We start from the raw sequence: 56,913 nt of genomic DNA on the forward strand, positions 1-56,913 counted from the left end.
TGAAATCTGCCGTCAACACCTATTTTCATAAATCTGTCACATCGGTCAAAAACCCACGAAAAAAGAAGGCCGACCTCAATGAGGTCGGCCTTCTCTGTAATCCCCTTCTACTTACAAGCTAGGGAAGGCGAACTGTGAAGCCTCATGGCTCGCCCGTTGCGGCCAGCGCTGAGTGATCGCCTTGCGACGAGTGTAGAAGCGCACACCATCCGGACCATAGGCATGCAAGTCGCCAAACAGCGAACGCTTCCAGCCGCCGAAGCTGTGGTAGGCCACCGGTACCGGCAGCGGCACGTTGACGCCAACCATGCCGACTTCGATCTCGTCGCAGAACAGACGCGCCGCTTCACCGTCACGGGTGAAGATGCAGGTGCCGTTGCCGTACTCGTGATCGTTGATCAGTTGCATCGCCTCTTCCAGGCTGTTCACGCGAACAATGCACAGTACCGGGCCGAATATCTCTTCTTTATAGATGCGCATCTCTGGGGTGACGTTGTCGAACAGGCAGCCACCGAGGAAGAAGCCTTCTTCATGACCGGCCACGCTGAAACCACGACCGTCGACCACCAGGGTCGCGCCCGCTGCCACGCCGTCATCCACGTAACCGCTGACTTTGTCGCGCGCCTGACCGGTTACCAGTGGGCCCATATCCAGACCACACGAAGTGCCAGCACCGATTTTCAGCGCCTGAATCTGTGGAACCAGTTTCGCTACCAAGGCATCCGCCACCTGATCGCCTACACACACGGCAACCGAGATCGCCATGCAGCGCTCGCCGCACGATCCGTAAGCCGCGCCCATCAGTGCACTGACAGCGTTATCCAGATCGGCATCCGGCATCAGCACCGCGTGGTTCTTCGCGCCGCCCAGTGCCTGCACGCGTTTGCCGCGCTTGGTGCCTTCGGCGTAGATGTACTCGGCAATCGGCGTCGAGCCAACGAAGCTCAGCGCTTTGACTTCCGGCGCTTCGATCAGCGCGTCTACTGCAGTCTTGTCACCGTGAACCACGCTCATCACGCCTTTCGGCAAACCGGCTTCCAGTAATAACTGAGCGATCAGCAGTGTCGAACTTGGATCACGCTCGGACGGTTTGAGGATGAAGCAGTTGCCGCAGACGATCGCCAGCGGGTACATCCACAGCGGCACCATGGCCGGGAAGTTGAACGGGGTGATACCGGCAACAATGCCCAGCGGCTGGAAGTCCGACCATGCGTCGATGTTCGGGCCGACGTTGCGACTGTACTCGCCCTTGAGGATTTCTGGCGCTGCGCAGGCAAACTCGACGTTCTCGATGCCGCGCTTCAGTTCACCGGCAGCGTCTTCCAGAGTCTTGCCGTGTTCTTCGCTGATCAATTGCGAAATGCGCGCTTCGTTCTGCTCGAGCAGTTGCTTGAAGCGAAACATCACCTGGGCGCGTTTGGCCGGTGGCGTGTTGCGCCAGGCCGGGAACGCAGCCTTGGCGGCATCGATGGCTTTCTGGATGGTGGCCTGGCTGGCCAATGGCAGCTTGTGGATAGCCTGACCAGTGGACGGATTGAACACATCAACCGCGCGACCGTTCTCGGTCACCAGTTCGCCATTGATCAAATGCGGGATAACGCTCATCGAAAACTCCTGAATTCTTGTGCGCAGACGCCCGCAAGAGGCGCCTGCTATTTGCATAGCTATATAGAAGGAAAGATCAGTCGAGCTTGTTCAGCACTTCGCCGACCGCGTCGAACAGACGATCAAGGTCTTGCGGCTTGCTGTTGAAAGTTGGGCCGAACTGCAAGGTGTCGCCGCCGAAGCGTACGTAGAACCCGGCTTTCCACAGGGCCATGCCCGCTTCGAACGGACGCACGATGGCGTCACCGTCACGCCCGGCAATCTGAATGGCGCCGGCCAGACCGAAGTTACGGATGTCGATAACGTTCTTGGAACCCTTCAGCCCGTGCAGTGCGTTCTCGAAATGCGGCGCAACTTCCGCGACGCTCTGCACCAGATTCTCTTTTTGCAGCAGGTCGAGTGCTGCCAGGCCAGCGGCGCAAGCCACTGGGTGTGCCGAGTAGGTGTAACCGTGCGGGAATTCCACGGCGTATTCCGGAGTCGGCTGATTCATGAAGGTCTGGTAGATCTCGGAGCTGGCAATCACCGCGCCCATCGGGATCGCGCCGTTGGTGACTTGCTTGGCGATGCACATCAGATCCGGGGTCACGCCAAAGGTGTCGGCGCCGAACATATTGCCGGTGCGGCCGAAACCGGTGATCACTTCGTCGAACACCAGCAGGATGCTGTGCTGATCGCAGATTTCGCGCAGACGTTTCAGGTAACCCTGCGGCGGCACCAGTACGCCAGCGGAACCGGCCATAGGCTCAACGAATACTGCGGCGATATTCGACGCATCATGCAGCTCAATCAGTTTCAGCAGCTCATCGGCCAAAGCGATGCCGCCCTGCTCCGGCATGCCACGGGAGAAGGCATTGCTTGCCAGCAAAGTATGCGGCAGGTGATCGACGTCCATCATCGCCTGACCGAACAGTTTGCGGTTGCCATTGACGCCACCAAGGCTGGTGCCGGCGATGTTCACGCCGTGGTAACCACGGGCACGGCCGATCATTTTGGTTTTGGTCGCCTGACCTTTCAGGCGCCAGTAGGCACGGACCATTTTCACGGCGGTATCGGCGCACTCGGAGCCCGAGTCAGTGAAGAACACGTGATTCAGATTGCCCGGGGTCAGCTCGGTGATTTTCTCGGCCAGCTGGAACGACAGCGGGTGACCGTACTGGAAGCCCGGCGAGTAATCGAGGGTGCCCAGCTGTTTGGAGACCGCTTCCTGAATTTCCTTGCGGGTATGGCCAGCGCCGCAGGTCCACAGACCGGACAGCGAGTCGTATACCTTGCGGCCCTTGTCGTCGATCAGCCAGCTGCCTTCGGCGCCAACGATCAAACGCGGATCGCGCTGGAAGTTACGGTTGGCGGTGTACGGCATCCAGTGCGCGTCCAGCTTCAGTTGGCTGGCCAGTGGCGACTGAGCGTTTTCAGGCATGTTCATCGGGCAAAACCTCGCAGGGCATAAGCGTCAGGGAGATAAAAAGCGTTGTTGCAGCTAAATTGCCACGGCGATAAAGTCGGTGAAATTCAACTCTTCTAACCTTCAGTTAGAACTTCGCTAAACAATGAGAACAATAAAATGAGCAGCCGCCGCCCCGATCCGCTGGCCCAGGTCAGTGACTTTGATATTCGCCTGCTGCGAATTTTTCGCAGCGTGGTGGAATGCGGTGGTTTCTCGGCAGCGGAAACCGTGCTCGGCATCGGTCGCTCGGCGATCAGTCAGCAGATGAGCGATCTGGAGCAGCGCCTCGGTTTACGTTTGTGTCAGCGCGGCCGCGCCGGATTTTCGCTGACTGAAGAAGGTCGCGAGGTCTATCAATCCGCGCTACAGCTATTAAGTGCGTTGGAAAGCTTCCGCACTGAGGTCAATGGCCTGCACCAGCATTTGCGCGGTGAGTTGATCATCGGTCTGACCGACAACCTCGTCACCCTGCCCCATATGCGCATCACCCACGCCCTCGCACAGTTGAAGGAACGCGGGCCGGATGTGCAGATCCAGATCCGCATGATTGCGCCGAATGAAGTCGAGCAAGGCGTGCTCGATGGGCGTTTACATGTTGGCGTGGTGCCGCAGGCCAGTGCGTTGTCGGGACTGGAATATCAGCCGTTGTACAGCGAGCGTTCGCTGCTTTATTGCGCGGTGGGCCATCCGTTGTTTTATGTCGATGACAAACAGCTCGATGACGAACGTCTGAACACTCAGGACGCGATTGCCCCGACCTTTCGTCTGCCGGCGGATATTCAGGCGCATTACCAGGCGCTCAATTGCACCGCCAGTGCCTCGGACCGTGAGGGTATGGCGTTTCTGATTTTGACCGGGCGTTACATCGGTTACCTGCCGGATCACTACGCCAGCCTCTGGGTGCAGCAAGGTCGCTTGCGTGCTTTAAAAGCAGGAACGCGGTTTTACGATTTGAGTCTGGCATCGGTCACGCGCAAGGGGCGGCGCCCTCATTTGGTGCTGGAAAGCTTTCTGGAGAGTCTGGCGGCGACGCGTTGAAAATTCTCTGATGCCCGCCAGCGTTGGGCCTTAGCAAAAAATTCGACAAATAACCTGAGCAAGTGGACAGCTTTTTGCAAAGCAGGATCAACCTCGATCCTCAACAAGAAGCCCTAAGCCATGCAGCCAGATTCCGCACCGTCCAGCGACCTGATCTACGGCCTCAACGACCGCCCCAAACCACTCGCCGCAACACTCGCGGCACTGCAACACGTGCTCGCCAGTTTCGTCGGCATCATCACCCCGCCGCTGGTGATCGGCTCGGCGCTCGGGTTGACCGCATATTTGCCTTACTTGATCAGCATGGCGTTGATGGTCTCGGGTGTCGGCACCTTCATTCAGGCGCGGCGGCCGTTCGGCATCGGCGCGGGGATGATCTGTCTGCAGGGCACCAGTTTCGCCTTTCTCGGTGCGGTGCTGTCGGCTGGTTTTCTGGTCAAGCAACGCGGCGGCAGCCCGGAAGACATTCTGGCGATGATTTTCGGTGTGTGCTTTTTCGGCGCAATCGTGCAGATCGTCCTCAGCCGTTTCATCGGTCAATTGCGCCGAGTGGTTACGCCGCTGGTGACCGGGATCGTTATCACCCTGATCGGCATCAGTCTGATCAAGGTTGGTATTACCGATTTGGGCGGCGGCTTCAATGCGCCGGACTTCGGTGCACCGGGCAATCTGGCGCTGGGCGTGTTTGTGTTGCTGACGATCATTCTGCTCAACCGCTCGAACACGCCTTGGGTGCGCTTGTCGGCAATCATCATTGGTTTGCTGCTCGGCAGTCTGGCCGCGTGGTTCAGTGGGAAACTGGTGCCGCAGCCTTTGCCTGACTTGCCGCTGGTGAGTTTTCCTACGCCGTTCAAGTTTGGCTTCAGCTTCGACTGGACGGCTTTCCTGCCGGTCGCGCTGATTTATCTGATCAGCACCATCGAAACCGTCGGCGATCTTACCGCCAACTGCATGCTCGCCCGCCAGCCAATCAGTGGGCCTTCTTATATAAACCGCTTGCGTGGTGGAGTACTCGGTGACGGCGTCAGTTGCATGATCGCCGCGACCTTCAGTGCTTTCCCAAACACCACGTTCGCGCAAAACAACGGCGTGATCCAGTTGACCGGCGTCGCCAGCCGCTACGTCGGGCTGTACATCGGCGCGATCCTGTTTTGCCTCGGCCTGTTCCCGATGATCGGCGCGGTGCTGCAACAGATTCCGAAACCGGTACTTGGCGGCGCGACTCTGGTGATGTTCGGCGCGGTGGCCGCCGCCGGCGTGCGCATCCTCGCGCAATCGCCGCTGGATCGCCGCAGCATGTTGATCATCGCCACTTCGTTCGGCGTCGGCCTGGGTATCGCCGCACAACCGAACCTGCTGCACCTGCTGCCGAAACTGGTGCAGAACCTGTTCGACTCGGCGATCACCAGCGGCGGCTTGACCGCGATCATCCTTTGTCTGCTGCTGCCGGAGTCGAAAACCGAGGCCGCTGAAGTGCACGCGGCGCTGAACAAGATCGAACAGGCGTAACGGTTTTATCGCCCAAGGACTTGTCGGATCTCTGTGGGTGCGCTATCAACGCAACTGGTTGCACCCACAGACAAACCCGGAAGTGCCTATGACCTTTGAAGTCCCAGCCCATGGCGGCAAACCCGCCAGCCGCATTCGTCAGAAGAACGAAGAGACCATCCTCAAAGCCGCCGAAGACGAGTTCGCCCGTCACGGGTACAAAGGTACCAGCATGAACACCATCGCGCAGAATGCCGGGTTGCCCAAGGCGAACCTGCATTACTACTTCACCAACAAGCTTGGGTTGTACGTAGCGGTGCTGAGCAACATCATCGAGTTGTGGGACAGCACCTTCAACACCCTCACCGCCGAAGACGATCCGGCTGAAGCGCTGACCCGCTACATCCGCGCCAAGATGGAATTCTCCCGTCGCCAGCCGCAAGCCTCGCGAATCTTTGCGATGGAAGTGATCAGCGGCGGCGAATGCCTGAGCGAATATTTCAATCAGGATTACCGCGCCTGGTTCACTGGCCGCGCGGCGGTGTTTCAGGCGTGGATCGATGCGGGCAAAATGGACCCGGTGGATCCGGTGCACCTGATCTTCCTGTTGTGGGGCAGCACTCAGCATTACGCCGATTTCGCCACGCAGATCTGTCGCGTCAGCGGTCGCAGCAAGCTGACCAAGCAGGATATGGAAGACGCCGGTAACAACCTGATCCGCATCATTCTCAAAGGCTGCGGCCTCACTCCTTCTCTATAAGACGTTTATGCCTTTCACCCTCAGCGGTTTTTGCGAGTACCGCGAAGAGATTCGCAAAAGCCGCTTTATCACCTTCGCCACGCCGATCGGCAGCCCTGCCGAGGCGCAGGCGTTTTTCGAACAGCACAGCGACTTCAATGCCTCGCACAATTGCTGGGCGTGGAAACTCGGCGATCAATATCGCAGCAACGACGATGGCGAACCGGGCGGCACGGCGGGTCGGCCGATTCTGGCGGCGATTGAGGCGCAGGATTGCGATCAGGTCGCGGTGCTGGTGATTCGTTGGTATGGCGGCATTCAACTCGGTACCGGCGGTTTGGCCCGGGCGTATGGCGGTGGGGCGAACAAATGTTTGCAGACGGCGGCCAAGGTCGAGTTGATCAGCCGGGTGTCATTGAGTTGCGCTTGCGGGTTTGCCGAGTTGGCGCTGGTGAAGTTGCGCGTGGCCGATCTCGGGGGCTTGGTTGTGGAAGAAAACTTCACGGCGAACGGCGTTGAGTTGAAGTTAGCGGTGGGTGAGGCGCAGATCGAGTTGTTGCAAAGCCAATTGGCAGATTTGAGCCGTGGGCGAATTTTGCTTCAACGATAAAAGATCAAAAGATCAAAAGATCAAAAGATCAAAGATCGCAGCGTTCCGCAGCTCCTACATTTGAAATGCGCTCCCCTGTTGGAGCTGCCGAAGGCTGCGATCTTTTGGGGCGATCCCGAATTTCCTTATTCCACAGAGTTGCCCACATCTGCTGTGCACCCGACTGTGGATAACCTGAGTACATTCCGCTGTAACCCTTCTGTCACGTGGCTTTGCGCGGTTTGTTCACTTTTCGTTCAATTCACCCGACCAAACGAAAATTTCAAGAAGAAACAGTCAGTTAGCGTTGTTTATCACCATTAGAAGAAAGCACCGCAGTGCTTATGCCCGGGTTTGCGGCTTGCACACAATAACTGTGGAACAAGCTGTGGATAACCCGTTCATGGCTGGCGCAGTCGCAGGTTCTGCCTAGCCCACAACGGTTTGCTCGTTTTTTGATCAGTTAACAACGGGCAAAACTGGAGCCCGATCAACGGCTTTGCTCTGAATTGGTGCCGGGCAGAAGCGTATTTTTTTCTTGAATGCTCTACGCCGAGGGCTGGCACACGCGGCCCGCTCGCGTTCCTGACTCAATGGCCAGGAAATTGCTTTATCCACAGGCACAACTCCAAGCCAGTCGAGCCTGTCATGCCAATCGCTCCTCCCATCCCGCGCCTGCAATTGCGCCATATCAGCAAACGCTACCCCGGCTGTCTGGCCAATGACGCCATCGACCTGAGCATCGCGCCGGGAGAAATCCATGCCCTGCTTGGTGAAAACGGTGCGGGCAAAAGCACGTTAATGAAGATCATCTACGGCGTCACCCAGGCCGATTCGGGCGAGATGCTCTGGCAGGGCCAACGGGTCAATATCCGCAACCCGGCACAGGCGCGGCAGCTGGGCATCGGCATGGTGTTCCAGCATTTCTCCCTGTTCGAAACCCTCAGCGTGGCGCAGAACATTGCGCTGGCGATGGGCGCTGCGGCCGGACCACCAAAACAACTGGAGCCAAAAATTCGCGAAGTGTCGTGCCGCTACGGTATGGCGCTGGAGCCAGAGCGACTTGTCCACAGCCTGTCGATCGGCGAGCGGCAGCGCGTGGAAATCATTCGTTGCCTGATGCAGGACATTCGTCTGCTGATTCTCGACGAACCAACCTCGGTGCTGACGCCGCAAGAGGCCGACGAATTGTTCATCACCCTGCGCCGTCTCGCCGCCGAGGGTTGCAGCATTCTGTTTATCAGCCACAAACTCGGCGAGGTTCGGGCGTTGTGTCACAGCGCGACAGTTTTGCGCGGAGGGCGAGTCGCCGGTCATTGCCGGCCGGCTGAATGTTCGGATCAGCAATTGGCGCAGTTGATGGTCGGCGAAGCGGCGGCGTTGATTGGCGACTATCCAAAGGTCAGCGGCGGCGCGACGTTTTTGCAGGTGAACGGCTTGAGCTGGCACAATCTGGACCCGTTTGGCTGCTCGCTGAAAGACATCAACCTGCAAGTGCGCAGCGGTGAAATCGTCGGCATCGCCGGGGTCGCCGGTAATGGTCAGGATGAGTTGCTGGCCCTGCTCAGTGGCGAGCAAAACCTACCCCGCGTCGAAGCTGCGACCATTCGACTCGCCGAGCAAAACGTCGCCGATTTACGCCCGGATGCGCGACGCAAACTGGGCTTGGCGTTCGTGCCGGCTGAGCGTCTCGGCCATGGTGCGGTGCCCGAATTGAGCCTGGCGGACAACGCCCTGCTAACTGCTTTCCAGCAAGGCTTGGTCAGCCACGGTTTGATCGAACGCGGCAAAGTCGAAGTCCTTGCCGAGCAAATCATTCAACGTTTCGGGGTGAAAACCCCGGGCACGCAAACCGCCGCGCGTAGTTTGTCCGGCGGTAACCTGCAGAAATTCATCCTCGGCCGGGAGATCCTCCAGCAACCGAAACTGCTGATCGCCGCGCACCCGACCTGGGGTGTCGACGTCGGTGCCGCCGCGACTATCCACCGAGCCTTGATCGCGTTGCGCGATGCCGGCGCGGCGATTCTGGTGATTTCCGAAGACCTCGACGAACTGTTCCAGATCAGCGACCGCCTCGGCGCATTGTGCGGCGGGCGTCTGTCGGCGCTACACAACACCAGCGATACGCAACTCAGCGACGTCGGTGGCTGGATGGCCGGCCAGTTCGACAACCCACCTTCAGCCGCCACGGTTTAACGGAGTTTTCCACATGCTGCTTTCCCTCGAACCCCGTGGCCAGCAATCGCGCTTGATGCTGTGGTGCTCGCCGTTATTGGCGGCGGCGCTGACGCTCGGTTGCGGTTCGCTGTTGTTTATCGCCCTGGGCCATGACCCGTTGCAAACCTTGCATACGCTGCTGATCGCGCCGGTCAGCGACTTGTATGGCGTCTCCGAATTACTGGTCAAAGCGCTGCCGATTCTGCTTTGCGCACTGGGTCTGGCGGTGGCGTATCAGGCGCGGATCTGGAATATCGGCGCCGAAGGGCAACTGCTCCTCGGCGCGCTCGCCGGCAGTGCCCTGGCGGTGAACATCATCGACATGCAAAGTCGTTGGGCGCTGGTGCTGATTCTGCTCACCGGCACCCTCGCCGGCGCGGCGTGGGCCGGGCTCACCGCGTGGTTGCGCACCCGCTTCAATGCCAACGAAATCCTCACCAGCATCATGCTCAACTACATCGCACTGAACCTGTTGCTGTTCTGCGTGCACGGGCCGCTGAAAGATCCCGCCGGGTTCAATTTTCCCGAATCGGCAATGTTCGGCGACGCCAGCCGTTTGCCGCTGTTGATAGAAGATGGCCGCGTGCATGCCGGGGTGTATTTCGCCCTGCTCGCGCTGGTTGCGGTGTGGGTGTTGCTGCAGAAAAGTTTTGTCGGTTTCCAGATCAAAGTGCTTGGGCTGGACAAGCGTGCGGCGGGGTTTGTCGGTTTTCGCGAGAAGCGGCTGATCTGGCTGGCACTGTTGATCAGCGGCGGTTTGGCCGGGCTCGCCGGCGTCTGCGAAGTCACCGGGCCGATTGGTCAATTGGTGCCGCAGGTTTCGCCGGGTTATGGCTATGCGGCAATCACCGTGGCGTTTCTTGGGCGTTTGAATCCAATCGGGATTCTGTTTTCAAGTCTGTTGATGGCGCTGCTGTACATCGGCGGCGAGAGTGCACAAATGACCTTGAATTTGCCGCAGGCGATCACCCAGTTGTTTCAGGGAATGATGCTGTTTTTCCTGCTCGCCTGTGACGTGCTGATTCTCTATCGGCCACGCCTGAACCTGCGCTGGGTGAAGCGCACTTCGACCACTGCCGTAACCGCCGGAGCGCTGTGATGGATATCGATCTGTTGAGCAATATTTTCTACGCCATGGTGCGTTGCGGCACGCCGCTGTTGCTGGTGGCGCTGGGTGAACTGATCTGCGAGAAGAGCGGCGTGCTCAACCTCGGCCAGGAAGGGATGATGCTGTTTGGCGCGGTGATCGGTTTTATCGTCGCGCTTAACAGCGGCAACCTGTGGCTTGGCGTGTTGTTGGCGATGCTTGCCGGCATGTTGCTGTCGTCACTGTTTGCGCTGGTGGCGTTGGTGTTCAACGCCAATCAGGTGGCGACCGGGTTGGCGCTGACGATTTTCGGCGTCGGGCTGTCGACCTTTGTCGGGGCGGCTTGGGTGGGTAAACCGCTGGCGGGTTTTGAGCCGTTGGCGATTCCTTATCTGAGTGACATTCCGCTGATCGGGCGGATGCTGTTCGCGCAAGATTTGCTGGTGTATCTGTCGTTCGCGCTGTTTGCGCTGGTGGCGTGGGTGATCGTCAAAAGTCGTGTCGGGTTGATTATTCAGGCGGTCGGGGAAAACCCGGATGCGGCCAGTGCGATGGGGTTGCCGGTGTTGACTGTACGTACCTTGGCGGTGCTGTTTGGCGGGGCGATGGCCGGGTTGGCCGGGGCGTATCTGTCGTTGGCGTACACACCGATGTGGGCGGAGAACATGACTGCCGGGCGCGGCTGGATCGCGTTGGCGCTGGTGGTGTTTGCCAGTTGGCGGGTGTGGCGGTTGTTGCTCGGGGCGTATCTGTTTGGCCTCGCCAGCATCCTGCACCTGGTGGCGCAGGGATTGGGGTTGGCGATTCCGTCGAGTCTGCTGGCGATGCTGCCGTATGTGGCGACGATTGTGGTGTTGGTGTTGTTGTCGCGCGATGCGTTGCGGACGCGGTTGTATGCGCCGGTTTCGTTGGGGCAGCCTTGGCAGGCGGGACATTAAGAGGTGAACTCACTGGCCTCTTCGCGAGCAAGCTCGCTCCCACAGTTGACCGAGTTCACTCAGACTCCCTGTGGGAGCGAGCTTGCTCGCGAAGGCGTCCGCACAGGCAACACCTGAGCAATGCCCCACGCTAACTCGAAGACCAGGAAAACCAGCAGGATCGAACTGGCACCGTGGAGCAAGGCATACGCCTGCCAAGCCGCAAACAAAAATCTGGCCACCGCGTCATACCGTCCATAAAGCGCCTGCGGATCACGAATCCGCAGCACCGCCCAAACACACACCACTGACCCCAACAGATTCGCCATCAACATATGCACAGGCTGAAACGCCGGCAGTTCGCCGGGTAAATTCAGCGCGGTCAAAAAACCATGCAAAGCGGCAAAACTCCAAGGCGTGGCAAACGCCGCCGTGACGATCAAGTCATACCAGGCGCTGCCGCGCACCACGTTGCGATACTGCGTCGAAGTCCACATCGTCCTTGCTCCAAAAATTGAGGGAGCGAGCACGGTAAAGCCTGGAGTATGCTCCAGCGTCAACAGCTGTTTTGAGAGCCAGCATGCGTATCGGTGAATTAGCCCAGGCCAGCGCCGTCAGCCGTGACACTTTGCGTTTCTATGAGCAACGCGGGTTGATTGCGGCGCAACGCAGTGCCAACGGTTATCGCGACTATCCGCCGGAAATGCTGCAACTGGTGCTCTATATCAAAACGGCGCAACGCCTGGGTTTTACCCTCGGCGAGATTGGTAACAGTGTCGCGGCGCTGTGGAACGCGCCCGATCCGGACAGCGCCGTGGCGCAGTTGCTGCGCGACAAACTGCAACTGATCGAAACCCGCATGAGCGAACTCGACGCGTTGCGTCAGGAGCTGCAACTTCGGCTCGGTCAGGCCTGTCCATTGAATCCATGATCCTCATTCATCAAGGAAGCCCATCATGTCTGCAAAAAACGCACTGATCATCGGCGCCTCCCGGGGCCTTGGCCTCGGTCTGGTGAAAACCCTGCTGGCCGACGGCTGGCAAGTCACCGCCACCGTGCGCAATCCTGCCAATGCTCAGGCGCTGGAAGCGCTGGGCAAGGTGCGGATCGAGAAGCTCGACATGGACGATCAGCAAGCGGTCATTGCTCTGAGCCAACAGCTCAAGGGCGAAACCTTCGACCTGCTGTTCGTCAACGCCGGGGTCAAAGGCCCGGCCGATCAGACCCCGGGCGGCGCGACACTGGCTGAAGTCGGTCAGCTGTTTTTCACCAACGCGGTGGCGCCGATCAATCTGGCCCAGCGTTTTGCCGGGCAGATTCGCGACGGCAGCGGCGTGCTGGCGTTCATGAGTTCCGGGCTGGGCAGCGTGACGGTGGCGGATGCGCCGGAGCTGGCGCTGTACAAGGCCAGCAAGGCTGCGCTGAATTCGATGACCAACAGTTTTGTCACGCAATTGGGCGAGCAGAAGATGACGGTGCTGTCGCTGCATCCGGGTTGGGTGAAAACCGACATGGGCGGTGAAGGGGCTGACCTTGACGTGGAAACCAGCACCCGTGGGCTGGTGGATCAGGTGAACGCGTATGCCAGCAAGGGCGGGCATCACTTCATCAACTACAAGGGTGAAACGATTCCCTGGTAAACACTGAAGATCCCTAAGTGGGAGCGAGCCTGCTCGCGAATGCGCTGTGTCAGACAATGAATGTATCGACTGATACGACGCTTTCGCGAGCAGGCTCGCTCCCACAAGGGTTGTGTGGTGAATGGTCGGGTTGGGCTTGCCCGATGCGGCGTTTTGTTTGAAACTGCGCACCTCGTCCTCGCGGCGACCCTGGATCAGCAGACAGGGCATCACTGAGCTGGCAACCCTGAACCCCATTTTCAGAGGAGCCGGCAACATGCCCGCGACCCGTACCTGGTTAAAAAATCCCCTCGCCATTTTCACCTCCAATGAGCTCGATGCCCGTGGTGGTCTTGTTGTGCAAGACGGTGTCATCGTCGAAGTGCTTGCCGCTGGCCAGCAGCCGTCGGCGCCGTGCAATGCAGTGTTCGATGCCCGCGAGCATGTGATCCTGCCGGGCCTGATCAACACCCATCACCATTTCTATCAAACCCTGACTCGCGCTTGGGCGCCGGTGGTCAATCAGCCGTTGTTTCCGTGGCTGAAAACCCTGTATCCGGTATGGGCGCGACTGACACCGGAGAAACTCGCGCTCGCCACCAAAGTCGCTCTGGCCGAGCTGTTGCTGTCGGGTTGCACCACCGCTGCCGACCATCACTACCTGTTCCCGGACGGTCTGGAAAACGCTATCGACGTACAAGTCGAAAGCGTCCGAGAACTGGGCATGCGCGCCATGCTCACTCGCGGTTCGATGAGCCTCGGCGAGAAGGACGGTGGCCTGCCGCCGCAGCAGACCGTGCAGGAAGGTCAGGTGATTCTCGACGACAGCCAGCGCCTGATTCACGAGTACCACGAGCGTGGCGACGGCGCGCAGATCCAGATCGCGCTGGCACCATGCTCGCCGTTCTCGGTGACCCCGGAAATCATGTCGGCCAGCGCCGAACTGGCGAACAAGCTCGACGTGCGTCTGCACACGCACCTCGCCGAAACACTCGACGAAGAAGATTTCTGCCTGCAGCGTTTCGGCCTGCGCACTGTCGATTATCTCGACAGCGTCGGCTGGCTCGGCCCGCGCACCTGGCTGGCCCACGGCATCCATTTCAACCCGGACGAAATCGCTCGTCTCGGTCAGGCGGGTACCGGCATCTGCCATTGCCCGAGTTCGAACATGCGTCTGGCTTCCGGCATCTGCCCGAGTATCGATCTGACTGACGCGGGTGCGTTGTTTGGTCTGGGGGTTGACGGTTCGGCGTCCAACGATGCGTCGAACATGATTCTCGAAGCGCGTCAGGCGCTGTACATCCAGCGCCTGCGTTACGGCGCCGAGAAGATCACCCCGGAGCGCGTGCTGGGCTGGGCGACCAAGGGTTCGGCGAGCCTGTTGGGCCGTACCGATATCGGTGAGATTGCCGTGGGCAAGCAGGCGGATCTGGCGTTGTTCAAGCTCGATGAGCTGCGTTTCTCGGGCAGTCATGATCCGATTTCGGCGCTGCTGTTGTGCGGCGCGGATCGTGCGGATCGGGTGATGATTGCTGGCAAGTGGCGTGTGGTCGATGGCCAGGTTGAAGGCCTGGATCTGAAAGGCCTGATCGCCGATCACAGCCAGGCGGCTCGCCAACTGATCGCCGGTACCTGATTCACCGCCGTTCAAAACTGTCTGATCGTTCCCACGCTCTGCGTGGGAATGCATCTCGGGACGCTCCGCGTCCCAGCAGCGGACGCAGAGCGTCCATGGCGGCATTCCCACGCGGAGCGTGGGAACGATCAAGATCAAAGGCCTAGCAGGGACAGCATGATGAACGTCGCAAACAGTACGAAGTGAGTCATGCCTTCGATGGCATTGGTCTCACCGTCATTGAGGTTGATCGCACTAACAATCAACGTCAGGAAAATCATCACCGTCTGCACCGGCGTCATCGCCATTTGAAACGGTTGGCCGGTGTAAAGCGCCATCGCCTCCATCACCGGCACCGTGAGAATCACCGTCGACAATGACGCGCCCATCGCAATGTTCACCACCGATTGCATGCGGTTGGCCAACGCTGCACGCAACGCGGTCAGAATCTCCGGTGCGGCGGAAATCGCTGCCACCAGAATCGCTGTGATCACCGGCGGCGCGCCCGTGCCTTCCAGGCCCAGATCGAGGGTTTTCGACATCACTTCGGCGAGAGCGCCGATCACCACAATGCCAAACACCAGAATGCCGATCGACAGGCCGATGCCCGGTGCTTTCGCCTGCGCGTCCTGCGGCTCTTTCTTGCGGCGTTTGTCCGGGTAGCTGTAGCTGAAAAAGTAACTGTGCGGGCCGACCTGCATGCGCAGAAACAGCGCGTAAAGCACCACCATTGCACCGATGGTGAACGCCGAATAAATCTTCCAGTTGGCCTCGGGAATAAATTCCGGCACCACCATCGACACGCCCATGGCGGTGAGGATCATCACGCTATAGCTGCGCGCGGAATCGTCGTTGTACGACTGCTCGCCATGCTTGATCCCGCCCATCAGCGCGGCGAGGCCGAGGATGCCGTTGATGTCGAGCATCACGGCGGAATAGATCGTGTCGCGCACCAGCGTGGGCGACGCTTCGTTGCTCATCATGATTGCCAGAATCACCACTTCGACCAGCACGGCCGCCAGCGTGAGGATCATCGTGCCGTAAGGGTCGCCAACCTTTTCGGCGAGCAGTTCGGCGTGATGGGCGACGCGCATCGAGGCGGCGACGATGAAAGCGATAAGCACCAGACCGGCAGTCAGCGCGACGATCTGGCCGCTGTGCAACATCCAGTGTTCCAACGGATAGGCGACGCACGCGGCGATGACGGCCAAGAGCAGAAAACTTTCTTGCTTGAGGATCGAGAGCATGGCGGGCCTTTTTTGCCGAAGAGTGCGAATGAGTTACTGACTGCGGGGCGGCGCTAACGTTTCGTTACACCTTAGCGCACCAACGGATAGCGGGACTTTTGCCTGATGCACTTTTATTGGCCTTGCCGGCCCCTTCGCGAGCAAGCTCGCTCCCACTTTGGAATGCAATCCCCTGTGGGAGCGAGCCTGCTCGCGAAAGCCTTCACACGGTTTCAAACCGGTTTGTTGTCCTGTTGGTCAGCAATTTGCATTGGCCCTGACCACACAAAACCAAATGGAGTTCGAGTTCATGCAAATACGTCCGCTGCACAAACTGCTGTGCGCCGCCCTCGGTCTGGGGATCAGCCTGAGCGCCAGCGCTGCCGATCCGCTGAAGGTCGGCTTCGTCTACATCGGTCCGATTGGCGACCACGGCTGGACGTATCAGCATGAGCAGGGGCGCAAGGCTCTTGCCGAGAAACTCGGCACTCAGATCACCACCAACTACGTCGAAAACGTTGCCGAAGGCGCCGACGCCGAGCGGGTCATCCGCAACATGGCCAAGGACAACTACGATCTGATCTTCACCACTTCCTTCGGCTACATGAACCCGACGCTGAAGGTCGCCAGGCAATTTCCCAAGGTGACCTTCGAACACGCCACCGGCTACAAACAGGACAAGAACCTCGGCACCTATCTGGCGCGCACCTATGAAGGTCGCTACGTCGGCGGCTTCCTCGCGGCCAAAATGACCAAGACCAAGAAAATCGGCTACGTCGCTTCGTTCCCGATCCCCGAAGTGATCCGCGACATCAACGCGATTCAACTGGCCCTGAACAAATACAACCCGGGCACCGAGATCAAAGTGGTGTGGGTCAACTCGTGGTTCGACCCGGGCAAGGAAGCCGATGCCGCCAACGCGCTGATCGATCAGGGCGTCGACGTGGTGTTCCAGCACACTGACAGCCCGGCGCCGATCCAAGCTGCCGAACGTCGTGGTGTGTACGCCGTGGGTTACGCCTCGGACATGGCGCACTTCGGCCCGAAAGCGGTGCTGACGTCGATCGTCAACGACTGGGCGCCGCACTATATTCAGGCGACGCAGAGCGTGATCGACCACACCTGGAAATCCCAGGATTACTGGGGCGGGTTGAAGGAAGGCACGGTTGAACTGCCGATCAGCGATCTGGTGCCGGCACCGGTTAAAGCCGAAGCCGAGCAGATCATTGCCGATATCAAGAGCGGTGCATTGCAGCCGTTTACCGGACCGATCAAGGATCAGGCCGGCGTCGAGAAAATCCCGGCCGGCGTGAGCGCGACCAATGCGGAACTGGCGTCGATGAACTATTACGTTGAAGGCATGAAGGCTGAGATGCCGAAGTAATCCCCCTGACCCCGATCGTTCCCACGCTCTGCGTGGGAATGCCGCCCGGGACGCTCCGCGTCCCTGCCAAAAGCGGACGCAGAGCGTCCATTGAGGCATTCCCACGCGGAGCGTGGGAACGATCTCCCGTACTTTTCAAGGATTGTGTATGGATCAGCTTCCGATCATCGATATCAGCCCGCTGTACAGCGACGACCACAATGCCTGGCCTGCCGTGGCAGAAGAAATCGACCTGGCCTGCCGCGAGTGGGGTTTCTTCTACATCAAGGGTCACCCGATTTCGGCGCAGCGCATCGACGCCATCCTCGATCAGACTCAGCGTTTTTTTGCCCTGCCCGCAGCAGAAAAACTCAAGATCGACATCACCCAGACCCGCCACCATCGTGGCTACGGCGCCATCGCCACCGAGCAACTCGACCCGAGCAAACCCAGCGACCTCAAAGAAACCTTCGACATGGGCCTGCACCTGCCGGCCAACCATCCCGATGTGCTCGCCGAAAAACCGTTGCGCGGCCCTAACCGGCATCCATCACAAATGGGTTGGGATACCTTGATGGAGCAGCATTACCTCGACATGCAGGCCCTCGCGCAAACCCTGCTGCGCGCGATGACCATCGCCCTGAACATCGAACGCGATTTCTTCGACAGCCGCTTCGTTGACCCGGTCAGCGTGCTGCGCATGATCCATTACCCACCGCGCCACACTGCCAGCTCCGCCGAGCAGCAAGGTGCCGGCGCGCACACTGATTACGGCTGCATCACCCTGCTCTACCAGGACAGCGCCGGCGGCTTGCAAGTGAAAAACGTCAAAGGCGAATGGATCGATGCACCGCCGATCGACGGCACTTTCGTGGTCAACCTCGGTGACATGATGGCGCGCTGGAGCAACGACCGTTATCGCTCGACTCCGCACCGGGTGATCAGTCCGCTCGGCGTGGATCGCTACTCGATGCCGTTCTTCGCCGAGCCGCACCCGGACACGCGCATCGAATGCCTGCCGGGTTGTCAGGACGCAGAGCATCCGGCGAAATATCCGACCACCACCTGCGCCGAATTCCTGCTGTCGCGCTTCGCCGATACCTACGCTTATCGCCGCGAGCAAGAAGCGGTTTGATCGATCGCTTGGTCAGGTTTTGCCAATTGTTTCGGCGAGCATCTGTAGAATGCCGTCATTGCACCTGATGAGAAAAGAATATGTACGACTGGCTCAACGCCTTGCCCAAGGCCGAACTGCACCTGCACCTGGAAGGCTCGCTGGAGCCCGAGCTGCTGTTCGCCCTGGCCGAGCGCAACAAGATCGCCCTGCCGTGGAATGACGTGGAAACCCTGCGCAAGGCGTACGCCTTCAACAATCTGCAGGAATTCCTCGACCTGTATTACCAGGGTGCCGACGTATTGCGCACCTCGCAGGATTTCTACGACCTGACCTGGGCCTACCTGCTGCGCTGCAAAGCACAGAACGTGATTCACACTGAACCGTTTTTCGACCCGCAGACCCACACCGACCGTGGCATCCCGTTCGAAGTGGTGCTCAACGGCATCGCCGCCGCGTTGAAGGATGGCGAGCAGCAACTGGGCATCACCAGCGGTTTGATCCTCAGCTTCCTGCGCCACCTCAGCGAAGAAGAAGCCGAGAAAACCCTCGATCAGGCGCTGCCGTTCCGTGATGCGTTTGTCGCTGTCGGCCTCGACAGTTCCGAGATGGGCCACCCGCCGAGCAAATTTCAGCGCGTGTTCGATCGTGCCCGTCACGAAGGCTTCCTGACCGTTGCCCACGCCGGCGAAGAAGGCCCGCCGGAGTACATCTGGGAAGCCATCGACCTGCTGAAAATCCAGCGTATCGACCATGGCGTGCGCGCCATCGAAGACGAGCGTTTGATGCAGCGGATCATCGACGAGCAGATCCCGCTGACCGTGTGCCCGTTGTCCAACACCAAGCTTTGCGTGTTCGATCACATGTCGCAGCACAACATTCTCGACATGCTCGAGCGTGGTGTGAAGGTCACAGTGAACTCGGATGACCCGGCTTACTTCGGTGGTTACGTGACCGAGAACTTCTACGCGCTGCATGAACATTTGGGCATGACCCAGGATCAGGCCAAGCGTCTGGCTCAGAACAGCCTGGATGCGCGACTGGTAAAACCCTAAGCAACACCAATGAACCCATGTGGGAGCGAGCCTGCTCGCGAAGAGGGAGTGTCAGTTAACATTTTCTTAATGACACTCCGCTTTCGCGAGCAGGCTCGCTCCCACAGTGAGTTCTTTGTTCAGCCTGGGATTTGGGTTTCAGTCAGCTCTTCGAGGGTTTTCCCCCGCGTCTCCATCCCGAACAACCACACCACCCCCGCCGCTATCGCAAAGCACGCCGCACCCAGCGCGAACACTCCGCCCTGCCCGGTAATCGGGAACACCAGCCCGGTCACCAATGGCCCGAGCAGCGAGCCGACCCGGCCAATCGCCGAGGCGAAGCCCGAACCGGTTGCCCGCGCCGACGTCGGATACAGCTCCGGCGTATAGGTGTAGAGCACCGCCCACATGCCGAACAGGAAAAACTGCATCAACAACCCGGTGCCGATCAGCAGCGCCACGTTGCCGCCGAACACCGCGCTCTGCCCATAGAGAAATGCCATCACCCCGCCGCCGAGCAAGGTGACGATGCACACCGGTTTGCGCCCCCAGCGCTCGACCAGCCACGCTGCCATGAGAAATCCGGGAATGCCGCCCAGGGAAATCAGCACCGTGTAATACACCGACTGCGTCACGGCGAAACCAGACTGTTGCAGCAATGCACTGAGCCACGACGTCAGTCCATAAAAGCCAAGCAGGGCAAAAAACCACAGACTCCAGATCATCGTCGTGCGCTGGCGATATTGCGGCGACCAGATCTGCTTGAGCGCCGCGAAGAAGTTGCCCGGCGGCGTCACGGTACGCGGCAATCGAATCGGTTCCGGCAACGCGGCACCGCCGAGCGACGAACGCACCCGCGCCTCGATGCCGTTCAACACTTTGTCTGCCGCCTCATGCCTGCCGGCCTGCTCCAGCCAGCGTGGTGACTCGGGAATGAAAAAGCGGATCGCCAGCACAAACACTGCCGGCACCGCCAACACCAGAAAGATGTCGCGCCAGCCAATCAGCGGCAGCAGGAAGTAAGACAGCACGCCGGCCGCCACGAAACCCAGCGGCCAGAAACCATCCATCAACGCGATGTAACGGCCACGGCGTTGCGCCGGAATCAGCTCGGACAGCATCGACTGGGCAATCGGAAATTCCATGCCCATGCCAATCCCCAACAGGATACGAAACAACGTCAGCGTCTCGACGGTTTGCGCCGTCGAACACAGATAACTGGCCACGCCCCACAGCACGATGCTCCACTGAAACACCGGTTTGCGCCCGAAGCGATCGGCGAGCATGCCGGACAGCGACGCTCCCAGCACCATGCCGAAGAAGCTCGAACTGGCGAGCAGCCCCGCTTGCGCGCTGCTCAGGCCGAACTCGGCTTTGATTGAGCCGAGCAGGAACGTCATCATCGCCAGGTCCATGGAGTCAAAGAAAAACGCCAGAGCGATGATGATGAAAATGATCCGGTGATAACCGCTGATCGGCAGTCTTTCCAAGCGTTCTGCCGCGCTGTAGCCGTGTATGTCCATGCCGCTTTCCCCCCATCCGAAATGTCCCCGGATCGAGTGTGCGCGATAGCGTTTCGGCGTTCGTGCTGGATGCGACCTGTTCGCAGTCGTGGACGACGCCAGAAACACCAGTGCTTCTCAGGCGTCGAATGCGCGGCGCTCTACAACGCCATTTCCAGCTCGGTCTCCTTGGCGAAGCGATGCAGCTCCCGTTGGCCGGTAGCCGTCAACTGCAAGGCCCTAGAGTCGTTGGGCAGCGTCAGCCAACCGGACTGCATGAACAACTGCAACAACGCCGCGCCGAGTGAGCCGCCCATGTGCGGACGACGCTCGCTCCAGTCCGGACAAGCGCACGCCACTTGCACATTGCGATGCGCCAGCGCCTGGATGAACACGCCACGGGCGGCGAGCAATTTCGCCCCCTTGAGAGTCACCACGACGCGTTGCTCAAGTTGTTCGATCCAGCCGGCATCGAGCAGCCGCTGGTATAGATCGGCGGCCAGCGTACCGCCCAGGTGGTCATCGCAAAAACGCGCGCGCAGCAACGAGGACGGTGCCGTTTGCGGCTTGGCCATGGGGGTGGTGCGCTTGAACACCTCGGGAATGTCCCGTGGAGCACTGGCGATGGTGGCGCTGGCCAGTGCTTCTATCGCAGCACCGACTTCCGGTGCCGAGAGACGGAAAAACCGTTTGCGACCACGGACTTCGACCTTCAACAGACCACCCGTGGATAGCCGCGCCAGATGCGCGCTGGCCGACGATGGCGACAGCCCTGTCAGTAGCGCAAGCTCCTCGGTTTGCCGGGCCGAGCCATCCATCAACGCCCACATCATCGCGCTGCGCTTGGGGTCGGCCAGCAACGTGGCGATCTGGCTGATGCAAGGTGCATGTTCCATGTGTTCACTCCCTGTTGAATCGTATCGTCTACTGCTCGGAGACATCTTGGCCGGTAATGATTCATCGGCCAAGACGCGAAAATCGCCATGAACCGGGGCGAGGCAAGCTACTGACGCAGCCTGCTCCGGCACAGAACCCGCAGCAGTTGCGCGACCGTCACTTGAAGACTGGCGACGCGGTGCGAAGGTCTCCGGGCCGGGGTGTCGGTGCTGGCGTGAGGCGGGCGCTAGTATAAGCGGGTTAGCTCCCGCGTCCCGCGCCGGGGCCTGCACAGGTGGTGATTGTTCCTGACAGAAATTTCTCTATTTACCTGCGACTAATGATCATCTTTGAGAAAAACGGGAAATTGACTACTCAAATCAGCGCATCGGCTGGCGAGCATTTCCCTCAGAAGGTTCACCGGCTTACTCAATTGGGCGCGATGGGCGCACAACAGATTCAGCGGTGCGCGCTCACAGAGCAGCTCCGGCAGCAGCACTTTGAGCCTCCCGGCGAGTACATCGGCGCCGACGTCCAGCCACGATTTGTAGGCAATCCCGGCACCGGCCACCGCCCATAGACGCACGACGTCAGCGTCGTCGCTGAAACGGTCACCGCTGACGGTCAGCCCGACTTCACGTTTACCGTCGTGAAAACTCCAGTGGTCATGCACCCGGCTGCCGAGCATGTACAGCAGGCAGTTGTGCTGGGCCAGTTGTTCGAGCTGGCGCGGTTCGCCGTGCCGGGCCAGATACGCCGGGGAAGCGCACAGCACCCGGCGGTTGTGCGGGGCAATGGGCAGCGCAACCAGGCTCGAGTCTTCCGGCTCACCATAGCGCAAGGCGATGTCCACCGGCTGGCGGAACAGGTCGGCGATGCGGTCGCCGAGCAGCAATCGCACGGTCAGCTTCGGGTGCTCGCGCTGAAACTCGTCGAGCCACGGCAGCAACAGGTTACGGCCGAAGTCCGAAGGCGCCGACAACTGCAAGACCCCGCTGACCTGATCCTGGCCGCTGGCGAGCAAACGCCGGCCTTCATCAAGATTGCTCAGCGCCGCCCGCGCGTATTCGAGAAAGCCTTCGCCCTCGGCGGTCAGGCGCAGGCTGCGGGTCGAGCGAGCGAGCAAGCGTGCGCCGAGCTGCTGTTCGATCCGCTTCAATGCCGCACTGGCGACGGCTGCAGACATGTCCATCACCCGCGCGGCCGCCGACAGACTGCCCAGATCAGCCGCCCGGACAAACAACTGCAAGTCGTCAAAACGCAGCATGCTCAGCCTCGATTATCAAAAAAATATTGAAAGAGACTGCTCTTTTAGCCGGTTTTATCTCGCAGAGAAATAGCCAATCATCTCTCCATCGAATTCATCCCGCGTCTCTGGAGCCGAGCATGTCCCAGCCATTCACCGCCATCGCTACTCTGATCGCCAAACCCGGCCAGCAGGATCGTCTCGAACAGGGCCTGCGTGCACTGGTTGAGCCGAGCCGCGCCGAAGACGGTTGCAGCCGATACGACTTGCACCGCGACCTCGCCGACCCTCAGGTTTTTTATGTGATCGAACACTGGGCCAGCGAAGCGATTCTTGAGGCGCACAACAACAGCGCGCACTTTCAGCACTTCCAGGCCAGCGCCGGCGACACCATCGAACACTTCCAGCTCAAGCGCCTCGGCGCGATTGGCTGATTCCCTCTTCTATTACCTGTACGGAGCCACTCATGAAAGCCATTGCCTATTACGCTTCCCTGCCGATCAGCGACGCCAAATCCCTGCAAGACATCGAACTGCCTGAACCGGTCGCCGGCCCGCGCGACCTGCTCGTGGAAGTCAAAGCCATTTCGGTGAATCCGGTCGACACCAAAGTACGGCAGAACGTGGCGCCGGAAAACGGCGCGGCGAAAGTGCTGGGTTGGGACGTTGCCGGTGTGGTCAAGGCCGTCGGCAGCGAAGTGACGCTGTTCAAGGCTGGCGACAAAGTCTTCTATGCCGGCTCCATCGCCCGTGCCGGCGGCAACAGTGAGTTGCACGTGGTCGATGAGCGCATCGTCGGCCACATGCCGAAATCCCTAGGCTTTGCCGAAGCCGCCGCGCTGCCACTGACTGCAATCACCGCTTGGGAATTGCTGTTCGAACGCCTGCAAATCCGCGAAGGCAAAACCGCTGAAGACCAGAGCTTGCTGATCGTTGGTGCGGCCGGTGGGGTCGGTTCGATCCTCACTCAGTTGGCCAAGCAATTGACCGGCCTGAAAGTGATCGGCACCGCATCCCGCCAGCAGACCGCCGATTGGGTCAAAGAGCTGGGCGCCGATCTGGTGATCGACCACAGCCAGCCGCTGAGCGAAGAGCTCAAGCGCGCCGGGATCGACAATGTGACCCACGTCGCCAGCCTGACTCAGACGGATCAACATCTGGATCAACTGGTCGAGGCGCTGGCGCCGCAAGGCAAACTGGCACTGATCGACGATCCGAAGTCGCTGGACGTGAGCAAACTCAAGCGCAAGAGCCTGTCGCTGCACTGGGAGTTCATGTACACCCGCTCGCTGTTCGAGACGCCGGACATGATCGAACAGCACAAGCTGCTTAATCGCGTGGCTGAGCTGATTGATGCCGGGACGTTGAAGACCACGGTGGGCGAGCATTTCGGCACGATCAATGCGGCGAACCTGCGCCGGGCGCACGAACTGCTGGAAAGTGGCAAAGCCAAGGGCAAAATTGTTTTAGAAGGTTTCTAAAAAACCGCACAGCGCAGCCTTCGCCGGAGCTAGAGCGGTCGGCGAGGCTGCGCTGTTTTTTGCCGTCAGTCCGATGCTTGACCGTTGTCACAATTGCGATCGTATTCAGGTCTACAATCGAAGCCTCTGCGGTACATCTTTTACGCAAGGGAGGTCAGCAATGAAGATCCTGATAAAAGAAGTGGCAAAGTCTCAATGGCAGGTTCGTCTGGACCAGCACGCCGTGACATTCCGCAGTGAAGCCGAAGCATTGGCGTTCACTCGCACCCTCGAAGCGCGACTCTGCGCGCCCCATCAGATTCCCGACCGCAGCCAGCAGCGCGCTGCCGGCTGAGGCTTGCTTTATGCCTCGGCTTGGGCTTGCGCCAGTGCCCGGGCATTCTGCAGACGGCGGGTGAGCAGCGCCACGCACACCACGAGTAAACCGCACAGGCTGATGACGATTGCCATCGGCACAGCGCTGCCGTCGTGCAACACCCCCACCAGTGCCGAAGCCCCAGCGGCGACACTGAATTGCATGCAACCGAGCAGCGCCGAGGCACTGCCGGCGCGCGCGCCCTGCCCGTTCATGGCGCAGGCTGCTGCGTTGGGGCTGATGCAACCCAGGCTCGATACGCAGATGAACAGTGGGATCAGCAGCGGCCACAAGGATTGGGTATGCATCGCGCTGACCGCGAGCAGCGTCAGCCCGGCAGCGAAATAAACCCACACCGCCCGCGACAGCAGGAATGCCGGACCGCGTTTGGCCAACAACCGCGCGTTGACCTGCGCGACCAGAATGAACCCCGCCGCATTGGTGCCGAACAGCCAGCCAAAATGCTCGGCCGGCACGCCATACAGTTTGATGAAGATGAACGGTGAGCCGGCAATGTAGGCAAACATCCCGGCGATGGCGATGCCACCGGTCAGGGCATGGCCGAGATAAACCCGATCCTTGAGCAAGCGCCCGTACTGACGCAGCGCGCCGGACAGCGGCTGACGCGGCATATTCGCCGGCATACTTTCCGGCAGACCCAGCGCCACCGCCAAACCGGCCAGCGCGCTGAACCCGGTCAGCACCAGGAAGATCGACTGCCAGCCGATGGTGTTGACCAGCAGACCGCCGAGCATCGGCGCCAGAATCGGCGCCAGGCCCATCACCAGCATCAATTGCGAGAAAACTTTCGCCGAGCCCACCGCGTCGCATTTGTCGCTGACCACCGCCCGGGAAATCACCATCCCCGCACAGCCGCCCAACGCCTGGACGAAGCGCGCACCGATCAGCCATTCCAGATTCGGCGCATAAGCACAGGCCAGCGACGCCAGAGTGAACAGGGCAAGTCCGACGAGCAACGGAATCCGCCGACCAAAGCGATCGGCTACCGGGCCATAAGCCAGTTGGCCGATGGACAACCCGGCGAAATACGCTGCCAGCGTCATCTGCACATGTTTCTCGTCGGTGCCGAACGCCAGCGCCATCGAGGGAAAGGCAGGTAAATAGAAGTCGATCGCCAAGGGCCCGAAGGCGGTCAAGGCACCGAGAATCAGAATGGTACGGAAGTTCATCAGGCATCCAGGTTGGCAAGTCGGCAGCCCGACAGTCTAGCCGCGCCCGGACGCCTTGAACATTCCGATAGCTCGCTAACTATAAAACTTCAGACGAGTTTCACTGCGTAGCCCTCTTCGCTGATGACCTCAATCACTTGCTCGGCACTCAGCGCGCTCTCGACGCCCACCTCTTTCGCCGCCAGATCGACCCGCACGCTGGCCGCCGGATCTTTGGCCTGAACCGCGCTGGTAATGGCTTTGACGCAGTGACCGCAGGACATGCCTTGAACGTTGAACACTTGCATGGAATGACTCCTTTGAGTGAGGTTGCCAGCAGTTTCGAGCTTGCCACGATGGCAAGGTCAAGTTCTGCAATAAACTGCCGGGCTGGCATTCGGCGCCGCGCTCGGCCAAGCTGCGTACATCAATGACTCGATTCAGGAGATTCAGCCATGCGCTGGTCAGCTTTCAGCCTGTTTGGCTTTCTCAGTCTCTTTGCCGCGCTGCCCTCGGCCAACGCGACCGGCGAGGACTACGCCGTTCTGATCATCTCGCGTGAGCGTCTGGAAGTGCCGACGTCCTGTGAGATCGGCGTGTACATCCAGGATCAGTTTGCCGGGCGACTGCTTCAGGAGCAGTCCACATCGTTCAACCTGCAACACGGCACGTTTTCCATTCGCCTGAAACTGGAGCCGGGCCAAGTGCCGGGTTGTCAACCAGGCATGCTGGCGCCACCGGCGCAGGAAATCTCGCTCAAGGCCGGCGATGTCGTGAAGTACCGGATCGCGACATCTGCCAAAGGTTTGTACCTGCGCCCCGCCGCCCTCGAATACTGAGTACATCAAACCTGTGGGAGCGAGCCTGCTCGCGAAAGCGGTGTGTCATTCAGCGATGAAGCTGAATGGGACGGCCCCTTCGCGAGCAGGCTCGCTCCCACAGTTGGTTTTGCGGCGCGTCAAAGAATGGCACTTGACCTTGCCCGCATGGCAAGGTTGATCCTTGTAGGCATCCACTACAGGGAGTACGACCGATGTCCGATTCCATCACGTTCGATCTGCCGATTGCCGGCATGACCTGCGCCAGTTGCGCCGGGCGCGTCGAGCGGGCCTTGAGCAAAGTCAGCGGCGCCAGTGCCGTCAGCGTCAATCTCGCCACCGAGCAGGCCCGTGTGCAGGCGCCAGGCGACAGTCTGCCGGCGTTGATGGACGCGGTCGAACGCGCCGGTTACAGCGTCCCGCAGCAGACGATCGAATTGAATATCGAAGGCATGACCTGCGCGTCCTGCGTCGGTCGCGTCGAGCGCGCCCTGAACAAAGTCCCCGGTGTGAAAAGCGTCAGCGTCAACCTCGCCAACGAACGCGCCCACCTCGAACTGCTCGGCCAGGTCGATCCGCAAACCTTGCTCGAAGCCGTCACCAAGGCCGGTTATTCGGCCAGCATCTGGCAAGCCGAACACCCGCAACCCGATAACCAGCAACAGAAGCTGAAGCATGAGCGCTGGGCGCTGATCTGCGCGATCGCCCTGGCGCTGCCGCTGGTGGCGCCGATGTTGCTGCAACCGTTCGGCATTCACTGGATGCTCCCGGCCTGGGCGCAATTCGCCCTCGCCACGCCGGTGCAGTTCATTTTCGGTGCGCGTTTTTATGTCGCCGCGTGGAAAGCCGTGCGTGCCGGAGCGGGCAACATGGACTTGCTGGTCGCCCTCGGCACCAGTGCCGGTTACGGCTTGAGCCTGTATGAGTGGGCCACCGCTGCCGGGCGCATGCCGCATCTGTATTTCGAAGCGTCGGCAGTCGTCATCGCTTTGGTGCTGCTCGGCAAATATCTGGAGAGCCGCGCCAAACGCCAGACCGCCAGCGCCATCCGCGCCCTTGAGGCGTTACGCCCGGAACGGGCCATTCAAGTAATCGACGGTCACGAGCAGGATGTCGCCATCAGCGCTTTGCGCCTGAATGATCTAGTGCTGGTCAAACCCGGCGAGCGCTTCCCGGTCGACGGCGAAGTCATCGAAGGCCAGAGCCACGCCGATGAAGCACTGATCAGCGGCGAGAGCCTGCCGGTGCCGAAACAACCGGGCGATAAAGTTACCGGCGGTGCGATCAACGGCGAAGGTCGCCTGCTGGTGCGCACTCAGGCGCTCGGCGCGGAAACCGTGCTGGCGCGCATCATTCGTTTGGTGGAAGACGCTCAAGCCGCGAAAGCACCAATCCAGAAACTGGTGGATAAGGTCAGCCAGATCTTTGTGCCGACGGTGTTGCTGATTGCCTTGGCAACGCTGGTCGGCTGGTGGCTCTACGGCACCCCCATGGAAACCGCGTTGATCAATGCTGTCGCGGTGCTGGTCATCGCCTGCCCCTGTGCACTGGGCCTCGCCACGCCGACCGCGATCATGGCCGGCACCGGCGTAGCGGCGCGTCACGGCATTCTGATCAAGGATGCCGAAGCGCTGGAACGCGCCCATGAAGTCAGCAGTGTGGTGTTCGACAAGACCGGCACGCTGACCTCTGGCACGCCGCGTATCGCCCATTTCAGCGCGGTGAATGGCGATGAAGACACCTTGCTGAAACTGGCCGGCGCGCTGCAACGCGGCAGCGAACACCCGTTGGCCAAAGCGGTGCTCGACGCCGCAGCGGAACGAGGACTGCACGTACCGGATGTCAGCGACAGCCAGTCGCTCACTGGTCGCGGCATCGCTGGCAATCTCGATGGCCGACGTCTGGCCTTGGGCAATCGCCGCATGCTTGAAGAAAGTGCTTTGAGCGCCGGCAATCTGAGCGAATCCGCCCAAGCCTGGGAAGCCGAGGGCCGCACCCTGTCATGGTTGATCGAGCAAAGTCCTGAACCGCAAGTGCTCGGCTTGTTCGCTTTCGGTGACACCCTCAAACCCGGGGCACTGGAAGCCGTGCAACAACTCGCCGCCCGGGATATCCACAGCCATCTGCTGACCGGCGACAACCGTGGCAGCGCACGTGTGGTCGCCGAAGCGCTGGGCATCAGCAACGTCCACGCCGAAGTGCTGCCGGCGGACAAAGCCGCCACCGTCGCCGAGCTGAAAAAAACCGGTGTGGTCGCCATGGTCGGTGACGGCATCAACGATGCCCCGGCCCTCGCCGCTGCCGACATCGGCATCGCCATGGGCGGCGGCACCGACGTGGCCATGCACGCGGCGGGCATTACCCTGATGCGCGGCGATCCACGGTTGGTGCCGGCGGCGCTGGAAATCAGCCGCAAGACTTACGCGAAGATCCGTCAGAACCTGTTCTGGGCCTTCGTCTACAACCTGATCGGCATTCCGCTAGCGGCGTTTGGTTTCCTTAATCCGGTGCTGGCCGGTGCGGCGATGGCATTGTCGAGCGTCAGCGTGGTGAGCAATGCGCTACTGTTGAAAACCTGGAAACCCAAGGACCTGGAGGAACACCGATGAACATCGGCCAAGCGGCCAGGCACAGTGGCCTGAGCGCAAAAATGATCCGTTATTACGAGTCGATCGGTTTGCTCAAAGCGGCCCAGCGCACCGACAGCGGTTACCGGGTCTACGGCGATGATGACCTGCACACGCTGGCATTCATCAAGCGCTCACGGGATCTGGGTTTTTCTTTGGAAGAGGTCGGCAAATTGCTGACCCTCTGGCAGGACCGCCAACGCGCCAGCGCCGATGTGAAGGCCTTGGCCCGCCAGCACATCGACGAGTTGAATCAGAAGATCCGCGAGCTCGGCGAGTTGCGCGACACTCTGCAAGACCTGGTTGAGCACTGCAACGGCGACCACCGCCCCGATTGCCCGATCCTCAAGGAACTGGCGTCGGGCTGCTGCGCGCAACCCGCCCGCGCTTGAGCGCCAGAGCTTTCATCAGCAACAAGGTACTGAGCGGGATGCCGTGGAACAGCATGACCACGGCACCCGGCGCCCACCATCCGTAGAACGGCGCGGCGATGAGCATGCCGATGCCGAATCCGGTCATTTGCAGCAAGGTCAGGACGCTGAAAATCGGCAAGCGCAACTGCTCAGGTTCGCGCTGCAGCCGCGACATCAACCCGACTTCGGAAAAACCGTCACCCAGTCCCGCCGGCAATGAAAACAGCAGCAGACCATAGAGACTGTGCTGCTGGAACATCAGGATAAAGCCGCAGGACATCAGCGCCACGCCGAAGAAAAACCGCCGTTCCAGATGGCTGTTGTCCGAGCCCTTGAGACGACTGGCGACTCGTGCGCCCAGCAGTTTGCCGCTGGCCCATACCGCGAGCATCAGGCCCAGCGTGGTGCTCGCCGACTCTGGCGTGAGCAGTTTCGAGATGATCGGAAAGCCAACGTTGTGCGCAGCGCTGCCCAAGGTGTCGGCCATGGTCACCGCGAGCATCGCGGCAATCACCGGTGCAGAGCGCAGGCCTTGCTTGAGTGCGGTCCATTCGCCGCGTCCGGTTTCCTCGTTGGCTGTTGCCGGTTCGAAACGCAGCGGCACAATCAACAACGCGGCCAGCAAATAGGTCAGCGCATTCAGGGCAAACACCGTTTCAAAGCCAAAACCCGCGACCAGCAAACCTGAAACCAGACTGCCGCCGACCATGGCCGCTGAAGACGCCGAAGTGATCCAGGCGTTGGCCTTGAGCAATTGCTCGGCAGGGATCAGACGCGGTAATTGACTGTTGAGGCCGATGGCGAACATCGAATTGCCCAGGCCCAGACCGAAAGCGATCATTGGCAGCAGCAAGGCTTGCTGGCTGACGGGCACGATCAACAGCAAACCGAGCACGCTGGCGCGCAGCAGATCGAACGCGATCAGCGGTGCGCGTCCGCTGCATCGACGGTAAAACGCGGTGCCAATCAGGCTGGCCAATATCCCCCCGCCGACGCGACTGGCGAGGAAGATTCCGACGCTCATTGCGCTGTTGCTCAGCAGGTAGACGTACGTGGCTAGCGCGACCATGTTGAGGAAGGCGCCGAAATCGGAGATCAGCCGAGCGGTGACGATCAGGTGGGTGTTGCGGGGGGTGGTCACATTCAGTCCTTGAGTGTGGGTGGAGCGGTGGACAGTAGACTTGAATTTGCGTTGATCCGAAAGAGGCCCCTCCTAACCCTCTCCCAGGGGGAGAGGGGACTGATTGGGAGATGCTGTGGAGATACGCCGACCTGAAATTTCTTTACCGAATCCAAACAGGTCCAAATGCTGACCCCATCCAATCCATAATCGACCCGGTGTTTCAGGTCGATGTATGACGCCAGACACCTCGGTAAGCTCCCTCTCCCTCTGGGAGAGGGCTGGGGTGAGGGGTTTTGGGGCTTCCGGTTCAAACAAAAAACCCGGCCGAAGCCGGGTTTCTCATCAAGCAATCACTGCATCCACGGTGGTGGCGGCGGTTCGTCGGACTTGCCTTTCGGCTCGTCGTCCGCCGCACGGATGGCCTGCTTGCGTTCCTCGTCGAGGCGCGCTGCTTCGATCTCGCGCAACACCCCGCCAACGTCGGCCAGGTCTTCCGGATCATCGAACTCACCGGTCAGCACACTGTTCGGGTGCAAGGTGCCGGCTTCGTACAACGCCCACATTTCTTTCGCGTACTTGGTCAGTTTCAACTCCGGCGCAAAGCGCCCGAAGTACGAAGCCATGTTGCCGACATCCCGCTCCAGCATGCTGAACGCGTGGTTGTTGCCGGCCGCGTCGACCGCTTGCGGCAGGTCGATGATGACCGGGCCGGTCGGCGTCAGCAGCACGTTGAACTCCGAGAGGTCACCGTGCACCAGACCGGTACACAACATCAGCACGATCTGCGAAATCAGGAACGCGTGATACTCGCGCGCCTGATCCGGCTCCAGCACCACGTCGTTCAGACGCGGCGCGGCGTCGCCAAATTCGTCGGCCACCAGTTCCATCAACAGCACGCCGTCGAGGAAGTCGTAGGGTTTTGGCACCCGCACGCCGGCACCGGCCAGACGGAACAGCGCCGCCACTTCGGCGTTCTGCCAGGCATCTTCGGTCTCTTTGCGACCGAACTTGGAGCCTTTCGCCATCGCCCGCGCCTGTCGGCTGTTGCGAACCTTGCGGCCTTCCTGATACTCGGCCGCCTGGCGGAAACTGCGTTTGTTCGCCTCCTTGTAGACCTTTGCGCAACGTAACTGATTGCCGCAGCGCACCACATAAACAGCTGCTTCTTTACCACTCATCAGTGGGCGCAGCACTTCGTCGACCAGACCGTCCTCGATCAGGGGTTCAATGCGTTTTGGAGTCTTCATCAGCTTTTATTGTGGGTCCTTTATTACCAAACACGCGAATGTCACTCGTTATACGGCAATCCTCGCACAACGGGGAGGGGTTGCCGACCTGTGAACGTTGAGAATGCACACACTGTGCCGGATTAAACAGGGCCAACTCTGCGCTCGCGCATCGACCGTGGGGAATCATAGCCGAGCCTGTTGTACTTGTTGGTACATGTCTTCGAGGGCATTTGCGACAGAATCTGACACAAGGGTTAATACCATCCGGAAGATTTTTTCGAAGCCGCCTCAATTTCCCTGTTTTGCAGCCGAAGTCCTCAATGACAGAGGGATTTGTCCGACAATCGTTCCAAAAAAATCAGCGATGTCGCACTCAGGGAAACGGGTGATCCACAACGTTTTCGGCTGCCAATAAACCACAAGTCATCTGCACTGCGTGGGCCTACAAGAAAATCTGGAGCGCGGATGAACATCAAACAGAAATTGACGTGGGCGTTTGCAGTCATCGCCTGCTTGCCGGTGGTGCTGGTCGCGACCCTGGTGGTGATGAACCTGCGCAGCGATGCCCGGGACAACTTTGTCGACGGCAGCGGTCGCGAGATCCGCCAGGTCAGCAATGCCATGCAGCTGTTTTTTGACGGCATCAGCCAGAACGTCGATTACCTGGCGTCGCAACCGCTGATCAAAAACACCGACGACAGCCTCAAGACCTACATGAGTGCCAACGCCGAATCGGTGCCGCAAGGCGAGATGGACAAAAAGGTCTTCGCATTCCTCCAGGATCTGGGTAACGCCCACCCGGCTTACGCCTATGCCATCGTCGGCACCGCTGCCGGCGGTTATGTGTCGTGGCCGGACGACCCCAAACTCAACAACTACGACCCGCGCCAGCGGCCGTGGTACAAGGCCGCCCAGGCCAAACCGGGCAAACCGTTCCGTACCGCCGCTTATTACTGGGCGCAGGACGATGCGACCTACGTCAGCACCGTGCGCACCATCGACAACAAACTCGGCAGCAACGGCGGCGTGGTGAGTATCGACGTGACGCTCAAGCAGCTCACCGAGATCGTCAAACAGATCAAGCTGGGCGAAACCGGCTACCTGATGCTCCTGGAAAACAGCGGCACGGTGCTGGTCGATCCAAAACAGCCGGAACACAACTTCAAGCCGCTGGACAGCCTCGGCGAAGGCTATGCGCAACTGGCCAAGGCCGGCAAAGGTCTGGTGGAGGTCGAGCTTAACGGTGAGCGCTACATGGCCAACGTCTGGCCGTCGGAGCAGTTGGGCTGGACCTTCGTCGGCCTGATCAAGCAGAGCGATGTGATGAGCTCAGCCACGCAACTGACCTGGCTGATCGCAATTATCGCCGCCGTACTGGCCGTGCTGTTCGCCGTGGTCGGCGCCAGTTTCGCCAGCCTGATCGTGCGCCCGATCCGCAGCGTCGCCAGTGGTCTGGAAGGCATCGCGCAGGGCGAAGGCGACCTGACCAAAAACCTCGACATCCGTGGCAATGATGAAACCGCGCAACTGGCCAACTGGTTCAATCAATTCCTTACCGCAATCCGCAGCCTGATCCAGCACATCGGCGGTGCCGCCGGGAAAATCCTCGCAACCTCGCAGAGCTCGACCCGGGTGTCGAGCGACATGGCCGAAGCGGCCGGGCGTCAGCGCGAAGCCGTCGACATGGTCTCGACCGCGTTCCACGAAATGGTCGCCACCGCCAACGAGGTTGCGCGCTCGTGCAGTCAGGCGGCGGACTCCGCCGACAGCGGTCAGCGTCAAGCCCGTCAAGGCCAGCAGCAGATTGATGCGGCGGTAAACAGCGTCGACCAATTGAGCCAGGAGCTGGAGCAATCGGCGCAGTCGATGCAGCAACTGGAGCGCGACAGCAACGATATCCAGTCGATCCTCGGCACCATCCGTTCCATCGCCGAACAGACCAACCTGCTGGCGCTCAACGCCGCGATCGAAGCGGCGCGTGCCGGTGAACAGGGTCGCGGCTTTGCCGTGGTCGCCGACGAGGTGCGCGCACTGGCCAAACGCACGGCGGATTCGACGGCAGAGATCGATGGCCTGCTCGGTAATCTGGCCAAACGCACCAGTCAGGTCACCCAGCAGATGCACGCCAGCCTGCAGGTCTCGCAGCAGTCGGTGACGCGCATTGGCGAGGCGCGCGAAAGTTTCGGGCAGATCCGCGAGTCAGTGGACGTGATCCGCGACATGAACACGCAGATCGCCACCGCCGCCGAAGAACAGCATCAAGTGGCTGAGGACATCAATCGGCACATCAGCCAGATTCATGGCGATGCGCAGTTGGTGGCGGAACTGGCCAACTCGGCGCGTCTGGATTCGCAGAGTCTGGCGGGGTTGTCGAATGAGCTGGATGGGTTGGTCAGACGGTTTCGTACCTGAACCTCAAAAGCCCCCTCATCGGAACGCCGCCCGCCCAGCCCTCTCCCGGAGGGAGAGGGGGCTGACCGAGGTGTCTGGCGTTGTGCATCGACCTGAAATACCGCGTCGAATATGGCTTGGCAGAATTCTCCAAATCAGTTCGATTCCGGATTCAGCACAACTCTCTCAGTTCGGTGTAACTCCGAAGCATCCCCCAATCAGTCCCCTCTCCCTTTGGGAGAGGGCTAGGGTGAGGGGCTCTTCAAGCGTCAGCGTTCGATGATGGCGGTGACGCCCTGCCCACCCGCCGCACAAATCGAAATCAGCCCCCTGCCCTTCCCCGCCGCGTCCAGCAACTTCGCCAGGTTCGCCACGATACGCCCACCGGTCGCAGCAAACGGATGCCCGGCCGCCAGCGAACTGCCCTTCACATTCAGCCGGCTACGATCAATCGAACCCAGTGGCGCATCAAGGCCCAGCCGGGTTTTGCAGTATTCGGGATCTTCCCAGGCCTTCAACGTACACAGCACCTGCGCCGCAAAAGCCTCGTGTATTTCGTAGTAATCGAAGTCCTGCAAGGTCAGCCCGTTGCGTGCCAGCAACCGTGGCACGGCGTACACCGGCGCCATCAGCAGCCCTTCGGCGCCGTTGACGAAATCCACTGCCGCCGCTTCGCCGTCACGCAGATACGCGAGGATCGGCAAGCCACGTTCATTCGCCCACTCTTCACTGCCGAGCAGCACCACGGAAGCACCATCGGTCAGCGGCGTGGAGTTGCCTGCCGTCAGTGTGCCTTTCGCGCTTTTTTCGAACGCCGGTTTCAGCGTCGCGAGTTTTTCCAGGGTCAGGTCCGGGCGCAGGTTGTTATCGCGAGTCAGGCCGAGAAAGGGCGTCATCAGGTCGTTGTGCCAGCCTTCGCTGTAGGACGCAGCCAGTTTGTGGTGACTTTCGAGGGCCAGTTGATCCTGCTCTTCACGCGGGATCTGCCAGGTCTGCGCCATCAACTCACAGTGCTGGCCCATCGACAGGCCCGTGCGCGGTTCGCCGTTGCGTGGAAATTCCGGGATCAGATGTTGAGGCCGCAGTTGCAGAAAGGTTTTCAGCTTGTCGCCGGTGGTTTTGGCGCGGTTGGCTTGCAGGAGGATTTTGCGCAGGCCTTCGCTGACGCTGATCGGTGCGTCCGAGGTGGTGTCGACACCGCCGGCGATGCCGCAGTCGATCTGGCCGAGGGCGATCTTGTTCGCCACCAGGATCGCCGCTTCCAGGCCAGTGCCGCAGGCTTGCTGAATGTCGTAGGCGGGTGTCGCTGGTGACAGGCGCGAGCCGAGCACGCATTCACGGGTCAGGTTCATATCTCGTGACAATTTCAGCACCGCGCCTGCGACCACTTCGCCAATGCGCAGGCCGTGCAGGTTGTAGCGTTCGATCAGGCCTTCGAGGGCGGCGGTGAGCATCGCTTGATTACTCGCCGTGGCGTACGGCCCGTTGGAACGGGCGAAGGGAATGCGGTTACCGCCGATGATCGCGACGCGGCGCAGCTGACTCATGAATGACTCCTTTTCCGAAGGTTTGAATTCACACCAATCCCTTGTAGGAGTGAGCCTGCTCGCGATAGCGGTGTATCAGTCAGAAAATGTTTATCTGATACACCGCTATCGCGAGCAGGCTCACTCCTACAGAGGTTCAGCTGTGTTTCTGAATGTGGGTTCGGCAACACAACCGTCGAGGGCAAACTACTCTGCTGTTCTAGCGTAGGCCTTATTGCGTGGATCGAACGATTGATTGCCATCGACAGTCCACACTTTGAACCCCACCTTCTGGAGAGCGTTCCATGTCTGACCGCTATATCGACTTCGCCAATTCGTCCATCGGCCATCGTCTGGTCGGGGCGCTGGGCCTGCCGTCGCCGGTGCGACTGGAACGCTGGCAGGCCGGGCGCCTGCGGCCGGTGGAAGGTGCACTGCTGATCGGCGGCGGGCCGCTGGCCGAGCGCATCAGTGCCTTCGCCAACCGTTTGACCGACGGCATCTACCGCTACGGCGAGCAACCGGCGAGCGCCGCCGAATGGATTCCCGGCCACGGCCCGAAACTCAAAGCCGTGGTGTTCGACGCCAGTGAATTGCAGCAGACCGACCAGCTCAAACAGTTGCGCGAATTCTTCCAGCCGCTGATGAAGAACCTTGAGCACAGCGCCCATCTGGTGATTCTCGGTCGTGCCCCGGAAACCCTGAGTGATCCGTTTGCCGCCAGTGCGCAACGAGCACTGGAAGGGTTTTCCCGTTCGCTGGCCAAGGAGCTGCGCAGTGGCGGCACGCTGCAACTGATCTATGTCGGCGAAGGCGCGGAAGATCAACTGGAAGGCCCGCTGCGGTTTTTCCTGTCACCGAAAAGTGCGTTCGTGTCCGGGCAAGTGATTCGCCTGACCGCGTGTGCGACGCCAGTGACGGACTGGACGCGGCCACTGGCCGGGCGCAAGGCGCTGGTCACCGGGGCGGCACGCGGTATCGGCGCGTCCATCGCGGAAACGCTGGCCCGCGATGGCGCCGAGGTGATCCTGCTCGATGTTCCCCCGGCCAAGACCGATCTTGAAGCCCTCGCCGCGCGCCTTGGCGGGCGCGCCATTACCCTCGATATCTGCGCCGAAGACGCCGCCGCGCAACTGATCGAACAGCTGCCCGACGGCCTCGACATTCTGGTGCACAACGCCGGCATCACCCGCGACAAAACCCTCGCCAACATGACGCCGGAATTCTGGGACGCGGTGCTCGCGGTCAACCTCAATGCTCCGCAAGTGCTGACCAAAGCCCTGCTCGACAGCGGCACGCTGCACGATGATGCGCGGGTCATTCTGCTGGCCTCGATCAGCGGCATTGCCGGCAATCGCGGGCAAACCAACTACGCCGCGAGCAAGGCCGGGCTGATCGGTCTGGCGCAAGCCTGGGCGCCGATGTTGCTGGAGCGCGGCATCAGCATCAACGCCGTCGCCCCTGGTTTTATCGAAACGCAGATGACCGCACACATTCCGTTCGGCCTGCGCGAGGCCGGGCGGCGCATGAGTTCGCTCGGTCAGGGCGGCTTGCCGCAGGATGTTGCCGAAGCGGTCGCGTGGTTGGCGCAACCGGGCACCGGCGCGTTTACCGGGCAGGCGCTGCGGGTCTGTGGACAAAGTGTTCTGGGGGCGTAGACATGAGCATCGAATGGCACACGCTGGATCGCGAACCGAGTCTGCCCGGGCTGTACGCACGGGCGGCGACGCGACGGAAAATCACCGGCACACACTTGCCTGACGGTGGCTTGCGCTGCTGGGTCGACGTCGATGGCAAACGTCTGGCGGCCTATCGCAAGGTCTGCGGGTTCGCCGATGACGGTCTGCTGCCGCCGACGTATCCGCACATCCTCGCCTTCGCCTTGCAGATGCAATTGCTCACCGCCAAAGAGTTTCCGTTTCCACTGCTGGGGCTGATTCATCTGAGCAATCGCATTCGCCTGTTGCGGCCGATGGGCGGGATCGGTCGGGCGCAAGTGAGCGTGCGCGTGACGAATCTGCAAGCGCATCCGAAAGGTGCGACGTTCGATGTGCTGACCACCCTGGATGATCAACTTGGGCCGTTGTGGGAAGCGGAAAGCCAGATGCTTTGTCGCGGCGTGAAGCTTGAGGGCGAGGCTGTCGAGCAAACCTGGGAGCCCTCACAATCGCTGGTGGAAGTGGCGCACTGGAAAGCCCCGGCGGACATCGGACGGCAGTACGCCAAAGTCTCCGGAGACTACAACCCGATTCACTTGAGTGCGGCGAGTGCCAAGCTGTTTGGCTTTCCGACAGCGATCGCCCATGGTCTGTGGAACAAGGCGCGAACGCTCGCGGCGCTGAGCGCTCACTTGCCCAAGGCCAATCTCGAAATCGCCGTGCACTTTCGCAAACCGGTGCGCCTGCCCAGTGAGGTGACATTGCTGGCGAGTGCAGCGGGGTCCAGCGGTGAGTTGCGTCTGACCGGCGCGGGTGATCTGGAGCACATGGTCGGGCAGTGGCAGCCGATTGCCTGAGCCTTCGCCATACCATTAATTGTGTGTATATCACTTAAGTTTTTTCCGCCTCCTCCGCCTTTGCCGAAAACCTCCGGGCCTTGATTATCAAGGCCTTTTTTTGTGCGCCTATATATTGGGTATTAGTCATTACGCACTGCTCTTCATCTTATATATAAAGGCGTTAATACCAACTTGAGAATGGTGCAGAACCTGCCCCTGGACTGAGATTGAGCACAACGGTCGAAGGCATCACCGACGACAGATCGGCGAGCCATCGAAGTCAACGAACGTTGTGACAGGTGCAAGGAATCTCCATCATGAAAACTCAAGACGTGTGGTGCAAATCAGCAATTGCTCTGGCAATGATTCTCTCCCTTGGCCTCGCCGGTTGCAGCAGCGGCGGTGGCGGCCATCACAGCAGTTCCGGCAGTTCTGCGGCGGACGGCACCGCCGGCACTGGTGGCACCTCGGGTACTGGCGGTACGGGGGGCACCGGTGATACTGCGGGCACTGGCGGCACTGGCGGCACCGGTAACACAGGTGGTACTGGCGGAACCGGCGGTACAGGTGGCACCGATCCGACCAATCCAACCAACCCGACAGATCCGACCGATCCCACCAACCCGACCAATCCAACCACCACACCGCTGGTGACCACTACGCTGGTAGAGGATGTCGGTAAAACCGTCGCTGGCGTCGGCGATGGCGTTGGCCAGATCGGTGACTCGCTGAGCAGCGTTCCTGTTGTCGGTGGCGTTGTACAAAGTGCGGCCAACACCGCCGGCAATGTCGTCAGCACCTTGGGTGACGGTGTAGCCAATGGCGTAGGCAAACTGGCCACCGATCCTAAAGGTTTGACCACCACCGTCGCATCGGTTGGCGGCGTGGTCACCGATGTCGGCAACGGCGTTTCCGACCTCAGCGGCAAACTGGCGACGGCTACCGGCAGTGTTCCGGTGGTGGGCGGTGTGGTCACCAAAGTGGCGCCTCTGCTCGACGGTGTTGGTGAGAAAGTCACCATGCTCGGCAATACTCTCGATACCACTTTGACCAACGGCCCGACCAGTCAACTGACGAACAAACTCGGCGCTAGTCTGGTGCCGGTGATCGCCATGGTCGAAAGCACGACGGACAAGATCGGTGACGCAACTGGTCTGGGCGATCCGCTCAAAGGCGTCATTGCGAAAGTCGGCGGCGCCGTCGATGGCCTGGGTGACAAGGTCACCGATGCCGGCAACGGTAATGCCCTGACCAACACGCTTGGCGGTGCCTTGAGCAATACCGGCACCGCAGTCGGCAAGGCCGGTGGTCTGGTGTCCAACGGCACCGGCTCGGGCACTGGTGGAGTGGGTGGTGGTTTGGGCGGTGGCCTTGGCGGCACCGGTTTGCTGCAAACCGTCGGCGGTGCCGTGGTCAACGTCGGCGCTGGCCTGAATGCCGGCAATACCAACGGCGTGGTCAGTGCCGGCGGCGTTACCGCTGTCGGCCTCGGTAATACCGTCGCTTCGCTCAACACCGTACTCGGCGGCTCGGGTTCACCGATCACCGCAACGACTTCACCCTTGGCTACCGTTGGCAGCGCCCTGGGCAATGGCCTGAATCCGGTCACCAGTGCCGTCACCAACCTGACCCAGCAAGTCGGCGGGGCCACCGGTCTCGGCTCGCCAGTCGCAGGTCTCACCGGTCAGGTCGGCGGTGCAGTCAGTAATCTGGGTGGCGCGATTGCCGCTACCAACAACCCGGTCACCACTGCCGTCGGTGGTCTGGTCACTAACGTCGGCGGCACCGTTGCCGCTGTCGGCGGACTGGTCAACGGCGGTGCCAGCGGGGGCACCACCGGTGGCGGTCTGGGCGGCGTACTCGGCGGTTTGACCGGCGCTCTTGGAGGCAACAAACGCTAAATTGCACCTGGCCGATTCGACGGCCTCACCTACAGCGCCTACGCTTGGTTGAGGGCGGAAGATTCCCACGAGTCTTCCGCTTTTTTCTTAGGAGAATTCAGCCCAGTGCTGTGATCTGACCATGGAGTGTCCTATGCGCGTAATGGCATCCCTGCTGTTCCTCAGTCTCAGTTCCGCCGCCCTCGCCGACACCCTGCCCAGTTTTCTCAACAGCAACGAAACCATCCGCAATCTGCCGGTGCCGAACCTGCCGGCCGACGCCTATCGCCCGAGCGCCGCGCCCGTGCAAGTGCCGGACGCCGGTGCAGCAGCCGCGCAACCGCTGTTGATGGACACCAAAATCAAACTGCAAACCGTGCAGATCGAAGGCGGCACCCTCTACCCGCTCAACGAACTCGCGCAAATCTACAAACCGTTGATCGGTCATGAAACCCGCCTTGCCGATCTGATCGAAGCCACGCGCAACATCACCCGGCGTTATCAGCAGGACGGTTACCTGCTGTCGTACGCGTTCTTGCCGCAGCAGAATTTCAATGACGGCGTAGCGCGCGTGGTGCTGGTGGAAGGTTACGTACGGGATATCCAGATGCAGGGCGATGTCGGCCGGGTCAAAGCACTCATCGATAAACTGGCGGCGAAAATCCAGGCCGAACGGCCACTGACCCGCAAGACCTTCGAGCGCTACACCACGCTGATGACACGCATCCCCGGCGTGACGATTCAGGCTCAGGTGCCACCACCGGGCACCACCGATGGCGCGACCACGCTGATCGCTCAGGCCAGCCGCAAACCTTTCACCAGTACCCTGAGCACCACCGAAGACAACCGCAACGGCACCCAGGCCTTGCTCGGTGTCAGCAGCAACTCGCAGACCTCGATGGGCGAGCAACTGAGCCTCAGCGGCTTGTTCCCGCCGGGTGACGATCACGAACATTACTACCGTCTCGACTACAGCCAGTTCCTCGATGCCGAGGGCACGCAACTGGCACTGTCCGCTTCACGCTACCGCGCAGACCCCGGCACCAATGTCGTGCTCGACAACGGCCTGCAACTCAAACCGCACCGCGAAAACGATCGCTATTCGATCGGTTTCACCTTGCCGCTGATTGCCGCCTCCAACGAACTGCTGACGGCCGGTTCAAGGCTTTACGCGGTCAACGACAAAACCCGCTACAACGTGATCGGCTTGCCGCTGAGCGTCGAAGAGCGCACCGACATCCGCGCCCTCGCCTTCGAGAGCGACTGGCGCAAGGCTGATGCCCGACAACTGCGGATCCTCAGCGGCGGTGTCTACCAAGGCCTGGACAGCATGGGCGCGAAAACCAACAACGACGCCATCGACCTCGACTTCTTCCGCGTGCGGCTGTCCGGCGTGCAGAGCGACAAGTTTTTCGACAACTGGCAAGCTGTGCTGTCCGCCGCGCTGTACTGGAGCGACGACACCCTGCCCGACAGCGAACGCGCGGTGTTCGGCGGGCAGAATTTCGGTCGCGGTTATCCCGACGATCAAGCGTCCGGCGACAAGGGCTGGGGCGTGGCTTACGAGGTCAACTACAGTTTCAACCGCGACGGCAGTTGGGTACGCATCCTGCAACCGTATGTCGTGCTCGATCGCTCGCGCAGCTGGTTCAACGAATTGCCGGTGCGGGCCAACAACCTGTCATCGACGGCGATCGGGCTGCGGTTTGGCGATGCCAAGTACTACAACATTGCGCTGGAGGCAGCGAAGGCGATGTCGGATGAAGCACTGGATACGTTCAATCGCAAGCCTCGGTACAGCATCAGTTTCAGTTATCAGTTGTAGGGCGGGGATTGCACTGCGCCCCTGAGTCAAAACAACTGTGGGAGCGAGCCTGCTCGCCAAAGCGCTGGATCAGCCAAGCGTTCTGTTGACTGACACACCGTTTTCGCGAGCAGGCTTGCTCCCACAGGTTTTGCGTGATGCGGATCAGAACGCGTAACGCACCTTCGCGGTAAAGCCGTCGGCATTGAAACCGCTGGCCGTTACGTAGTTGTACGAACCGCCGACACTCCACGCGCCCATCCGGTAGTTGGCGCCCAGGCCCAGTTCATAGCTGTCGCGCACGGGTGTGGTGCCACGGCTGGTGAATGAATCGCCGCCGAGTATGAACGATGAGGAGGTCGCAACCTTGTCGCCAATCACGTCATGCCAGGCCATGAATTTCGCCTCAGGTTCGAGACTGCCGGTGCCGAGCGCAAAATCGGCGGCCAGGCGCGCACCGAAGCCCATCTCACCGACTTCGTAACGCTGGCTGCCGACATTCAGCGCTGCCGAACTGCCCTTCTCGCGATAGGAATCCATGCCGACATTGGCGTAACGCGCACCGACCTGCGGCTCCAGCACCACACCCGGGGTCAGGCGCAGGGTATAACCGGCCAAGGCGCTGACGCCGAATACATCGCTGTCGTAATCGCCTTTGGCGCGGGTGCCGGCGATGTAGCGCTTGGATTCGTTGTCGTTCCAGCCGTACATCAGCGAAGCGTCGACAAACCAGTTGTCATGCGTCCAGTTGCTGTAGACCGTCAGCGCATGGCCGGTCACTTTGGTTTTGCTGCCGAGATCGGATTTCACATCGGTGTCGAGGTAGCTGTAAGCCAGACCGATCGATGTGTCGGCGGTCAACTGACCGTCGGCACCAACGGCAATCCCGTGGCTGTCGGCGTCATAACCGGCGACACCGCGACGGGCATCCTGATCGGCATCGCTGCTGAGGGCTTGCAGCCAGACGCCTTTTTCCGGGGCGACGGTGGTCGTACGTGCGCGATTGGCGCGGTCGTTGATAACGCCCGACACCAGCGTCTGGCTGTTGGTGGCGGCGTGCAGCACGCCACGGCTGACGTCCGGGCTGAGTGTCTCGGCCAGCCGCGCCAGTTGCGTGTCGGTGCCGGCATTGGCAAACGCCTGGAACACCGGATCCTGTTCATCAAGATGTGACATCAGCGAGGCCGACAGTCCGACCAGCGCAGAAGCAGCGTTTTGGCTACCACCGGCATCGAGAGTATTTTGCGTCAACACTTCTTGCGACTTGGTGCTGACCAGCGCCTTAACGTCGTTACCCTCAACGCCATAGCTTTTGACTTCAAGCAATGCCGAAGACGACTCGACCGTAAGGTTTTCGCCGCCGATCAGATTGCCCGAACGGATCAACGTGTAACGGTTGCCGCCGGCGGCCGTGCGAAAATCGCTGGAGCGCGCCTGCAATTGCACATGACCGCCCGGCGCGATCTCGGTGGTGCCGGTGACGGTCAGAATCGCCCGGTTGATGTCGGTGTCATTGCCGACCGACATCGCAATCACCGAGTCCGCTTCTTCCATGTCCAGATCGCCGACGATCGTGGTGTGCGCCCGCGCCAGGGTCAGAGTGCCTTCTTGAACGGTGACATACCCGGACTTGATCGTCGCGCCATCGAAGCTGACCTCGCCATCAATCGACACCCCGGTCAGACCCAACAGGTCGCCTTTGACCTCGCCATAATTCCAGTAAAAGTAACTCAGACCATCGTCCACTTTAATGGCCGCCGTACCACCCGTGATCGATCCGTATGACTGAACAATGTTGAGCGGACCTTGTCCTGCGGGCTGGTTGTACACATGAATGCCGATGCTCTCCCCGTATACGTTGCCGTAGTTGTAGAGACCGTATTGGCTCGCAGACGATGCAGGCACAAGCTGCATCCCGTTCAACACTATGGCTTCGGCGCCACTGCCGGTGGCCCTGAGTGTTGACCGGCTCATGACCGGGCCGGGCAGCGTGACGTTTTCCAGATAAAGCCCACGAGCATTGGTGCCGTTGACGACGATGGTGCCGGCGTTGATCACCCCACTACCGAAACTGCTGTTGATCAGCGAAACCCCGGTGGCGTTATTACCGCTCACGGTGATCGGGCCTGAGTTCATGAAAGCGCCACGCACCGGAATGTCCCTCAACGCGATACCCGTCGATTCACCACTCGCAGCCAGACCGTTGACCGTCACCGAGCCCTCGTTGCTGAAGTTGGAACCGAGCCGCGCCCACGACACGCCCGCCGCCGGCGCGATGTCGATCCCGACACCGTGGGTGGCGCCATCGATAGTGATCCTGGCCTTGTTGACGATTTCGCTGTTAACCGACAACCCAGTGAACTGCGCCGCGCTGGTCATCGTCGACGTAGAGCTTTCCACAACATTCGCCGTGCCCACGAGATTGAGAAAATCGTAGGTCTGCTTGACGCTGACCAGCGGGCCTGTGCCCAGATCGTAATTGAGGGTGACAGCCCCGACACCCGGAGCCTGAACAACGGCAGCCGCCACAGAAAGCGCCAGCAAAGAGCGGCGCAGACAAGAAGTATTCAAAACGAGATTCCCTTCCAAAACATGAAAAACAGTTTCAGCAGGGTTCACGTATTCATACAGGCATCCCTACCGGCCCGCCATGTGTCCTGGCTCGGGCGCGGGGAATCTACAGGAGCCACTATTTTGATACCACCAAAAAGTCAAAGAGATGGCGCCAAATTCTCAAGAACCCGACCAGCAGTCGATCGTCATTGCTGGCAGGCCTGCTCCCACAGGATCTGAATACATCAGACAGAAAATGGTCGGCAGTCAGGCCGCCATCGCAAGCAGGCTCACTCCTACAAAAGAGCAAGAGCAGTGAAGCAGTGAAGCAGTGCACCAAACCCCGCATCACCTCTGCCCTTCACCACTCAACAGGATGAGCGTTAGCTCGGCTGCAGCTCTTGATCTTGATCCACGGGCGACGTCGGAAGGCTGAGTGGAGGGATTGATCCGGGGGTGGGAGCGCAGCGACCGTTTGGCGAAGCCAAACACAGCGAGAGGAGGTGCAGCGAAGCAAACCGTAGGCGCTGCGCCCGGATCGATCCCGGAGCGAAGGAACCCCGAGCTTTAGCGAGTGGGCCGCACGCAGGAGCAAGCCTTTTTGGGTACTTTTTCGGCGTCTGGAAAAAGTGCCTCGCCGTAAGGGCGAAACCGCCAGCCGCAACCCCCAAAAAAACGGATATTCACCAAAAACCCCCAAAGCACGGTCGGCCCAAAGGCCGCCGAGTTCAATCTCAGCCAACCTGAACCTTAGGCTTGGGAAACAGATTATCCAAAGTCTCCAACAACCTCAGGTAATAAATCGGCTTGCGAAACAGATCCACCACCTGCAACCGCAACAGATCACTGACATCTTCCATATCCGCATGCCCCGACATCACAATCACCGGCAAATGCTGCCGAGAGGTATGCTCACGCAAGCGCTTGATCAACGACATCCCGGACTCCTCCGGCATACGCAAATCAGTAATCACCAACGCAATATCGGGATGGCGCGTCAGATGATGCAACGCCAGCTTCACCGACGTTGCGGTATGACAGACAAACCCCTCCCCCTCCAGCAACTCCGCCAGCTCCAGCAACGCGTCCTCCTCGTCGTCAACCAGAAGCAACTGTTGGCGCGGCAGCGAGGAAGCAGTCATGGGCAATCCCTGAAAACTGAAAGTGAACCCGAGTGTAGCCCGACATTCGCCGGGCATTGAGCTTCGTTCAGCTCAGGGCGACGGTGCAGGCGTGGTCGACACGGCCGTTCCGCCCAGCGCTACCAGCAAGTTATTGAACATGACCAGCACACGGCCACCCACCGGCGTGACGAACACGATGACTACCACCGCCACCATCGCCACCACAATCGCATACTCGATGGCCGATGCTGCGTCTTCGTTGGCCAGGAAACTGCGGGCACGAATCATCAGGTACTCAAAGAGCATCGCAGTTCTCCTCAGTGGTCAAGGCCGGGTCACGGCTGTGCCGCCCAGTCCGGTCAGGATGTTGTTGAAGTAGAACAGCACCCGATTACCCAGCGGGGTGACGAATGCCACAACCACCACAGCAACCATCGCCACCACGATCGCGTACTCGATCGCCGACGCTGCTTCCTCGTTTCTGAACAACAGACGGACTCGGGCCATCAAGTAATCAACAATCATCTGGAACATACATCCACTCCTTCGCGCCTCTGGCGCCGATGTCGCACTACAGCGGCAAGGTTCCACCGTGCCATTTGAGCATTGTCAACAAAGCCCCACCCAACAACTGTAAGAACGGATTAATCACAAAGGATTAATCACATCGCGAAGTTGCCGATTGCTGCTGTTAATTGGCCAAGACTCATACTTTAGTGGGTTATTTTCCTGTCACTAATGGCGTTTTGGCTCGGATCAGCTAGCGTGGAAATAGCGAAATAGTTGCATGTTCATAGCTGCCGGATTGGGAACTTCTCTCGTTAGCAAGTGCAGTGGGTAGTGCAGCAGGAAAGGGAGAGCCGTCATGAACAGTCGCGTCACCATGGGCCTTGCAGCCATCCTTCTGCTTGGAGCGATTTTTGTCGGTTACTGGGGACTGGTGCTCAGCCGTCAACCGGCACCCGTTGCCGAAGCCCCCGTTGCCCCAGCCGTCACCGTTGAAAAAACTGTCGCGATCGCCGAAGACCAGACTCGCCAACCGGTGGTGGTGTTGCTGCACGATGTGCCGCCATTCACCGCGCTGACGGCAGCCGATGTCGCGGTAGAAAAACTGCGCAGTGCACCGGCCGGCAGCTTGAGCAACGTCGACCAGGCCGTCGGCCGTACGCCGTGGCGGCACCTCAGCGCCGGCACTTGGCTGAACGATGAAAGCTTCACCGCCGGCGGTTCACTGGCACGCATGATTCACAGCGATGAACGCGCCCTCACCGTGGCCGTCGACGAAGTGATCGGCGCGGCCGGGCAACTGATTCCCGGCGATTACGTCGATGTGCTGCTGTATCTGCGCCAGGACACCAGCAACCTTGAACAGTCGGCGCAGATCGTCGTCCCGGCCATGCGTGTGCTCGGGGTTGGCGATCAATACGGACTGACCAACGACGGCCAACCGGCTTCGCCGGCCCTGAGCGCCGATGAAAAGCTCAAACAGGATCAACGCCGCATCGCCGCGCGCACCGTGGTGCTGGCGGTGCCGGAACAACTGCTCAGCCGACTGATGCTGGCAACGCAAGTCGGCACCTTGCGTCTGGCCGTACGCAGCAGCGAAGAACAACGCCTGGCCAAATACTGGGCCGGCGAAACTCAGGCGCCGGCACATCTGAACACTGCCAACAGCCAACTCTTCCAGTTCACCCAACTGGCCTTGGGCACCGGGCCGAAAGCGCCTTCCAGCGGTGGTTCCGGCGCGGCCCCGAAGCCTGCCGTGGAAATCATTCGCGGCAATCAGATCACCCAACAAAACCCATGACAGCGCAAGGATCCAAGGGCATGCAGAGTCGTTTCAGGCCGACATTCAAACCCATGTTGTGCGCCCTGTTACTGATGGGACTGTCGATGGACGCCGCGTTGGCGGCGGTCGGCAATTGCTCGGCACTCGGGCGCATGCCGCCAGTGATCGAAATCGGCGAAGGCTTTCAGCAGGACGTGCAATCGCCAGTGGCGATCACTCGTCTGGCCATTGGCGACCCGAAAATCGCCGACGTACACGCCAACGGCAGCTCGTCGTTTTTGCTCACCGGTGTTGCGCCCGGCGCCACCAGCCTGATGGTCTGGACCTCGTGTTCGAGCGAGCCGCGCCAGAGCATGGTCTTTGTTCAGGGCGCCGCCACTGCCGCCATGACCGGCACCCTGCCCTCAGATGACCCGAACCTGCCGTCCCAGGTGCAGACCGATATCCGTTTCGTCGAAGTCAGCCGCACCAAACTCAAGGAAGCCACCGCCTCACTGATCGGTACGCGTGGCAATTTCCTTTTCGGTTCGCCCGGTACCCTGCCGCCGATTGACGGGGTGCCGCAGCCACGCCTGCCGGTGGACAACTCGCTGTTCAACTTCTCGTGGATCGGCGGCAAGACCATGGCGATCATCAACGCTCTGGAAACCAGCGGCTTCGCCTACACCCTCGCGCGGCCGAGTCTGGTCGCGCTGAACGGTCAGAGCGCAAGCTTTCTGGCCGGCGGTGAAATACCGATTCCGGTGCCCAGTTCCGGCAGCGACAGCGTCTCGATCGAATACAAGGAATTCGGCATCCGCCTGACCCTGACGCCGACCATCATCGGCCGCGATCGCATCGCGTTGAAGGTCGCCCCGGAAGTCAGCGAACTCGACTTCAGCAATGCCGTACAAATCGCCGGCACCACCGTGCCGGCCCTGACCATCCGCCGCACCGACACCAGCGTGTCGCTGGGCGACGGCGAAAGCTTCGTCATCAGTGGTTTGATCAGCACCACCAACAGCTCGCAGGTGAACAAGTTTCCCGGCCTCGGCGATATCCCGGTGCTCGGCGCCTTTTTCAAAGGCTCGCAGATCAAACGCGAAGAGCGCGAACTGCTGATGATCGTCACCCCGCATCTGGTCCAGCCACTGGCCGCCGATGCCCAACTGCCGTCGTTGCCCGGCGAGAAACTGCGTAATTACGACCCGAATTTCTACCGCATGTTCTTCCTGGAAAACGGCAATTTCGACAAGCGCAGCGGGTTATCCCAATGAGCCAGAGCCTGAGCCAGACCTTTCTCGCCATCACCCGCAACAGCACCGATCTGGAGTGGTTGCAAGGCGCGCTCGCGCCTCTCGGTCAGGTGGTCAGCGCCGGTGGCGGCAGCCTCGATGAGCTGCTGGCGCTGGTGGACGTGACCTTTGCCAACCTGGTGTTCGTCGGCCTTGATCGCGAACACGTGGTCGCCCAGAGCGCATTGATCGAAGGCGCACTGGAGGCCAAACCGATGCTGGCGATCGTCGCCCTCGGCGACGGCATGGACAATCAACTGGTGCTCAATGCCATGCGCGCCGGTGCGCGCGATTTTGTCGCCTACGGTTCGCGCTCCAGTGAAGTCGCCGGGCTGGTGCGGCGCTTGAGCAAACGCCTGCCACCCGTGGCACCGAATACGCAACTGGGTGGCCTCACGGTCATGTATGGCGTGCAGAGCAGTTCCGACGGCGCACTGCTGGCCAATCACATGGCCTTGGTGGTGCAAAAGAGCGGTCAGCAAACCTTGCTGCTAGATCTCGGTTTGCCGCGCGGCGACAGCCTTGCCCTGCTCGGCCTGGAGAGTTCGTTCCACTTCGGCGATGCCTTGCGCCACTTGCGCAGACTCGACGCCACGCTGATCGACAGCGCCTTCACCAGCGCCGAAGCCGGCCTGCGCATTCTCGCTTATGCCAGCAACGATGAGCCGCTGGAGAGCACCAGCGCCGCCGAGCTGTACATGTTGCTCAGCGCCTTGCGCCAGCATTTTCAGCACATCGTGGTGAACCTCACCGGGCAGACCGACAGTGAAGCCTTGCGCACCTTTGTCAGCCACTGCGACAAGTTGCTCTGGTACACCGACCAGAACGTGCTCAATTGCCGACGCAACCTCGCAGTGCTCAATCTGTGGCGGGAAAAAGGCATGAAACTCGACCATGGGCGCCTGCTGATCGACCGCTACCTGAGCAACGTCGCGCCCAACTCGGAAACCCTCGGCAAGACCTTCAATCTGGAAGTGATCGCCACACTGGCCCTCACCCCGGAAGTACGCCTCAACGCCAAAAACCAGGGCGTCAGCCTGTTCGAACTGGCCCCGCGCGAAAAACTCACCCAGAGCCTGCGCGCCCTCGGCGAGCGTCTGGCGAAACGTTCCGAAGGTCTGGCCAAGCCTAAAGTCACCTGGTTCGACCGCTTGCGAGGCACCTCATGAGCGCAGAAAAACTCTTCGGCGCGGCGCCCCGCAGTGGCGTCGGCAACAGCGATCACGAAGGCCTGAAACTGGTCCTGCATCGCTACATCATCGACGCCCTCGAAGAATCCGGGAAAAACCTGCTGGAAGGTTCACGCCAGCAACTCGCGCAATTCGTCACCGACAAAGTCGCCGAATACATCGCCCGTTTGCACTTGGCGATTTCCCGCTACGAAATGGAACGGCTGGCCGAAGAGATCGTCGACGAGCTCACCGGTTTCGGCCCGCTGGAAGTGTTGCTGCGCGATCAGTCGGTGACCGAGATTCTGGTCAACGGCCCGCACCGCGTATTCATCGAACGCGACGGTGTGCTGCACCAGAGTGACCTGCGATTTATCGATGCGCATCATGTCGAACGCGTGATGCAACGCATCCTCGCGCCACTCGGTCGGCGCCTCGACGAGTCCTCGCCGATGGTCGATGCACGCCTGCCGGATGGCAGCCGGGTCAATGCGATCATTCCGCCGATTGCCCTCGACGGCCCGTGCCTGTCGATCCGTAAATTCCGCAAGGACATGCTCAAAAGCAGCGACCTGATGGCCATGCAAACCATCGACCTGTCGATCTTCGAGTTTTTCCAGGATGCCGTCGGCAAGCGCTGCAACATCCTCATCAGCGGCGGCACCGGCACCGGCAAGACCACACTGCTGAATATTCTCAGCCAGTTGATCAACCCGCACGAACGTCTGGTGACCATCGAAGACGTCGCCGAATTGCAACTCGGCCACCCTCACGTCGTGCGCCTGGAAACCCGCCCACCGAATGCCGAAGGCCACGGTGAAGTGAAGGCCAGCGACCTGATTCGCAACGCTTTGCGGATGCGCCCCGACCGGATCATTCTCGGCGAGATTCGCGGTGTCGAAGTGGTCGACGTACTCACGGCGATGAACACCGGTCACGACGGTTCGATGAGCACCGTGCACGCCAACAACGCCCAGGATGCCCTGCTGCGCCTGGAGACACTGGTCGGCCTGACGGGCCGCTCCATCGCCGAACGCACCCTGCGCCAGATGATCTGCGCTGCCCTCGACGTGATCATTCAGTTGACGCGCATGCCTGACGGGCGCCGCTGCGTCAGTGAGGTGGTGGAAGTGGTCGGTATTCGCGAAGACGTCTACGTCACCAACACCCTGTTCCGCCTTGACCGCCGCACCGGTTTCGGCTTCTTGCGCGAAGCGATCAACCCGGCCGGCGACAAGCTGCGCCACGAGGCGCATCTGGGCTGACGCAAGGAGCTGCGAGCATGCTGGGACCGATCATTCTCATCGTTATCTGCCTGTTGCTGCTGGGGCTGTCGATTCGTCTGTTCCTGCAGGGGCTGCGCAAGACTGCCACGGAAAAAGTCCTCAACCGACTCGCCGCCGGACAACCGCAACTGGCGCCTGAAAAACCTGTGTGGGTCGGACTTGAACGCATGTTCCTGCGTGCCGGACTGGGCCGCCCGACCGAACGTTTCGGTCTGTGGCTCAGCCTGTGGGCGCTGGCGATGGCGCTGGGTTATTTTCTCGCCGACTGGGTCGGCCTGCTGCTGATGGTCGTTGTACCGCCACTGGTGTTGCGGCTGTATATCGCCTTCCTGTACCAGCGCCGGATCAAACGCATGATCGAGCAACTGCCGCAATTGCTTGATCACACCGTGCGCAGCCTGAAGTCCGGGCGCACCCTGAGCGACGCGGTCATGGGCGGCATTGAAGCCAGCGAAGATCCGTTGAAAAAAGCCATGGGCCGGGTCCAGCGCAACGTGCAACTGGGCGTGAACTTGCCTGACGCCGTCAGCGATTTCGCCGAGCTGTATGAACAGGACGAACTGCGCATGTTCGCCCTCGGCCTCAAGGTCAACCACCGCTACGGCGGCAACGCCAGCGAGCTGCTGGAAAACCTGATCAAACTGATCCGCGAACGCGACCAGGGCGCGCGGCAACTGCGCGCGCTGACCGGTGAAACACGCATGACCGCGTGGGTACTCGGTTCGTTGCCGCTGCTGCTGGTCAGTTACTTCATGCTTACCAACCCCGGCTACATGCTCGGGATGTGGAACGACGCGAGCGGGCAGCACATGCTGATCAGCGCCGCCGTGTTGCAAGTGTTCGGCAGCCTGGCGCTGTGGCGCATGTTGCGGAGCGTCTGACATGGTCTACCTCGCCGCTCTCATGTTGCTGCTCGGCGCCTTGCTGCTGGTGGTCAATCACTTGCTCACCGAACGGCGTCGGGTGCGTCAGGTCAATCAGCGTTTACAAGGGCATCTGGTGCGCGCGAACCGCTTCGGCAGCTGGTTGCGCGCACTGGGCAGCAGCAAATTCGGCCAGCGCTCGGTGAGCATCGACAGCGAAACCCAGACCCTGCTCAACCGCCTCGGCTGGCGCCGCGCCAACGAACGGGCGCTGTACGCCGCCTGCCAGATCGGCACGCCGCTGCTGACGTTGGGTTTGGCGATTTTTCTGCAGGAAGTTTTCTTCCCTCAGGCGGAACACCGCTGGCTGGTGCCGATGCTCGCCACCGGTGGCGGTTATCTGCTGCCCAAACGTTTGTTGGCTTTTGCCGCTACACGACGGCAGAAAACCATCGCCGTAGAGGTATCAACCTTCATTCCGCTGCTGCGCATCCTCTTCGAATCCGGCATGGCCGTCGAACAAGCGCTGCGCGTGCTCAGCATCGAAGCGCAAAAACTGCTGCCGGAACTGACCAGCGAACTGCGCCTGATCCTGACCCGTGTCGACTCAGGCCTCGAACTCGGCCAGGAGTTGAACAAAGCCGCGGTGATGCTCGCCGTCGACGAGTTCAGCGACACCTGCGTGATCCTGCAACAACTGATTCAACAGGGCGGCGGCGCGATGAAATCGCTGCTGGCGCTCAAGCAATTGCTGGATGACCGTCGCCTGACGCGCTTGCAGGAATACATCTCGAAAATGTCGGCGAAGATGTCGGTGGTGATGATGCTGTTTCTGTTTCCGGCACTGCTGATCGTCCTCGCTGGCCCGGGCTTCACCGCGATTGCCCGGGCGTTCGCCAACTGACCTTGCTCATGGAGAGCGTTTGATGAAAGTACTGATAGTCATGGCAAGTCTGTTGCTGCTCGGCGGTTGCGCCACCGACGGCCAGGCACCTTGGACGGCACTGCTGGCACCGAGCAGTTGCAGCAAAATGACCCAGGAGCAGGAACTGGCCCTGAACCTCGCGGACGATCTGGCCAACGACGGCAAACTGCACGCCAGCCTGGCCAACCTGCAAAGCCTCCCGGACAACATCAGCGAAGTGCGCCTGCGCAAGGCCAAGGTCTATCGTCTGCTCGGCCGCAGCGAAGCCGAGCCGCTGTACCGTGGCCTGCTCGGCGGCTGCCTGACCGCCGAAGCCGAACACGGCCTCGGCCAGCTCTACGCTGCTCGCGGCGACAACGGCCAGGCCCAGGCCCACCTGCAACGCGCCGCCCGCCTGGCCCCCACCGACGAAAAAATCCGCAACGACCTCGGCGTGGTCTACCTCAACCAACTGCGCCTGAACGACGCCCGTTTCGAGTTCCTCACCGCCATCGAACTCAAGCAGAACAACCAACTGGCAACGATAAACATGGTCACCCTACTGCTGTACCAGAACGACTGGCCACAAGCCGCCGAAATCGTCAGCCGCGCCAAACTGACCCCGCAACAATTCACCGAAGCCCAGGAACGCGCAGAAAAACTCAAAGCCCCGGTCAAGGCCAAACCGGCCACCAGCAACCAAGTGGCCGCCGTCGCCGACCCGTTGCCGTCATCGCTCAAATAAGGAGACAGCCATGCATCCCTTCAAAGGCCTGTGCTACCTGACCCTGCTCAGCCTGCCCCTCAGCGCCGCCGCCATCGACGCCGGCCCCGCCTCGGCGCAACAACAGGAAACCGAAGGCTGGCTGGTCCTGCAAAGCCGCAACAAAGCCGCATCGCCCAAACCACAAACAGCGACCGCGACTGAACGGGATCTGGCGATGCAGCGCTGGTTGAAGAAGTACAAATATGAAATTCCGGATTTTTATGATCCGGATGCGGGTGGGAAGATCGAGACCAAGAATTAGTGATTTGGTGACCTTGCGAGCGCTTTCGCGAGCAGGCTCGCTCCCACCTTTTGAAATGCATTTCACCTGTGGAAGCCAGCCTGCTGGCGATGAACGATGACGCGGTGTTTCGGCCGGATCAGGTCTGCGGATCCACCCGATCCAAGGCCCGGTTCACCGCCAGTTCGGCCAGCATGATGATCTGCTGAATCGCCAGCGCGGTATGGCGCTCAGGCCGGCCGAGTTGATCGGCTAAGTTACCGGCCAGTGTGTTGGCTAAGGCCAGAGATCAGTTTGTCCATAACAACTCCTACTTGGCTGAGGAGCCAACCTTTGTCGTTTCCACACGACAAAAGGTGGCAGCTGTACGCAGGGTGGAAAACCGATAAGTAGGCAACCGGCCAGACCGAAGCCTGCCCGCGCACAGCCGCCGCGACACAGTTTGCAGACGAAAGAAGACGCCGACAATGATTGCGGTAGCGATGCAACGCATCTACTTGAAATTCAGGTTTCCACACCCGGTCGCTGAATTGGCAGCGACAGCCAAAGACTAGAGAGCGCACGTCCGACGGACAACCTGAAAACCGCGTGGGAAGGTTCCGGTTATCTGGCACAAATTTAAACAGCCAAAAGCCAACCCTCACCCTAGCCCTCTCCCGGAGGGAGAGGGGACTGACCGCGTTGTCTGGGAGAGCTACGCCGACGTGAAATATCGAGTCGAACTCAGGCTTTGAAAAACACACAAATCGGCCCTCACGGGGCAAAAGGTGGCAACTGTATGCGGGGTGAGAATACCGGTTATGGACACCCGGCCAGACCGAAGTCTGCCCGCACACAGCCGCCATGACACATTGCAGACAGCAGACAAGCTGGCGGCGATTATGCGTGCACAAGGACTGGATGACCATAAATTGCCGGGTTCTCACACCCGATCGCTGAGTGTTCAGCGACAGCCAGAGACTAGAGAGCGCGCGTCCGACGGACAACCTGAAAACAGTGTGGGAAGGTTCCGGTTATCTGCCACAAATTTAAACAGCCAAAAGCCAACCCTCACCCTAGCCCTCTCCCGGGGGGAGAAGGAACTGACCGCGTTGTCTGGGAGAGCTACGCCGACATGAAATACCGAGTCGAATTCAGACTCTGAAACAGATCAAAAGCCCCTCCCCCGCTCCTAACCACTCAACAGGATGAGCGTTAGCTCGGCTGCAGCTTTTGATCTTGATTCACCGGCCGCGTCGGCAGGCTGAGTGGAGGGATTGATTCGGGGGTGGGAGCGCAGCGACCGTTCGACGAAGTCGAACACATCGAGAGGAGGTGCAGCGAAGCAAACCGTAGGCGATGCCCCCCGGATCGATCCCGGAGCGAAGGAACCCCGAGCCTCAGCGAGTGGGCCGAACGTTGCGGCAAGCCTTTTTGGGTACTTTTTCGGCGTCTGGAAAAAGTGCCTCGCCGTAAGGGCGAAACCGCCAGCGGCAACACCCGCAGCAACGGATATTCACCCAAAACCCCAAGAGCATGGTCGGCCCAAAGGCCGCCAAGTCAATGCGCCGTAACCCGCTGCCGCAAAGCAGAAGCACTAGGCGACAAAGCCAAAGCCAACTGCGTCCGATTATGCATATGCGTCAACCGCAACACCTGCGAAACATAAAGCTTCACCGTGTTCTCGGTAATCCCCAACTCACAGGCAATCTGATAATTGGTCTGTCCCTTGCCCACCAACCGCGCCACATCCAGCTGCCGCGGCGACAACTGACTGAAAATCGCCGGCATCTCCTGCGCCTCAGCCTCGGCAGACTCACCCCCCGCCACATCGCGAGCCGCCGTCGAAGGATTGCGCCGAACCTTGTCCAGATCCTGATACAGGTCATCAATCGACTCAGACAAATACTGCAACTTCTGATTCAAATGCCCCAATTGCAGATTCTTCTGCCGCTCCTGCAGCGCCATCTCCTGACGCTGCACCCCTTCAAGCAACTCATCCATATTGATCGGCTTCTGATAGTAATCAGCAATCCCCGCACGCAACGCCTTGATCACGTCCTGCTTGTCGGCTCGCCCGGTGAGCATGATTGCCTCGAACGCCCGATGCTTGCCCGCCAGCCGCTGCAATGCCTGAATCAACTGAATGCCATCCATGTCCGGCATGTGCAGATCACTCAGCACCAGACCGATTTCCGCGTCCTCACTGAAACGCTCAATCGCCTGCAGACTCGACTCACACGGCACACAGCGATACCCGTTACTTTCAAGAAACTCGCACAGTTCCTCCACAATCAACGGCTGATCGTCGACCACGAGGACTTTTACCGCAGACGTAAGCTTGTTCACGTGCTACTCCATGTCCCAGGCCAAAGCTGACCATTCCTGTACTGCCAGCCTTTGGCTGTATAACCAGTTCCTTTGAAAGTAGACGTACTTTCCGACTATGTACATAGGACTAGTGGCGCTTGGCGACTAATGGATCCAAAGTAGAACCAACAGCGTCCCAACCAGCACAAACGGAGCAAATGGCAGCTTTTTTGACATAGTTGGCCCTAGATATCGCAGACGATCTCTAAGCCCTTGACTCATATGAAGCCAGACTCTTGGCGCCAGCAGCATCCAGACCACGCTGGCGAATCCTGCGCCAATAAATACGCCAAGAATGAACAGACCGTCCGTCGCAAGCCCCAGAGCTGTCATTAATTTCACATCGCCGGCGCCCATGCGGCCCATGAAAAAACCCGGCAGGGTCAGTGCCAGCGCAATCACGCAAGCCCAACCACCCTGCGCCGCTTCCGCGCCCAGCCAGGTGCTGCCGGTCGACAACAGCCAGATCAGCGCCAGCGCGCCAACGCCGAGGGTCAGTGCATTGGCAATGCGGCGCTGGCGGGCGTCTTGCGCCGCGCACAACACCAGCCAGATCAGGAG

50 protein-coding genes (1 of these 50 only partly in view) are annotated in these 56,913 nt (G+C 60.3%); 32 read left to right on the forward strand and 18 right to left on the reverse strand.

The genetic code is table 11. The features are described 5' to 3' along the window. Positions 1 to 111: 111 nt before the first annotated feature. A complete protein-coding gene (locus L8H52_RS19855; protein WP_038360740.1) occupies positions 112 to 1,605 on the reverse strand; it encodes a CoA-acylating methylmalonate-semialdehyde dehydrogenase in 1,494 nt (497 codons plus the stop codon). A 76-nt stretch (positions 1,606 to 1,681) separates the two neighbouring features. Next, positions 1,682 to 3,031 (reverse strand): aspartate aminotransferase family protein, encoded by a 1,350-nt coding sequence (locus tag L8H52_RS19860; RefSeq protein ID WP_242208389.1) that lies wholly within the window; start codon positions 3,029 to 3,031, stop codon positions 1,682 to 1,684. 138 nt (positions 3,032 to 3,169) lie between these two features. Between L8H52_RS19860 and L8H52_RS19865 the strand changes: the two genes are divergently transcribed. The 7 genes from L8H52_RS19865 to L8H52_RS19895 all read left to right on the forward strand — a co-directional run bounded on the left by L8H52_RS19865 (position 3,170) and on the right by L8H52_RS19895 (position 11,148). Further along, positions 3,170 to 4,090, forward strand: coding sequence for a LysR family transcriptional regulator (locus L8H52_RS19865; protein WP_242208390.1), 921 nt, complete (start codon positions 3,170 to 3,172; stop codon positions 4,088 to 4,090). Between the two features lie 120 nt (positions 4,091 to 4,210). Then, positions 4,211 to 5,599: a nucleobase:cation symporter-2 family protein gene (locus L8H52_RS19870; RefSeq protein WP_242208391.1), complete on the forward strand. Its 1,389-nt coding sequence runs from the start codon at positions 4,211 to 4,213 to the stop codon at positions 5,597 to 5,599. A gap of 88 nt (positions 5,600 to 5,687) precedes the next feature. Continuing rightward, complete coding sequence (locus L8H52_RS19875; protein WP_077570884.1) at positions 5,688 to 6,338, forward strand: TetR/AcrR family transcriptional regulator; 651 nt, start codon at positions 5,688 to 5,690, stop codon at positions 6,336 to 6,338. Positions 6,339 to 6,345: 7 nt separating this feature from the next. Then, positions 6,346 to 6,927, forward strand: a complete 582-nt coding sequence (locus tag L8H52_RS19880; RefSeq protein ID WP_242208392.1) for a YigZ family protein — start codon at positions 6,346 to 6,348, stop codon at positions 6,925 to 6,927. A 627-nt stretch (positions 6,928 to 7,554) separates the two neighbouring features. Beyond that, a complete protein-coding gene (locus L8H52_RS19885; protein ID WP_242208393.1) occupies positions 7,555 to 9,102 on the forward strand; it encodes an ABC transporter ATP-binding protein in 1,548 nt (515 codons plus the stop codon). A 13-nt stretch (positions 9,103 to 9,115) separates the two neighbouring features. Further along, positions 9,116 to 10,222 (forward strand): ABC transporter permease, encoded by a 1,107-nt coding sequence (locus tag L8H52_RS19890; protein ID WP_242208394.1) that lies wholly within the window; start codon positions 9,116 to 9,118, stop codon positions 10,220 to 10,222. Then, complete coding sequence (locus L8H52_RS19895) at positions 10,222 to 11,148, forward strand: ABC transporter permease (protein WP_134175660.1); 927 nt, start codon at positions 10,222 to 10,224, stop codon at positions 11,146 to 11,148. Before L8H52_RS19890 ends, L8H52_RS19895 begins: the two co-directional genes overlap by 1 nt. Positions 11,149 to 11,207: 59 nt before the next feature. Here the strand turns inward: L8H52_RS19895 and L8H52_RS19900 are convergent, their stop codons facing one another. Continuing rightward, positions 11,208 to 11,624: a hypothetical protein gene (locus tag L8H52_RS19900; protein ID WP_242208395.1), complete on the reverse strand. Its 417-nt coding sequence runs from the start codon at positions 11,622 to 11,624 to the stop codon at positions 11,208 to 11,210. A gap of 83 nt (positions 11,625 to 11,707) precedes the next feature. Here L8H52_RS19900 and L8H52_RS19905 point away from each other — a divergent pair, with 83 nt between their 5' ends. The 3 genes from L8H52_RS19905 to L8H52_RS19915 all read left to right on the forward strand — a co-directional run bounded on the left by L8H52_RS19905 (position 11,708) and on the right by L8H52_RS19915 (position 14,382). After that, entirely contained in the window at positions 11,708 to 12,058 is a 351-nt protein-coding gene (locus L8H52_RS19905) for a MerR family transcriptional regulator (protein ID WP_242208396.1), read from the forward strand. Positions 12,059 to 12,080: 22 nt separating this feature from the next. Beyond that, entirely contained in the window at positions 12,081 to 12,767 is a 687-nt protein-coding gene (locus tag L8H52_RS19910) for an SDR family oxidoreductase (protein ID WP_242208484.1), read from the forward strand. A gap of 256 nt (positions 12,768 to 13,023) precedes the next feature. Further along, positions 13,024 to 14,382 (forward strand): 8-oxoguanine deaminase, encoded by a 1,359-nt coding sequence (locus L8H52_RS19915; RefSeq protein ID WP_242208397.1) that lies wholly within the window; start codon positions 13,024 to 13,026, stop codon positions 14,380 to 14,382. A 134-nt stretch (positions 14,383 to 14,516) separates the two neighbouring features. Here the strand turns inward: L8H52_RS19915 and L8H52_RS19920 are convergent, their stop codons facing one another. After that, positions 14,517 to 15,608, reverse strand: coding sequence for a calcium:proton antiporter (locus L8H52_RS19920; RefSeq protein ID WP_242208398.1), 1,092 nt, complete (start codon positions 15,606 to 15,608; stop codon positions 14,517 to 14,519). Between the two features lie 289 nt (positions 15,609 to 15,897). Here L8H52_RS19920 and L8H52_RS19925 point away from each other — a divergent pair, with 289 nt between their 5' ends. From L8H52_RS19925 to L8H52_RS19935, 3 genes are all read left to right on the forward strand, one after another. Then, a complete protein-coding gene (locus L8H52_RS19925; protein ID WP_242208399.1) occupies positions 15,898 to 16,971 on the forward strand; it encodes a BMP family ABC transporter substrate-binding protein in 1,074 nt (357 codons plus the stop codon). 148 nt (positions 16,972 to 17,119) lie between these two features. Next, a complete protein-coding gene (locus tag L8H52_RS19930) occupies positions 17,120 to 18,085 on the forward strand; it encodes a 2-oxoglutarate and iron-dependent oxygenase domain-containing protein (RefSeq protein WP_242208400.1) in 966 nt (321 codons plus the stop codon). 80 nt (positions 18,086 to 18,165) lie between these two features. Next, positions 18,166 to 19,119, forward strand: a complete 954-nt coding sequence (locus L8H52_RS19935; protein ID WP_008082147.1) for an adenosine deaminase — start codon at positions 18,166 to 18,168, stop codon at positions 19,117 to 19,119. 119 nt (positions 19,120 to 19,238) lie between these two features. Here the strand turns inward: L8H52_RS19935 and L8H52_RS19940 are convergent, their stop codons facing one another. From L8H52_RS19940 to L8H52_RS19950, 3 genes are all read right to left on the reverse strand, one after another. Beyond that, positions 19,239 to 20,621: an MFS transporter gene (locus L8H52_RS19940; protein WP_242208401.1), complete on the reverse strand. Its 1,383-nt coding sequence runs from the start codon at positions 20,619 to 20,621 to the stop codon at positions 19,239 to 19,241. Between the two features lie 140 nt (positions 20,622 to 20,761). Beyond that, on the reverse strand, positions 20,762 to 21,496 hold the full coding sequence (locus L8H52_RS19945; protein ID WP_242208402.1) for a helix-turn-helix transcriptional regulator: 735 nt from the start codon (positions 21,494 to 21,496) through the stop codon (positions 20,762 to 20,764). A gap of 317 nt (positions 21,497 to 21,813) precedes the next feature. Then, on the reverse strand, positions 21,814 to 22,743 hold the full coding sequence (locus tag L8H52_RS19950) for a LysR family transcriptional regulator (RefSeq protein ID WP_242208403.1): 930 nt from the start codon (positions 22,741 to 22,743) through the stop codon (positions 21,814 to 21,816). A 119-nt stretch (positions 22,744 to 22,862) separates the two neighbouring features. Between L8H52_RS19950 and L8H52_RS19955 the strand changes: the two genes are divergently transcribed. From L8H52_RS19955 to L8H52_RS19965, 3 genes are all read left to right on the forward strand, one after another. Further along, positions 22,863 to 23,156, forward strand: a complete 294-nt coding sequence (locus L8H52_RS19955; RefSeq protein WP_242208404.1) for a putative quinol monooxygenase — start codon at positions 22,863 to 22,865, stop codon at positions 23,154 to 23,156. Between the two features lie 32 nt (positions 23,157 to 23,188). After that, positions 23,189 to 24,202: a zinc-binding alcohol dehydrogenase family protein gene (locus L8H52_RS19960; RefSeq protein ID WP_242208405.1), complete on the forward strand. Its 1,014-nt coding sequence runs from the start codon at positions 23,189 to 23,191 to the stop codon at positions 24,200 to 24,202. 160 nt (positions 24,203 to 24,362) lie between these two features. Next, the gene (locus L8H52_RS19965) at positions 24,363 to 24,536 is read left to right on the forward strand and encodes a hypothetical protein (RefSeq protein ID WP_007914687.1); all 174 of its coding nucleotides are present in this window, start codon (positions 24,363 to 24,365) and stop codon (positions 24,534 to 24,536) included. Between the two features lie 8 nt (positions 24,537 to 24,544). Here the strand turns inward: L8H52_RS19965 and L8H52_RS19970 are convergent, their stop codons facing one another. Then, positions 24,545 to 25,747, reverse strand: a complete 1,203-nt coding sequence (locus tag L8H52_RS19970) for a multidrug effflux MFS transporter (RefSeq protein ID WP_242208406.1) — start codon at positions 25,745 to 25,747, stop codon at positions 24,545 to 24,547. A gap of 89 nt (positions 25,748 to 25,836) precedes the next feature. Then, positions 25,837 to 26,034 (reverse strand): cation transporter, encoded by a 198-nt coding sequence (locus tag L8H52_RS19975; protein WP_242208407.1) that lies wholly within the window; start codon positions 26,032 to 26,034, stop codon positions 25,837 to 25,839. A gap of 147 nt (positions 26,035 to 26,181) precedes the next feature. On the opposite strand from L8H52_RS19975, the gene L8H52_RS19980 reads away from it, so the two are divergent. The 3 genes from L8H52_RS19980 to cueR all read left to right on the forward strand — a co-directional run bounded on the left by L8H52_RS19980 (position 26,182) and on the right by cueR (position 29,563). Then, positions 26,182 to 26,565, forward strand: coding sequence for a hypothetical protein (locus L8H52_RS19980; RefSeq protein ID WP_242208408.1), 384 nt, complete (start codon positions 26,182 to 26,184; stop codon positions 26,563 to 26,565). Positions 26,566 to 26,759: 194 nt separating this feature from the next. Further along, entirely contained in the window at positions 26,760 to 29,153 is a 2,394-nt protein-coding gene (gene cueA / locus L8H52_RS19985) for a copper resistance metal-translocating P1-type ATPase CueA (protein ID WP_242208409.1), read from the forward strand. Further along, positions 29,150 to 29,563 (forward strand): Cu(I)-responsive transcriptional regulator, encoded by a 414-nt coding sequence (gene cueR / locus L8H52_RS19990; protein ID WP_242208410.1) that lies wholly within the window; start codon positions 29,150 to 29,152, stop codon positions 29,561 to 29,563. The genes cueA and cueR overlap by 4 nt, the downstream gene beginning before the upstream one ends. Here the strand turns inward: cueR and L8H52_RS19995 are convergent. Both L8H52_RS19995 and L8H52_RS20000 read right to left on the reverse strand, forming a co-directional pair. After that, the gene (locus L8H52_RS19995) at positions 29,517 to 30,725 is read right to left on the reverse strand and encodes an MFS transporter (protein ID WP_242208411.1); all 1,209 of its coding nucleotides are present in this window, start codon (positions 30,723 to 30,725) and stop codon (positions 29,517 to 29,519) included. The two genes, cueR and L8H52_RS19995, sit on opposite strands and share 47 nt — an antisense overlap. 332 nt (positions 30,726 to 31,057) lie before the next feature. Continuing rightward, positions 31,058 to 31,954 (reverse strand): PA4780 family RIO1-like protein kinase, encoded by an 897-nt coding sequence (locus L8H52_RS20000; RefSeq protein ID WP_007914672.1) that lies wholly within the window; start codon positions 31,952 to 31,954, stop codon positions 31,058 to 31,060. A 447-nt stretch (positions 31,955 to 32,401) separates the two neighbouring features. Here L8H52_RS20000 and L8H52_RS20005 point away from each other — a divergent pair, with 447 nt between their 5' ends. Beyond that, positions 32,402 to 34,348, forward strand: coding sequence for a methyl-accepting chemotaxis protein (locus L8H52_RS20005; protein WP_242208412.1), 1,947 nt, complete (start codon positions 32,402 to 32,404; stop codon positions 34,346 to 34,348). A gap of 248 nt (positions 34,349 to 34,596) precedes the next feature. Here the strand turns inward: L8H52_RS20005 and L8H52_RS20010 are convergent, their stop codons facing one another. Further along, on the reverse strand, positions 34,597 to 35,874 hold the full coding sequence (locus L8H52_RS20010; protein WP_242208413.1) for an acetyl-CoA C-acetyltransferase: 1,278 nt from the start codon (positions 35,872 to 35,874) through the stop codon (positions 34,597 to 34,599). A gap of 284 nt (positions 35,875 to 36,158) precedes the next feature. On the opposite strand from L8H52_RS20010, the gene L8H52_RS20015 reads away from it, so the two are divergent. The 4 genes from L8H52_RS20015 (at position 36,159) to L8H52_RS20030 (ending at position 42,055) form a co-directional block, all read left to right on the forward strand. Further along, complete coding sequence (locus L8H52_RS20015) at positions 36,159 to 37,511, forward strand: 3-oxoacyl-ACP reductase (RefSeq protein ID WP_242208414.1); 1,353 nt, start codon at positions 36,159 to 36,161, stop codon at positions 37,509 to 37,511. Between the two features lie 2 nt (positions 37,512 to 37,513). Beyond that, positions 37,514 to 38,368 carry a MaoC/PaaZ C-terminal domain-containing protein gene (locus L8H52_RS20020; protein WP_242208415.1) on the forward strand — a complete coding sequence of 285 codons (855 nt, stop codon included), beginning with the start codon at positions 37,514 to 37,516 and terminating at the stop codon, positions 38,366 to 38,368. A 299-nt stretch (positions 38,369 to 38,667) separates the two neighbouring features. Further along, positions 38,668 to 40,251, forward strand: coding sequence for a collagen-like triple helix repeat-containing protein (locus L8H52_RS20025; RefSeq protein WP_242208416.1), 1,584 nt, complete (start codon positions 38,668 to 38,670; stop codon positions 40,249 to 40,251). A 133-nt stretch (positions 40,252 to 40,384) separates the two neighbouring features. Then, positions 40,385 to 42,055 carry a POTRA domain-containing protein gene (locus L8H52_RS20030; RefSeq protein ID WP_242208417.1) on the forward strand — a complete coding sequence of 557 codons (1,671 nt, stop codon included), beginning with the start codon at positions 40,385 to 40,387 and terminating at the stop codon, positions 42,053 to 42,055. Between the two features lie 144 nt (positions 42,056 to 42,199). Here L8H52_RS20030 and L8H52_RS20035 read toward each other — a convergent pair whose 3' ends face one another. The 4 genes from L8H52_RS20035 to L8H52_RS20050 form a co-directional block, all read right to left on the reverse strand. Beyond that, positions 42,200 to 44,605: an autotransporter outer membrane beta-barrel domain-containing protein gene (locus L8H52_RS20035; RefSeq protein WP_242208418.1), complete on the reverse strand. Its 2,406-nt coding sequence runs from the start codon at positions 44,603 to 44,605 to the stop codon at positions 42,200 to 42,202. Positions 44,606 to 45,321: 716 nt separating this feature from the next. After that, the gene (locus L8H52_RS20040) at positions 45,322 to 45,729 is read right to left on the reverse strand and encodes a response regulator (RefSeq protein WP_242208419.1); all 408 of its coding nucleotides are present in this window, start codon (positions 45,727 to 45,729) and stop codon (positions 45,322 to 45,324) included. Positions 45,730 to 45,801: 72 nt separating this feature from the next. After that, on the reverse strand, positions 45,802 to 46,017 hold the full coding sequence (locus L8H52_RS20045) for a Flp family type IVb pilin (RefSeq protein WP_123596029.1): 216 nt from the start codon (positions 46,015 to 46,017) through the stop codon (positions 45,802 to 45,804). Positions 46,018 to 46,035: 18 nt separating this feature from the next. Next, positions 46,036 to 46,245 (reverse strand): Flp family type IVb pilin, encoded by a 210-nt coding sequence (locus tag L8H52_RS20050; protein ID WP_228759302.1) that lies wholly within the window; start codon positions 46,243 to 46,245, stop codon positions 46,036 to 46,038. A gap of 331 nt (positions 46,246 to 46,576) precedes the next feature. Here L8H52_RS20050 and cpaB point away from each other — a divergent pair, with 331 nt between their 5' ends. From cpaB to L8H52_RS20090, 8 genes are read left to right on the forward strand one after another with little or no spacing between them, the layout of a single operon-like run. Then, entirely contained in the window at positions 46,577 to 47,518 is a 942-nt protein-coding gene (gene cpaB / locus L8H52_RS20055) for a Flp pilus assembly protein CpaB (protein WP_242208420.1), read from the forward strand. Positions 47,519 to 47,538: 20 nt separating this feature from the next. Continuing rightward, complete coding sequence (locus L8H52_RS20060; protein ID WP_194935546.1) at positions 47,539 to 48,756, forward strand: type II and III secretion system protein family protein; 1,218 nt, start codon at positions 47,539 to 47,541, stop codon at positions 48,754 to 48,756. Continuing rightward, complete coding sequence (locus L8H52_RS20065) at positions 48,753 to 49,943, forward strand: pilus assembly protein (protein WP_242208421.1); 1,191 nt, start codon at positions 48,753 to 48,755, stop codon at positions 49,941 to 49,943. Before L8H52_RS20060 ends, L8H52_RS20065 begins: the two co-directional genes overlap by 4 nt. Further along, complete coding sequence (locus L8H52_RS20070; protein WP_242208422.1) at positions 49,940 to 51,208, forward strand: CpaF family protein; 1,269 nt, start codon at positions 49,940 to 49,942, stop codon at positions 51,206 to 51,208. The genes L8H52_RS20065 and L8H52_RS20070 overlap by 4 nt, the downstream gene beginning before the upstream one ends. A 17-nt stretch (positions 51,209 to 51,225) precedes the next feature. Beyond that, positions 51,226 to 52,110 (forward strand): type II secretion system F family protein, encoded by an 885-nt coding sequence (locus tag L8H52_RS20075; protein WP_242208423.1) that lies wholly within the window; start codon positions 51,226 to 51,228, stop codon positions 52,108 to 52,110. 1 nt (position 52,111) lies between these two features. Beyond that, positions 52,112 to 52,996 (forward strand): type II secretion system F family protein, encoded by an 885-nt coding sequence (locus tag L8H52_RS20080; RefSeq protein WP_242208424.1) that lies wholly within the window; start codon positions 52,112 to 52,114, stop codon positions 52,994 to 52,996. A 22-nt stretch (positions 52,997 to 53,018) separates the two neighbouring features. Then, complete coding sequence (locus tag L8H52_RS20085; RefSeq protein WP_242208425.1) at positions 53,019 to 53,741, forward strand: tetratricopeptide repeat protein; 723 nt, start codon at positions 53,019 to 53,021, stop codon at positions 53,739 to 53,741. A gap of 10 nt (positions 53,742 to 53,751) precedes the next feature. After that, the gene (locus L8H52_RS20090; RefSeq protein WP_150730310.1) at positions 53,752 to 54,024 is read left to right on the forward strand and encodes a DUF3613 domain-containing protein; all 273 of its coding nucleotides are present in this window, start codon (positions 53,752 to 53,754) and stop codon (positions 54,022 to 54,024) included. A gap of 1,518 nt (positions 54,025 to 55,542) precedes the next feature. Here the strand turns inward: L8H52_RS20090 and L8H52_RS20095 are convergent. Together L8H52_RS20095 and L8H52_RS20100 are read right to left on the reverse strand one after the other, a co-directional pair. Continuing rightward, entirely contained in the window at positions 55,543 to 56,331 is a 789-nt protein-coding gene (locus tag L8H52_RS20095) for a response regulator transcription factor (protein WP_242208426.1), read from the reverse strand. A gap of 126 nt (positions 56,332 to 56,457) precedes the next feature. Next, positions 56,458 to 56,913 carry the 3' portion of a prepilin peptidase gene (locus L8H52_RS20100; RefSeq protein ID WP_242208427.1) on the reverse strand. The gene runs 15 nt beyond the window's last position, so the window shows 456 of its 471 coding nt (coding positions 16-471); its start codon lies off the right edge, out of view; the stop codon is at positions 56,458 to 56,460.

The sequence above is a fragment of the Pseudomonas sp. CROZ-RG-20F-R04-15 genome, assembly GCF_022662375.1.
Classification (GTDB): domain Bacteria; phylum Pseudomonadota; class Gammaproteobacteria; order Pseudomonadales; family Pseudomonadaceae; genus Aquipseudomonas.

Excerpts from the sequence above, each read along its gene's own strand:
- L8H52_RS19855 (WP_038360740.1), bottom strand. The coding sequence starts at position 1,605 with ATGAGCGTTATCCCGCATTTGATCAATGGCGAACTGGTGACCGAGAAC.
- L8H52_RS19860 (WP_242208389.1), bottom strand. The coding sequence starts at position 3,031 with ATGAACATGCCTGAAAACGCTCAGTCGCCACTGGCCAGCCAACTGAAG.
- L8H52_RS19865 (WP_242208390.1), top strand. The coding sequence starts at position 3,170 with ATGAGCAGCCGCCGCCCCGATCCGCTGGCCCAGGTCAGTGACTTTGAT.
- L8H52_RS19870 (WP_242208391.1), top strand. The coding sequence starts at position 4,211 with ATGCAGCCAGATTCCGCACCGTCCAGCGACCTGATCTACGGCCTCAAC.
- L8H52_RS19875 (WP_077570884.1), top strand. The coding sequence starts at position 5,688 with ATGACCTTTGAAGTCCCAGCCCATGGCGGCAAACCCGCCAGCCGCATT.
- L8H52_RS19880 (WP_242208392.1), top strand. The coding sequence starts at position 6,346 with ATGCCTTTCACCCTCAGCGGTTTTTGCGAGTACCGCGAAGAGATTCGC.
- L8H52_RS19885 (WP_242208393.1), top strand. The coding sequence starts at position 7,555 with ATGCCAATCGCTCCTCCCATCCCGCGCCTGCAATTGCGCCATATCAGC.
- L8H52_RS19890 (WP_242208394.1), top strand. The coding sequence starts at position 9,116 with ATGCTGCTTTCCCTCGAACCCCGTGGCCAGCAATCGCGCTTGATGCTG.
- L8H52_RS19895 (WP_134175660.1), top strand. The coding sequence starts at position 10,222 with ATGGATATCGATCTGTTGAGCAATATTTTCTACGCCATGGTGCGTTGC.
- L8H52_RS19900 (WP_242208395.1), bottom strand. The coding sequence starts at position 11,624 with ATGTGGACTTCGACGCAGTATCGCAACGTGGTGCGCGGCAGCGCCTGG.
- L8H52_RS19905 (WP_242208396.1), top strand. The coding sequence starts at position 11,708 with ATGCGTATCGGTGAATTAGCCCAGGCCAGCGCCGTCAGCCGTGACACT.
- L8H52_RS19915 (WP_242208397.1), top strand. The coding sequence starts at position 13,024 with ATGCCCGCGACCCGTACCTGGTTAAAAAATCCCCTCGCCATTTTCACC.
- L8H52_RS19920 (WP_242208398.1), bottom strand. The coding sequence starts at position 15,608 with ATGCTCTCGATCCTCAAGCAAGAAAGTTTTCTGCTCTTGGCCGTCATC.
- L8H52_RS19925 (WP_242208399.1), top strand. The coding sequence starts at position 15,898 with ATGCAAATACGTCCGCTGCACAAACTGCTGTGCGCCGCCCTCGGTCTG.
- L8H52_RS19930 (WP_242208400.1), top strand. The coding sequence starts at position 17,120 with ATGGATCAGCTTCCGATCATCGATATCAGCCCGCTGTACAGCGACGAC.
- L8H52_RS19935 (WP_008082147.1), top strand. The coding sequence starts at position 18,166 with ATGTACGACTGGCTCAACGCCTTGCCCAAGGCCGAACTGCACCTGCAC.
- L8H52_RS19940 (WP_242208401.1), bottom strand. The coding sequence starts at position 20,621 with ATGGACATACACGGCTACAGCGCGGCAGAACGCTTGGAAAGACTGCCG.
- L8H52_RS19945 (WP_242208402.1), bottom strand. The coding sequence starts at position 21,496 with ATGGAACATGCACCTTGCATCAGCCAGATCGCCACGTTGCTGGCCGAC.
- L8H52_RS19950 (WP_242208403.1), bottom strand. The coding sequence starts at position 22,743 with ATGCTGCGTTTTGACGACTTGCAGTTGTTTGTCCGGGCGGCTGATCTG.
- L8H52_RS19955 (WP_242208404.1), top strand. The coding sequence starts at position 22,863 with ATGTCCCAGCCATTCACCGCCATCGCTACTCTGATCGCCAAACCCGGC.
- L8H52_RS19960 (WP_242208405.1), top strand. The coding sequence starts at position 23,189 with ATGAAAGCCATTGCCTATTACGCTTCCCTGCCGATCAGCGACGCCAAA.
- L8H52_RS19965 (WP_007914687.1), top strand. The coding sequence starts at position 24,363 with ATGAAGATCCTGATAAAAGAAGTGGCAAAGTCTCAATGGCAGGTTCGT.
- L8H52_RS19970 (WP_242208406.1), bottom strand. The coding sequence starts at position 25,747 with ATGAACTTCCGTACCATTCTGATTCTCGGTGCCTTGACCGCCTTCGGG.
- L8H52_RS19975 (WP_242208407.1), bottom strand. The coding sequence starts at position 26,034 with ATGCAAGTGTTCAACGTTCAAGGCATGTCCTGCGGTCACTGCGTCAAA.
- L8H52_RS19980 (WP_242208408.1), top strand. The coding sequence starts at position 26,182 with ATGCGCTGGTCAGCTTTCAGCCTGTTTGGCTTTCTCAGTCTCTTTGCC.
- cueA (WP_242208409.1), top strand. The coding sequence starts at position 26,760 with ATGTCCGATTCCATCACGTTCGATCTGCCGATTGCCGGCATGACCTGC.
- cueR (WP_242208410.1), top strand. The coding sequence starts at position 29,150 with ATGAACATCGGCCAAGCGGCCAGGCACAGTGGCCTGAGCGCAAAAATG.
- L8H52_RS20000 (WP_007914672.1), bottom strand. The coding sequence starts at position 31,954 with ATGAAGACTCCAAAACGCATTGAACCCCTGATCGAGGACGGTCTGGTC.
- L8H52_RS20005 (WP_242208412.1), top strand. The coding sequence starts at position 32,402 with ATGAACATCAAACAGAAATTGACGTGGGCGTTTGCAGTCATCGCCTGC.
- L8H52_RS20010 (WP_242208413.1), bottom strand. The coding sequence starts at position 35,874 with ATGAGTCAGCTGCGCCGCGTCGCGATCATCGGCGGTAACCGCATTCCC.
- L8H52_RS20015 (WP_242208414.1), top strand. The coding sequence starts at position 36,159 with ATGTCTGACCGCTATATCGACTTCGCCAATTCGTCCATCGGCCATCGT.
- L8H52_RS20020 (WP_242208415.1), top strand. The coding sequence starts at position 37,514 with ATGAGCATCGAATGGCACACGCTGGATCGCGAACCGAGTCTGCCCGGG.
- L8H52_RS20025 (WP_242208416.1), top strand. The coding sequence starts at position 38,668 with ATGAAAACTCAAGACGTGTGGTGCAAATCAGCAATTGCTCTGGCAATG.
- L8H52_RS20030 (WP_242208417.1), top strand. The coding sequence starts at position 40,385 with ATGCGCGTAATGGCATCCCTGCTGTTCCTCAGTCTCAGTTCCGCCGCC.
- L8H52_RS20040 (WP_242208419.1), bottom strand. The coding sequence starts at position 45,729 with ATGACTGCTTCCTCGCTGCCGCGCCAACAGTTGCTTCTGGTTGACGAC.
- L8H52_RS20045 (WP_123596029.1), bottom strand. The coding sequence starts at position 46,017 with ATGCTCTTTGAGTACCTGATGATTCGTGCCCGCAGTTTCCTGGCCAAC.
- L8H52_RS20050 (WP_228759302.1), bottom strand. The coding sequence starts at position 46,245 with ATGTTCCAGATGATTGTTGATTACTTGATGGCCCGAGTCCGTCTGTTG.
- cpaB (WP_242208420.1), top strand. The coding sequence starts at position 46,577 with ATGAACAGTCGCGTCACCATGGGCCTTGCAGCCATCCTTCTGCTTGGA.
- L8H52_RS20060 (WP_194935546.1), top strand. The coding sequence starts at position 47,539 with ATGCAGAGTCGTTTCAGGCCGACATTCAAACCCATGTTGTGCGCCCTG.
- L8H52_RS20065 (WP_242208421.1), top strand. The coding sequence starts at position 48,753 with ATGAGCCAGAGCCTGAGCCAGACCTTTCTCGCCATCACCCGCAACAGC.
- L8H52_RS20070 (WP_242208422.1), top strand. The coding sequence starts at position 49,940 with ATGAGCGCAGAAAAACTCTTCGGCGCGGCGCCCCGCAGTGGCGTCGGC.
- L8H52_RS20075 (WP_242208423.1), top strand. The coding sequence starts at position 51,226 with ATGCTGGGACCGATCATTCTCATCGTTATCTGCCTGTTGCTGCTGGGG.
- L8H52_RS20080 (WP_242208424.1), top strand. The coding sequence starts at position 52,112 with ATGGTCTACCTCGCCGCTCTCATGTTGCTGCTCGGCGCCTTGCTGCTG.
- L8H52_RS20085 (WP_242208425.1), top strand. The coding sequence starts at position 53,019 with ATGAAAGTACTGATAGTCATGGCAAGTCTGTTGCTGCTCGGCGGTTGC.
- L8H52_RS20090 (WP_150730310.1), top strand. The coding sequence starts at position 53,752 with ATGCATCCCTTCAAAGGCCTGTGCTACCTGACCCTGCTCAGCCTGCCC.